The 57303-nt window shown below is 66.2% G+C and carries 54 protein-coding genes (2 of these 54 only partly in view); 21 read left to right on the top strand and 33 right to left on the bottom strand.

All coding sequences use genetic code 11. The annotated features are described in order from the left end of the window. Positions 1–1014: the 3' portion of a cryptochrome/photolyase family protein gene (locus G6N27_RS24470; protein WP_163780941.1), read on the top strand. The gene continues 327 nt to the left of window position 1, outside the view; only the last 1014 of its 1341 coding nucleotides appear in the window; the start codon falls outside the window, past its left edge; its stop codon occupies positions 1012–1014. Here the strand turns inward: G6N27_RS24470 and G6N27_RS24465 are convergent. Beyond that, positions 1011–1748, bottom strand: coding sequence for an acyltransferase (locus G6N27_RS24465; protein WP_163780939.1), 738 nt, complete (start codon positions 1746–1748; stop codon positions 1011–1013). The two genes, G6N27_RS24470 and G6N27_RS24465, sit on opposite strands and share 4 nt — an antisense overlap. 85 nt (positions 1749–1833) lie before the next feature. Between G6N27_RS24465 and G6N27_RS24460 the strand changes: the two genes are divergently transcribed. After that, positions 1834–3129: an outer membrane protein assembly factor BamB family protein gene (locus G6N27_RS24460; protein WP_372512948.1), complete on the top strand. Its 1296-nt coding sequence runs from the start codon at positions 1834–1836 to the stop codon at positions 3127–3129. 37 nt (positions 3130–3166) lie between these two features. Then, the gene (locus tag G6N27_RS24455; protein ID WP_163780935.1) at positions 3167–3553 is read left to right on the top strand and encodes a DUF6264 family protein; all 387 of its coding nucleotides are present in this window, start codon (positions 3167–3169) and stop codon (positions 3551–3553) included. Here the strand turns inward: G6N27_RS24455 and G6N27_RS24450 are convergent. The 10 genes from G6N27_RS24450 to ctaD form a co-directional block, all read right to left on the bottom strand. After that, positions 3550–4260: an esterase gene (locus G6N27_RS24450; protein ID WP_163780933.1), complete on the bottom strand. Its 711-nt coding sequence runs from the start codon at positions 4258–4260 to the stop codon at positions 3550–3552. The genes G6N27_RS24455 and G6N27_RS24450 overlap by 4 nt on opposite strands. A 175-nt stretch (positions 4261–4435) precedes the next feature. Then, positions 4436–5287, bottom strand: coding sequence for a hypothetical protein (locus tag G6N27_RS24445; RefSeq protein WP_163780931.1), 852 nt, complete (start codon positions 5285–5287; stop codon positions 4436–4438). Between the two features lie 948 nt (positions 5288–6235). Next, positions 6236–7444, bottom strand: a complete 1209-nt coding sequence (locus G6N27_RS24440) for a THUMP-like domain-containing protein (protein WP_232065184.1) — start codon at positions 7442–7444, stop codon at positions 6236–6238. Further along, entirely contained in the window at positions 7402–8370 is a 969-nt protein-coding gene (locus G6N27_RS24435; protein ID WP_163780929.1) for a class I SAM-dependent methyltransferase, read from the bottom strand. The genes G6N27_RS24440 and G6N27_RS24435 overlap by 43 nt, the downstream gene beginning before the upstream one ends. Before the next feature lie 43 nt (positions 8371–8413). After that, positions 8414–10381: a cellulase family glycosylhydrolase gene (locus tag G6N27_RS25585; RefSeq protein ID WP_269474237.1), complete on the bottom strand. Its 1968-nt coding sequence runs from the start codon at positions 10379–10381 to the stop codon at positions 8414–8416. A gap of 135 nt (positions 10382–10516) precedes the next feature. Continuing rightward, entirely contained in the window at positions 10517–11206 is a 690-nt protein-coding gene (locus tag G6N27_RS24425; RefSeq protein ID WP_163780925.1) for an enoyl-CoA hydratase, read from the bottom strand. Beyond that, positions 11194–12021 (bottom strand): NUDIX hydrolase, encoded by an 828-nt coding sequence (locus tag G6N27_RS24420; protein ID WP_163780924.1) that lies wholly within the window; start codon positions 12019–12021, stop codon positions 11194–11196. The genes G6N27_RS24425 and G6N27_RS24420 overlap by 13 nt, the downstream gene beginning before the upstream one ends. Then, complete coding sequence (locus G6N27_RS24415; RefSeq protein ID WP_163782304.1) at positions 12021–12878, bottom strand: ABC transporter ATP-binding protein; 858 nt, start codon at positions 12876–12878, stop codon at positions 12021–12023. Before G6N27_RS24415 ends, G6N27_RS24420 begins: the two co-directional genes overlap by 1 nt. 15 nt (positions 12879–12893) lie before the next feature. Then, complete coding sequence (gene serB, locus G6N27_RS24410; RefSeq protein WP_163782302.1) at positions 12894–14123, bottom strand: phosphoserine phosphatase SerB; 1230 nt, start codon at positions 14121–14123, stop codon at positions 12894–12896. Positions 14124–14154: 31 nt separating this feature from the next. Then, positions 14155–15900, bottom strand: coding sequence for an aa3-type cytochrome oxidase subunit I (ctaD, locus tag G6N27_RS24405; RefSeq protein ID WP_163780922.1), 1746 nt, complete (start codon positions 15898–15900; stop codon positions 14155–14157). 174 nt (positions 15901–16074) lie between these two features. Here ctaD and G6N27_RS24400 point away from each other — a divergent pair, with 174 nt between their 5' ends. Further along, positions 16075–17160: an iron-siderophore ABC transporter substrate-binding protein gene (locus G6N27_RS24400; RefSeq protein ID WP_276044461.1), complete on the top strand. Its 1086-nt coding sequence runs from the start codon at positions 16075–16077 to the stop codon at positions 17158–17160. 129 nt (positions 17161–17289) lie between these two features. Then, complete coding sequence (locus tag G6N27_RS24395) at positions 17290–18330, top strand: NAD(P)-dependent alcohol dehydrogenase (RefSeq protein ID WP_163780918.1); 1041 nt, start codon at positions 17290–17292, stop codon at positions 18328–18330. On the opposite strand, the gene G6N27_RS24390 is transcribed toward G6N27_RS24395, so the two are convergent. The 3 genes from G6N27_RS24390 to nrdF all read right to left on the bottom strand — a co-directional run bounded on the left by G6N27_RS24390 (position 18319) and on the right by nrdF (position 20350). Next, positions 18319–18636: a DUF3349 domain-containing protein gene (locus tag G6N27_RS24390; protein ID WP_163782300.1), complete on the bottom strand. Its 318-nt coding sequence runs from the start codon at positions 18634–18636 to the stop codon at positions 18319–18321. The genes G6N27_RS24395 and G6N27_RS24390 overlap by 12 nt on opposite strands. A gap of 178 nt (positions 18637–18814) precedes the next feature. Then, positions 18815–19360 carry a hypothetical protein gene (locus G6N27_RS24385; protein WP_163780916.1) on the bottom strand — a complete coding sequence of 182 codons (546 nt, stop codon included), beginning with the start codon at positions 19358–19360 and terminating at the stop codon, positions 18815–18817. Between the two features lie 15 nt (positions 19361–19375). Continuing rightward, entirely contained in the window at positions 19376–20350 is a 975-nt protein-coding gene (nrdF, locus tag G6N27_RS24380; RefSeq protein ID WP_179963328.1) for a class 1b ribonucleoside-diphosphate reductase subunit beta, read from the bottom strand. Between the two features lie 132 nt (positions 20351–20482). On the opposite strand from nrdF, the gene G6N27_RS24375 reads away from it, so the two are divergent. Together G6N27_RS24375 and G6N27_RS24370 are read left to right on the top strand one after the other, a co-directional pair. Further along, positions 20483–20929, top strand: coding sequence for an SRPBCC family protein (locus tag G6N27_RS24375; protein WP_163780914.1), 447 nt, complete (start codon positions 20483–20485; stop codon positions 20927–20929). Further along, positions 20913–21452, top strand: a complete 540-nt coding sequence (locus G6N27_RS24370) for a TetR/AcrR family transcriptional regulator (RefSeq protein WP_163780912.1) — start codon at positions 20913–20915, stop codon at positions 21450–21452. The genes G6N27_RS24375 and G6N27_RS24370 overlap by 17 nt, the downstream gene beginning before the upstream one ends. A 14-nt stretch (positions 21453–21466) precedes the next feature. Here G6N27_RS24370 and G6N27_RS24365 read toward each other — a convergent pair whose 3' ends face one another. Further along, positions 21467–22042: a TetR/AcrR family transcriptional regulator gene (locus tag G6N27_RS24365; protein WP_163780911.1), complete on the bottom strand. Its 576-nt coding sequence runs from the start codon at positions 22040–22042 to the stop codon at positions 21467–21469. 90 nt (positions 22043–22132) lie between these two features. Between G6N27_RS24365 and G6N27_RS24360 the strand changes: the two genes are divergently transcribed. After that, on the top strand, positions 22133–23026 hold the full coding sequence (locus G6N27_RS24360; RefSeq protein ID WP_232064791.1) for an SDR family oxidoreductase: 894 nt from the start codon (positions 22133–22135) through the stop codon (positions 23024–23026). On the opposite strand, the gene G6N27_RS24355 is transcribed toward G6N27_RS24360, so the two are convergent. From G6N27_RS24355 to G6N27_RS24330, 6 genes are all read right to left on the bottom strand, one after another. Continuing rightward, a complete protein-coding gene (locus G6N27_RS24355) occupies positions 23003–24547 on the bottom strand; it encodes a flavin-containing monooxygenase (protein ID WP_163780907.1) in 1545 nt (514 codons plus the stop codon). The genes G6N27_RS24360 and G6N27_RS24355 overlap by 24 nt on opposite strands. Positions 24548–24604: 57 nt before the next feature. Beyond that, positions 24605–25354, bottom strand: a complete 750-nt coding sequence (locus tag G6N27_RS24350) for a TetR/AcrR family transcriptional regulator (protein ID WP_163780905.1) — start codon at positions 25352–25354, stop codon at positions 24605–24607. A gap of 91 nt (positions 25355–25445) precedes the next feature. After that, complete coding sequence (gene nrdE / locus G6N27_RS24345; protein ID WP_232065176.1) at positions 25446–27527, bottom strand: class 1b ribonucleoside-diphosphate reductase subunit alpha; 2082 nt, start codon at positions 27525–27527, stop codon at positions 25446–25448. Positions 27528–27577: 50 nt separating this feature from the next. Next, a complete protein-coding gene (gene nrdI / locus G6N27_RS24340; protein ID WP_163780901.1) occupies positions 27578–28027 on the bottom strand; it encodes a class Ib ribonucleoside-diphosphate reductase assembly flavoprotein NrdI in 450 nt (149 codons plus the stop codon). A gap of 35 nt (positions 28028–28062) precedes the next feature. Next, on the bottom strand, positions 28063–28302 hold the full coding sequence (locus tag G6N27_RS24335) for a redoxin NrdH (RefSeq protein WP_163780899.1): 240 nt from the start codon (positions 28300–28302) through the stop codon (positions 28063–28065). 432 nt (positions 28303–28734) lie between these two features. Further along, the gene (locus tag G6N27_RS24330) at positions 28735–29280 is read right to left on the bottom strand and encodes an NAD(P)H-dependent oxidoreductase (RefSeq protein ID WP_163780897.1); all 546 of its coding nucleotides are present in this window, start codon (positions 29278–29280) and stop codon (positions 28735–28737) included. A 91-nt stretch (positions 29281–29371) separates the two neighbouring features. Here G6N27_RS24330 and G6N27_RS24325 point away from each other — a divergent pair, with 91 nt between their 5' ends. Together G6N27_RS24325 and G6N27_RS24320 are read left to right on the top strand one after the other, a co-directional pair. Further along, positions 29372–29974, top strand: coding sequence for a TetR/AcrR family transcriptional regulator (locus G6N27_RS24325; RefSeq protein ID WP_163780896.1), 603 nt, complete (start codon positions 29372–29374; stop codon positions 29972–29974). After that, entirely contained in the window at positions 29962–31026 is a 1065-nt protein-coding gene (locus G6N27_RS24320; RefSeq protein ID WP_163782295.1) for a DNA polymerase IV, read from the top strand. Before G6N27_RS24325 ends, G6N27_RS24320 begins: the two co-directional genes overlap by 13 nt. On the opposite strand, the gene G6N27_RS24315 is transcribed toward G6N27_RS24320, so the two are convergent. Then, on the bottom strand, positions 30908–31861 hold the full coding sequence (locus G6N27_RS24315) for an SDR family oxidoreductase (protein WP_163780894.1): 954 nt from the start codon (positions 31859–31861) through the stop codon (positions 30908–30910). The two genes, G6N27_RS24320 and G6N27_RS24315, sit on opposite strands and share 119 nt — an antisense overlap. 26 nt (positions 31862–31887) lie before the next feature. Next, positions 31888–32553: a TetR/AcrR family transcriptional regulator gene (locus G6N27_RS24310; protein WP_372512949.1), complete on the bottom strand. Its 666-nt coding sequence runs from the start codon at positions 32551–32553 to the stop codon at positions 31888–31890. Between the two features lie 136 nt (positions 32554–32689). Between G6N27_RS24310 and G6N27_RS24305 the strand changes: the two genes are divergently transcribed. Further along, positions 32690–34174 carry a cytochrome P450 gene (locus G6N27_RS24305; RefSeq protein WP_163780892.1) on the top strand — a complete coding sequence of 495 codons (1485 nt, stop codon included), beginning with the start codon at positions 32690–32692 and terminating at the stop codon, positions 34172–34174. On the opposite strand, the gene G6N27_RS24300 is transcribed toward G6N27_RS24305, so the two are convergent. From G6N27_RS24300 to G6N27_RS24290, 3 genes are all read right to left on the bottom strand, one after another. Further along, complete coding sequence (locus tag G6N27_RS24300) at positions 34171–34644, bottom strand: 2-isopropylmalate synthase (protein WP_163780890.1); 474 nt, start codon at positions 34642–34644, stop codon at positions 34171–34173. The genes G6N27_RS24305 and G6N27_RS24300 overlap by 4 nt on opposite strands. A 172-nt stretch (positions 34645–34816) precedes the next feature. Further along, entirely contained in the window at positions 34817–36244 is a 1428-nt protein-coding gene (locus G6N27_RS24295; RefSeq protein ID WP_163780887.1) for a FadR/GntR family transcriptional regulator, read from the bottom strand. 22 nt (positions 36245–36266) lie between these two features. Continuing rightward, positions 36267–37460, bottom strand: a complete 1194-nt coding sequence (locus G6N27_RS24290; protein ID WP_163780886.1) for a thiolase family protein — start codon at positions 37458–37460, stop codon at positions 36267–36269. A gap of 60 nt (positions 37461–37520) precedes the next feature. On the opposite strand from G6N27_RS24290, the gene G6N27_RS24285 reads away from it, so the two are divergent. Then, the gene (locus tag G6N27_RS24285) at positions 37521–37874 is read left to right on the top strand and encodes a Zn-ribbon domain-containing OB-fold protein (protein WP_372512950.1); all 354 of its coding nucleotides are present in this window, start codon (positions 37521–37523) and stop codon (positions 37872–37874) included. Here G6N27_RS24285 and G6N27_RS24280 read toward each other — a convergent pair. Both G6N27_RS24280 and G6N27_RS24275 read right to left on the bottom strand, forming a co-directional pair. Then, positions 37871–40036 (bottom strand): acyl-CoA dehydrogenase, encoded by a 2166-nt coding sequence (locus tag G6N27_RS24280; protein ID WP_163780882.1) that lies wholly within the window; start codon positions 40034–40036, stop codon positions 37871–37873. The two genes, G6N27_RS24285 and G6N27_RS24280, sit on opposite strands and share 4 nt — an antisense overlap. Before the next feature lie 160 nt (positions 40037–40196). Continuing rightward, positions 40197–40955 (bottom strand): SDR family NAD(P)-dependent oxidoreductase, encoded by a 759-nt coding sequence (locus tag G6N27_RS24275; protein ID WP_163780880.1) that lies wholly within the window; start codon positions 40953–40955, stop codon positions 40197–40199. A 96-nt stretch (positions 40956–41051) separates the two neighbouring features. Here G6N27_RS24275 and G6N27_RS24270 point away from each other — a divergent pair, with 96 nt between their 5' ends. Then, positions 41052–42587, top strand: coding sequence for an ATP-dependent DNA ligase (locus G6N27_RS24270; RefSeq protein WP_163780878.1), 1536 nt, complete (start codon positions 41052–41054; stop codon positions 42585–42587). Positions 42588–42603: 16 nt separating this feature from the next. After that, positions 42604–44877 (top strand): carbon starvation CstA family protein, encoded by a 2274-nt coding sequence (locus G6N27_RS24265; RefSeq protein WP_163780876.1) that lies wholly within the window; start codon positions 42604–42606, stop codon positions 44875–44877. A 56-nt stretch (positions 44878–44933) separates the two neighbouring features. On the opposite strand, the gene G6N27_RS24260 is transcribed toward G6N27_RS24265, so the two are convergent. Further along, on the bottom strand, positions 44934–45863 hold the full coding sequence (locus tag G6N27_RS24260) for a D-2-hydroxyacid dehydrogenase family protein (protein ID WP_163780874.1): 930 nt from the start codon (positions 45861–45863) through the stop codon (positions 44934–44936). Positions 45864–45957: 94 nt separating this feature from the next. Between G6N27_RS24260 and G6N27_RS24255 the strand changes: the two genes are divergently transcribed. Both G6N27_RS24255 and G6N27_RS24250 read left to right on the top strand, forming a co-directional pair. Then, the gene (locus tag G6N27_RS24255) at positions 45958–46131 is read left to right on the top strand and encodes a CsbD family protein (RefSeq protein WP_163780872.1); all 174 of its coding nucleotides are present in this window, start codon (positions 45958–45960) and stop codon (positions 46129–46131) included. Positions 46132–46271: 140 nt separating this feature from the next. Then, entirely contained in the window at positions 46272–46550 is a 279-nt protein-coding gene (locus G6N27_RS24250) for a GlsB/YeaQ/YmgE family stress response membrane protein (protein ID WP_163780870.1), read from the top strand. Here the strand turns inward: G6N27_RS24250 and G6N27_RS24245 are convergent. Continuing rightward, positions 46547–47014 (bottom strand): VOC family protein, encoded by a 468-nt coding sequence (locus tag G6N27_RS24245; protein WP_197746518.1) that lies wholly within the window; start codon positions 47012–47014, stop codon positions 46547–46549. The two genes, G6N27_RS24250 and G6N27_RS24245, sit on opposite strands and share 4 nt — an antisense overlap. 283 nt (positions 47015–47297) lie before the next feature. Here G6N27_RS24245 and G6N27_RS24240 point away from each other — a divergent pair, with 283 nt between their 5' ends. Then, positions 47298–49733 carry a glycogen/starch/alpha-glucan phosphorylase gene (locus G6N27_RS24240; protein ID WP_232065175.1) on the top strand — a complete coding sequence of 812 codons (2436 nt, stop codon included), beginning with the start codon at positions 47298–47300 and terminating at the stop codon, positions 49731–49733. A gap of 40 nt (positions 49734–49773) precedes the next feature. Here the strand turns inward: G6N27_RS24240 and G6N27_RS24235 are convergent, their stop codons facing one another. Next, a complete protein-coding gene (locus G6N27_RS24235) occupies positions 49774–49917 on the bottom strand; it encodes a long chain fatty acid-CoA synthetase Faa4p (RefSeq protein WP_163782290.1) in 144 nt (47 codons plus the stop codon). Positions 49918–50252: 335 nt separating this feature from the next. Here G6N27_RS24235 and G6N27_RS24230 point away from each other — a divergent pair, with 335 nt between their 5' ends. Beyond that, positions 50253–51701, top strand: a complete 1449-nt coding sequence (locus G6N27_RS24230; RefSeq protein WP_179963327.1) for an aldehyde dehydrogenase family protein — start codon at positions 50253–50255, stop codon at positions 51699–51701. A gap of 27 nt (positions 51702–51728) precedes the next feature. On the opposite strand, the gene G6N27_RS24225 is transcribed toward G6N27_RS24230, so the two are convergent. Beyond that, the gene (locus G6N27_RS24225) at positions 51729–52535 is read right to left on the bottom strand and encodes a crotonase/enoyl-CoA hydratase family protein (protein ID WP_163780865.1); all 807 of its coding nucleotides are present in this window, start codon (positions 52533–52535) and stop codon (positions 51729–51731) included. Between the two features lie 187 nt (positions 52536–52722). Here G6N27_RS24225 and G6N27_RS24220 point away from each other — a divergent pair, with 187 nt between their 5' ends. Both G6N27_RS24220 and G6N27_RS24215 read left to right on the top strand, forming a co-directional pair. Beyond that, positions 52723–53889 carry a DUF1611 domain-containing protein gene (locus tag G6N27_RS24220; protein WP_163780863.1) on the top strand — a complete coding sequence of 389 codons (1167 nt, stop codon included), beginning with the start codon at positions 52723–52725 and terminating at the stop codon, positions 53887–53889. Next, positions 53886–54956, top strand: coding sequence for an alanine/ornithine racemase family PLP-dependent enzyme (locus tag G6N27_RS24215; RefSeq protein WP_163780861.1), 1071 nt, complete (start codon positions 53886–53888; stop codon positions 54954–54956). Before G6N27_RS24220 ends, G6N27_RS24215 begins: the two co-directional genes overlap by 4 nt. Positions 54957–54963: 7 nt before the next feature. On the opposite strand, the gene G6N27_RS24210 is transcribed toward G6N27_RS24215, so the two are convergent. Then, positions 54964–56307, bottom strand: coding sequence for an MFS transporter (locus tag G6N27_RS24210; protein ID WP_163780859.1), 1344 nt, complete (start codon positions 56305–56307; stop codon positions 54964–54966). Positions 56308–56549: 242 nt separating this feature from the next. Between G6N27_RS24210 and G6N27_RS24205 the strand changes: the two genes are divergently transcribed. Next, positions 56550–57303, top strand: partial view of a PE-PPE domain-containing protein gene (locus G6N27_RS24205; RefSeq protein WP_163780856.1) — the 5' portion only. The gene runs 671 nt beyond the window's last position; the window shows 754 of its 1425 coding nt (coding positions 1–754); its start codon is at positions 56550–56552; its stop codon lies off the right edge, out of view.

Below are 57303 nucleotides of genomic sequence, written 5' to 3'. Positions count from 1 at the left end.
TTGGGCGACGTGCCGCTGGTGGCCACCGGCTCGCCGTACCTGGTGTCGCCGGGGCGCGTCACCAAAGACAACGGCGAGCCCTACAAGGTGTTCACCCCGTTCTTCGGCCGTTGGCGGGAAATGGGTTGGCGGTCGGCGGCGAAATCCGGCCCGAAAGCGGCGCAGTGGGTCGATCCGAAACAGTTGGGCAAGCGCGCCATGCAGGTGGAGATCCCCGACCCGGGCGTCGAGCTGGACCTGTCCGCCGGCGAGGCCGCCGCGAAGCGGCAGTGGAAGAAGTTCGTCGACACGGCGCTGGAGGATTACGGCGACGACCGCAACCGGCCCGACCACGACGGCACCAGCCGGATGTCGGCGCATCTGAAATTCGGCACCATTCACCCGCGCACGATGGCCGCCGACTTGGATCAGCGTCGCGCAGGCCCGCGAGCGTACCTGCGCGAGTTGGCATTTCGTGATTTCTATGCCTCGGTGTTGCATGATTGGCCGGACAGCAGCTGGTGCAACTGGAACCGCGACTTCGATGCCATCGAGATCGATACCGGCAAGAAGGCCGAGCAGCGCTTCGAGGCCTGGAAGGCCGGCAAGACCGGTTTCCCGATCGTCGACGCCGGGATGCGTCAGTTGCGCGACAGCGGCTTCATGCACAACCGGGTGCGGATGATCGCCGCGTCGTTCTTGGTCAAAGACCTACACCTGCCCTGGCAGTGGGGCGCGCGGTGGTTCCTGGATCAATTGGTCGACGGCGACATGGCCAGCAACCAGCACGGCTGGCAGTGGGCGGCTGGCTGCGGCACCGACGCGGCGCCGTATTTCCGGGTGTTCAATCCGACCACGCAGGCCGAAAAGTTCGATCCCGCAGGCGATTACGTTCGGCGTTGGGTGGACGAGCTCACCGACGTCGACGATGTCCGCCTGACGAAAGGTGCGCGGCCGTCGGAGTATCCCGAGCCGATCGTCGATCACGGCGCCGAACGCAGCGAAGCGCTGCGCCGCTACCAGGACATGAACTAGCGCGCGGCCTTTTTGCGTTCGATGTCGGCGAGCGCCGCGGCGAGTTCGGCGCGCTGCGCGGCCGATGTCTCCCAGGCGAGCTGGCGATTCTTGACCACCTTGGCCGGTGCCCCGACCGCGATCGAAAAGTCCGGCACGTCGCCGCGGACGACGGCGTGCGAGCCCAGCACGCAGCCCCGGCCGATGATCGTGCCGCGCAACACCGTCGCCTTGACACCGACCCAGGTGTCCGGGCCGATGCGCACCGGCGACTTCACGATGCCCTGGTCTTTGATCGGCACGTTGATGTCGTCCATCCGATGGTCGAAATCGCAGATGTAGCACCAGTCGGCCATCAGCACCGAATCGCCGAGTTCGATGTCCAGATAGCAGTTGATGACGTTGTCGCGGCCCAGCACCACCTTGTCACCGAAGCGCAGTGATCCCTCGTGCGCGCGGATGGTGTTCTTGTCGCCGATATGCACCCAGCGACCGATTTCCAGCTGCGCCAGTTCAGGTGTCGCGTGGATCTCGACGCCCTTGCCGATGAACACCATGCCGCGGGTGATGATGTGCGGGTTGGCCAGCTTGAACTTCAGCAATCGCCAGTAGCGCACCAGGTACCAGGGCGTGTACGCGCGGTTGCGCAACACCCATCGCAGCGAGGCCAGCGTGAGGAACCTGGCCTGGCGTGGGTCGCGCAGGTTGGAGCCCCGCCAGCGGCGATGGATCGGGGCACCCCACATGCTCGTCATGGCCGGAAAGCCTAGCGCCGCCCCGTCGGGCACGGCGAAGCGGGCAATAAGCCTTGGCAACGCCGCCGCGGGTTACCCTCGCAGCGTGCGGCGTTGGTCATCCCTGGTGTCGGCGATCGTCCTGACCGTCGCCCTGGCAAGTTGCGGCAACACCGATTCGTGGGTCGATACGGTACCGGCGCAGGGCTGGCCCGCGCAGTACGGCGACGCGGCCAACAGCAGCTACAGCCCGACAGCGGGCAGCGGCCGACTGGCACTGCGCTGGACCCGTTCGGTCAAGGGTTCGCTGGCGGCGTCCGTCTCGCTCAGTTCACGCAACTGGCTCGCGGCGAACGCGCAGACCCCGGGCGGCTGCTCGCTGATGGAGTGGGAGAACGACGACAACGGCAGACAGCGCTGGTGCACCCGGTTGTACCAGGGCGGCGGCACCAGCGGTCCGTTGTTCGACGGCTTCGACAACCTCTATGTCGGTCAGCCCGGCGCGATCCTGTCGTTTCCGGTCACGCAGTGGATCCGCTGGCGTCGCCCGGTGATGGGAATGCCCACCACGCCAAGGGTTCTCGGCCACGGTCAACTCCTGGTGGCCACCCACCTGGGACAGGTTCAGGTTTTCGACGGCCATCGCGGAGTCGTCGTCGGCAATTCGGTCGACCTGGTGAACGATGTCGATCCGAGCGATTTCACCCGTGGGCTCTCCGACTGCGCGACAGCGCAGGCAGGCTGCCCGGTCGCCGCGGCGCCGGCGTTCTCGGCGGCCACCGGGATGATCGTGCTGAGCCTGTGGGAGCCCGAGGCCCCAGCGGCAGTGCTGGTCGGCCTGAAGTACCACCCGGGCCAAACCCCGCTGCTGACCAGAGAGTGGACCAGCAGTGCGGTCGGTGACGGCGTGCTGGCCAGCCCGGTGTTGTCCAGCGACGGGTCCACGGTCTACGTGAATGGACGCGATCAGCGGCTGTGGGCACTCAATGCCGCCGACGGCAAGGCGAAGTGGTCGGTTCCGCTGAAGTTCCTCGCGCAGACACCGCCATCGGTGACGCCCGGCGGGCTGATCGTCTCGGGCGGCGGGCCGGACACCCGACTGGTCGCGTTCAAGGACGCCGGCAACCACGCCCAGGAGATCTGGCGCCGCAACGACGTCAGCCCGCTGTCGACGTCGAGCCTGGCCGGCCAGGGCGTCGGCTACGCGGTCGTGACCGGGGGCCCTGGCCAGGGCGAGCGCGGCATGACGTTGCTGGCGTTCGAGCCCGGCAGCGGCCACACGCTCAACAGCTACCGGTTGCCCGAGGCGACCGGCTTTCCCGTCGGCGTCTCGATCGGGCGGGATCGCCGAGTGGTCGCCGCCACCAGCGACGGCCAGGTTTATAGCTTCGCGCCGAACTGATTGCCCGTAGCCCATCGGCTCGATAAGGATGGTGGCCATGGCGAATGACCCAGCCGCGCAGTCGTCGCCGGCTCAGCAGTCCGATGGCGCCTCGCGACGGCAGATCGGCGATGTGCTGGCGACCGTGGTGCTGGTGATCGTCCACTTCGGGTTGTACGGCGCCACCTTCGTAGTGCTTGGACTGCTGGTGATGGGCACCGACTCGTGCGGCTATCAGAAGTGTGGCGATCCGGCGTGGCTCGACCGGGCTATGCACCTGGGCGCCTGGGCGGGCGGCGTCCTTCTACTGGCCGACGTGGCGTTGACCTTGTTCCGGGTGGTCCGCAAGCGGGTCGCGTGGGTGGTCCCGCTGATCGGGTGCATCGCCCAGGTGGCGTTGGCATTCGGCGCCGGGGCGATGGAATCGCTGGCCGGCCCGGTCTAGGTCTTGACCGCCAGCGGCGGAACGGCGGTGCGCGGCACGTGGACTTGGCTTGCCCCGGCCAGTGACGGCAGGAGTTCACCGGGCGCGAAGTAGAAGATCAGCTCGTCGTCGGTGATCGCGAAGTTCTGATAGTGCGAGGCGTCGAGGCCGGAGCCGGGCAGGATGGCGGCGCCGATCCCGGTCTGCTTGCCCACCTCGCGCTGCACGATCGGGTAGATCGCGTCCAGCGGCTTGGTGTTCGGCGCGAACAAGGTGTCGAAGGTGATCGACTTCTGGCCGGCGACGTCCCAGTTGAAGCTCTTGTAGAAGGTAGACGGACGGGGGCCGCCGAGATCCTCGAACACCTTCAGCACGACGCTGCGGGTTCCCGCGGGGGCTTGGCCTGAGTGGTACTGCTCAGAGGTGACTTCCATTTGGTAGGGCACCTCGCGGGCGCCGGATGTCTGCGACGGCGAGGTCTGCGCGACGTTGACGAACCCGTCGCGGTTCTGGCTCAGAAAATCGGTCAGCGCCTGGTCGGGGTAATCGGTCGGAAACATCATTTGCAGCGTGTAGCTGGCGGTGGAGATGCGTACGTGGCACGTCTGCTCGTCCTGGAGTTCGCCGCCCAAGCTGGTGCAGGCCGAGTCAGCCGCCGCGACCGCTCCGCCGGACCAGCCCAGCAGGGCTCCGGCCGCTATCAGCGCGGCCGACATCATCATGCGCATCGGTGACTTGTCCTCGCAGACTGGGAACGGCCGAAATGCCGTCCGGCCAGCCTACCCGCCCCCCATGGCAGCGCGTCGCCACCGACTGCGGTAGCTCGATGCGGGTGAACGCGCAAGCAGGTCGGCAGCCACCGTCCTCCCTAACGGTGACCGCCGACCTGGCAGGCTGCGCGCGTCAGAACAGCGACGCGACGTCGGTCCAGAGGTTGCCGGCGTCCGCTGCCAGGCTTCCGCCGTCGAATGCCGTCAGCATGTCCGCCCAGAATTCGTGGCCGGCCGTCAGCGCACCCGCAGTGTCGCCGGAGAACAGATCCGTCCAGAAGGCGTTGCCGTCGGCCAAGGCGCCCGACGGGTCACTGCCCAGCAGATCGGTCGCCGCCGCGGTGCCCGACCCGGCGCCGTCACCGTAGAACTTCACGAGGTCGAGCAGATGGTTCCCGCCCTGGGCGTAGGCCGTCGCGAGATTGTTGCCCTCGACGTAGGCGCCGTCGTAGCTACCGGCACCCGCCTCGGTGCCACCCGAGTAGGCACCGTCACCATTGCCGAAGATGATCGAGTAGTTGAAGCTGCCGGGATTGGCGGCGTCGGTTGTTCCGGCGAACGCCGTGTCGTTGTTGCCGAAGGCGAAGGCAGTGTTGTCGGCCGAGGTGCCGGCTGTCGCCTGGTCATAGCCGCCGGCGACGGCGGTGGAGTCGGTGCCGTCGACGCTGGCGTAGTTGTTCGTGCCGAAGGCATAGGCGTGCGCGCCGGCCCCGTTGGCGATCGCGATGTCGCCATTGTCGCCGGTATAGGCGTAGGCCGTGCCGTCCTGGTATAGCGTTGCCCCGTCGAACGAGATGGCCAGGTTCAAACCCGACGACGCATCAGAGGCGGCCGGCACGGCAACACCGCTCAGAAAACCGTCGACGGCGGCGAGCCAGTCCGATGAGTCGGCCGACGCCGTCCCCGGTATTGCGGCGAACGCGCCGCCGATACCCAACCCCAAGGCAATTAGCCCCAACCGGGCCACCGCAACAGTCCTCTTCATCGAAAAGCCTTTCCCCCGTCGCACCGCAGGTGCGTGTTCTGTCAGCGTCCACCGCACTGAGTGCTGACAGCTTATGCAACTACGTCAATTTTGTTCGAACAAAGTCTGATAAGCCGGAAAAAATGCACACGGCCACTTATGCGAGAAAGATGCCGACGGTATTGGTCAGGCTCGAAACTAAGGCTCAACGTAGGGCTTTTTTGGATATGGCCGGTCTACAGTACGGCCGCGCTGGCGATTGAAGCTGAAAAAACCTTAACCTGAACTTGAGAGAACTAGGCGTTTGGCCTTAGGTTATGTTCGGCTGCTCGGATTATTCAGCTGGATTATCGGAGCGGTAGCGACCGATAAACAAGCATCGAGTATCTCCCAAGGCGAAGGGCGCGACTTCCCGGTCTGGCAGCCAATTGCTGCGGGTCGCGATCCTTTGCCGAGAACGCCGCCTTCGGATGCGGCTCGCACACACCAATGCCGAGTAGCGTGTGCGGAAACGGCAGGAAAGCCACCCTTTAACTAATGCCGAATGGCAGTTGCGATCAGCGCAATTGGCGATGTCTTACTCGTGAGCCAACCGAGAATCCCGGCGGTGTCGCGCTGTGTTCTCAACGCGAACCGCCAGGAGGTCCTGAAAAACCGTCAACCACTGCCGAGGGGATTGGGATGTTCGCGCAACCGGGGGCGGCCAAGCCACAGCAGCTACATCATGTCCCGGTAATGCTTCGCTGTAGCCGAGCCGGCCCGCCGGCGCGCTCGTCTAAGTCTGCGGGGCTGACCCGTCTCAGCACATGGGGCAATCGCCCTATCTTTGCCTGCCGAACGGCCCTTGCCCGGCGGCCCCAGGACATCCGGACGAGCCCGCGCGCTGCTTCTACGGGGGCCCTCCGGCTGGACCGGGTGCGGTCTAGAACACCATGAGGCATATTCCCTATTTTTCGCGGTTGCGTAGCCCTAGCGCGACGGACGGCACACGAACGCGGTCCCCCGCGCCGCCGTGCCCGATCCGAGCCGGGTGACCACCAACGCCAATGACCGGCTACCGCGCAGACCCAGCCGGCGGCGTAGCGCATCGGGATCGACATCCACGCCGCGGACCAGGATTTCCAACGAGCCGCAGTCGAGCGCGCCCAGCGCCTGACGCAGCCGTCGCTCGTCGAAGCCCAGCTGATCGAGGACCTCGAAGCCGCGTAGCCCGGACGGCAACTCGTCGCCGGACAGGTAGGCAATGTGCGGGTCGAGCTGCCACAGGCCATACCGCGCGGCGAAGTGACGCACCAGACCGGCCCGCACCACCGCGCCGTCCGGGTCGACGATCCATCGGCCGGGCGCCCGCACCGGGCAGTCATCGGGCTCCGCGTCGGTGAAGTGTTCGCCGCGGTCCAGGATGCTGGCCCGTCGGCGCACCCCCGGCTCGGCCAAACCCGCCGACCACAGGCAGGCTTCCCGCACCGATCCGCGATAGGAGGTCACCTCGATTTCGCCGTCGAATCCCAGCCGGGCCACGGCATCGAAATCGATGCCCGGCGCACATTTGACGACGATTTCCCGGTCACGGTAGGCATCGATCAGCGCGTCGAGCGCGGGCTGGTAGGCGCGGGGGTCGAAGCGCCGGCGCGCGCCGCTGCGGCGAGCCGGATCGGCCAGCACCACGGCACCCCGCGTGACCGGCCGAAGCGCGTCGGCGCGACACAGCAGTGTGTTGTCGCGCAGGTTGTGGCGCGCCATCGCCAGCCGTACCGGGTCGATGTCGCTGCCGACCGCCGACACGCTCTCCGCCCGCAGCGCCGCCAGCTCGGTGCCGATCGAGCACGTCACATCGTGAATCATGTTGCCCTGCAGTCGTCTTGCCCGATGCAGGGCGACCATTGCGGCACTGGCCTGCTGCAGGGCGTCGTCGGTCAACAGCCAGCCGGCGCTACCGGGCAGTTCGGTGAGCTTCGCGATAGCGCGGCGGCGCAGCAACACCGTCTCGACCAGCACCGGCGTGCGATCACCGAATTGTGTTCGCAGCGAGGCGATCTCGCTGACGCGGTCGGTCAGCGGACGGGCCTCCACGGCGGCCAGTGCAACCGAACCCTCGTCCGACGTCAGATAAGCAACGTCCTCGAGGCTGAACTTCAGGACGGCTTGACCCCGGTGATCATCACGTTGTAGAACCAGCCTTTCGGCACCACGTGACGCCAGATGTTGGCGTCCACCCAGCTCAACGTCTTCCAACTGCCGAACGCGAACCGTGACCAGCCCCAGCCGAGCTTGCCCGGCGGCACGGTCGACTCGAAGGTGCGCACCGGCCAGCCGAGCATCGCCGCGGTGAACTCGACGGTGGCGGTGTCGACGTCGACGGCGCCGGCCCGCGTGGCCATCTTCTCCAGATCGGCCGGCGAGAACGTGTGCAGGTCGACGATCCACTCCAGGGCCGCAGCTCGCGAGTTCTCGTCGATTTCGGCCTGCGGGCGCCGCCAGCCACCCAGACCGGGAAGCTTTACCGCGCGAATGGTGAGATTCCAGGTCAGGTCCGCCAGCCTGCGGGCGTATTGATTGCCGACGGTGGTGGGCTCGCCGGCGAAGACGAACCGTCCGCCGGGTCGCAGCACTCGCATCACCTCGCGCAGCGACAGTTCGACGTCGGGAATGTGGTGCAGCACAGCATGTCCGACCACGAGGTCGAAGGTGTCGTCGTCATACGGGATGTGCTCGGCGTCGGCGACGCGGCCGTCGATATCCAGGCCGAGCGCCTGCCCGTTGCGGGTGGCGACTTTCACCATCCCCGGTGACAAGTCGGTGACCGATCCGCGCCGCGCCACCCCGGACTGGATCAGGTTGAGCAGGAAAAATCCACTGCCGCAACCTAATTCGAGAGCGCGGTCGTAGGGCAGGCGCTGGAACTCGTCGTCGGGAACGATGCCGTCGAAGCAGGACCGGGCGTAGTCGATGCAGCGTTGGTCGTAGGAGATCGACCACTTCTCGTCGTAGCTCTCAGCTTCCCAGTCGTGGTAGAGCACCTGGGCCAGTTTGCTGTCAAGGCGGGCGGCCTCAACCTGCTCGGCGGTGGCGTGCGGCTGCGGAGCCGGGTCGGTACTGGTCATGGTGGCCCAGCCTATCGGCCGGCGGGGTCCGCGGGCATCCCGGTTACTGGGCGGGGGTCACGGTGACCGTGATTGCGCTGGCACCGGCGTTCGAGCTGATCACCAGGTCCGCCGCGTTCGGGGCCGAGACAACCTCGCCGCCGGTGACGCTGACCTGGTAGCCGTCCGGATATTCGACGGCGGGCACCGCGATGGTGGTCAGCGATCCGGCCGGGAAGCTGCCCAGGCCGTCGGCCTCCTGGGTGGAGTAGCTGAATTGGAAGGTGCCGTTGGCGAACGAATAGGAATCCGGGGTGCCCGAGATTGTCTGCGGGTACGGCTCGGCGAGGGTGTCCAGGTTCGCGGTGTTGACGTTGGCGCCGGTTGGGGGCAGCTCGGGGTTGTACACCAACGATTCCGAACTCGGCGGGTTCGCACTGGTGGTGATGTCACCTTGTCCGGAGTAGGCCCATTCCGTCCAGCCGATCAGATGCTGGTCTGCGCCTTGCAGCGGGCCCGCGAGCTGGGCCTGGTCGCTGGTGGCGCCGAACTCGGTCATGAACGCCGGGATGCCCTGCGCCTGCGCGTAATGCTCGGCGTTGCCGACGATCCCGCCGACGCTGGGCAGGCAACCCAGCGCGCCGAGGCTGAACTCGCAGTAGTCGTGGAAGGAGAACACTGTGCCCGTCGCGTCCACCGTGCCGAGGTGAGTCGGGACGCCGGCGTCGAAGACCAGACTCGGCTCGTAGAAGATCGGCGTGCTGGGGTCGACCGCCCGGATCGCGTCGGCGCCCTGGTTGTAGAAGGGCGTCAGCTCTTGTGCATCGAAGTGCGCGCTGCCGAGCAGGCTCGGCAGTAGCTGCGTCCCCGGCGACGGTTCGTTGATCAGCTCGAATCCGGCAACGTTGGAGTTTCCGTTGAGAGCGTGGGCGACATACTCGAGCATCTGGGAGTAGCTGTTCTCCAGGCCGATCCCGTTGGGTGCGTCCACGTTGCCCCAGAACGAATCCCAGGCCTGATTCGCCGCGGGGTTGAAGAAGTCGTTGAGCGGGAAGGGCAGCGACGGGTTGGCTCCGCCGTCGGTGTGGACCGCCCAGTCCGGGGCACCTTCACCGCCGAACGCGCTGCTGTAGGCGTCCTGGTGAAAGTCGATAATGCTGTAGATCCCGTGGTTGCCCAAGGTCTGGACGGTTTGTTCGATCGAGTTCAGGTAGGCGGCGTTGAAGACGCCGGGCTGGGGCTCGAGGTCTGACCAGATGACGCCGACCCGCACCGCGTTGAAGCCGTTGGCGGCCAGGAACGCCGCGTCGTCGTTGCTGAACCCGTCCGCCGACGGCTCGCCGGGCGCCACCTTGTACACCTCGTTGAGCCCGTGCAGGATCACCACCTGGCCGTCGCTGTTGGTCAGCCAGTCGCCGCTGGTGGTCAGGCCGCCCGGTGTCGGGCTCGCAGGCAGTACGCCGTAGTCGCCCACCGCGCCGTGTACGCCGAATGCACCGGCATCGCCGCCCGCCCCGCCCAGGGCGGGCAGTCCGGACTCCGAAGCGCCGCCGCCGGCATTGCCCCCGTCACCGCCGATGCCGAACAGCGAACCGCCGCCACCGCCGTCACCGCCGGCCGCTCCCGCGCCGCCCGATCCCCCGTCACCGCCGTTGCCGAAGAAACCGAGCGCGTCGCCGCCGTTGCCGCCGCCGACGTCGGGCTGGTCGCTGTCCCAGCCGTTGCCGCCGTCTCCGAACCACAGGCCGCCGGCACCGCCAGTGGGATCGCCCTGTGTTCCATCGGCACCGTTGCCGATCAGGAATTGCCCGGACGCGGTGTTGAGCAGATGGTCGACCTGCTCGCCGAACGTGCTGTTGATCCAGCTCTCTACGCTCGCGTGCAACGGGTCGTAGATGTACTGCTGGAAAAGCCCTGTCGCGGAGAGTGTTTCGGCACTCGCCGCGACAGCTTGGTCGGCCGACGCTGCGCTGACGACGAGGTTGCTCACGAGGTCGCCGAGACCGAAGTCGTCGGCGTGCGCGGTCGGCATCGCAACACCCCCGAAGGCGACGAACGCCCCGAGGGCTGAACCCATCCCGATTGCGCGCCTGCGGCGGCCTGTGCCGAAGATCAGCCCATCGTAATGAGTCGCCCCTGCGTGAATCCGAGGTTTTCTCAGATTCCTCTAAGTTGTATCGGCGGCCGGTAGTTCGAAGGCGGCATCGACGCCGGCCTTCGCGGCGGCCAGCGCGTCACGGGGTCCGTCGACGAAGCGGCCCGCCCAGGCCGCCGCGGCGTCGTATACGTCGTCCGGCGCCACCATCTCGTTGATCAGCCCCAAGGCCAGCGCCTCTTTGGCGTCGAAGAATCGACCGCTGTACAGCAACTCCTTGGCCCTGCTGGTCCCGACCGTGCGGGCCAGTCGCGCAATGCCGTCGCCGTCGGCGACCAAGCCGGCCAAAATCTCCGTCGCGCCGTACCGCACGTTGTCGCCGCTCACCCGCCAGTCGGCGGCCAGCGCCAAACCCAGGCCGGCGCCCAGCGCGTATCCGGTGATTGCCGCGACGGTGGGCTTGGGGATGGCCGCGACGGCGTCGACGGCCTCCCGGTGCACGGCCAGCCAACTCTCGGCTTCCGGCGCGGCCAGCGTGCGCAGTTGTGCCATGTCGTCGCCGGCGGAGAAAATCTCGTGGCCGCCGAACAGAATCACGGTCGCGATGTCGTCGCGGCCGCCGACCTCGGCGGCGGCGTGCGCGATTTCCCGGTAGACCTGGCGGGTCAGCGCGTTGGTCGGCGGCCGCGACAGCACCAGCGTGCCGATGCCGGGCCGGTCTGCGCTGAGGTGGACGCTGACGAACTCGGTCAATGCCGCCACCCGAGTCCGCCGGCTTTGCGGGCGCGGTGATAGCGGTCAGAGTCGAAGAACTCGAAAATCCAGTTGTCGCCGTCGATTTCGAGATTCGGCTGCACGGTCACGATCTGACGCTCGACGGCCAGCACGTCGGCAACCGTGCGGCCGTTCAACGAGTCGAGCTGCGTCCAGGTCGGCGGCAGCAGGAAGCAACGCCCGGCCTCGAACTCCGCGACGGCCGCCTGCGGCGTCGCCCACTGCGCCCGGTCGGATTCGGTGTTGTCCCCGTCGGCACGCTGGCCCTCCGGCAGCGCTCCGACGAAGAAGTAGGTGTCGTAGCGGCGGGTGCGCTCGGCTTCGGGCGTCACCCAATTCGCCCATGGCCGTAGCAGATCGGCCCGCAGGACCAGGTTTTCCCGACGCAGGAAGTCGGCGAACGACAGCGTCCGGTCGGCCAGCGCCAGTCGCGATTCGCGGTAGACCGACGCGTCACTGACAATGCCGTTCGGGTCGTCGGCCGGGCCGGCGAACAGCACACCACATTCTTCGAATGTCTCGCGAGCGGCAGCGCATACCAGCGCCTCGGCCAGCTCGACGTCGGTGCCGAACCGCTCCGCCCACCATGACGGCGGCGGCCCGGCCCAGGCGATGTCGGCGTTGCGGTCGCGGTCGTCGACGCCGCCACCGGGGAATACCACTGTGCCGGCGGCGAATTCCATCCCGGCATGCCGTCGCATCAAGAACACCTCTAGACCTTCCGCACCCTGTGCGTCCTCGCGCACCAGCATCACGGTCGCGGCCGGCCGCACCGGCAACGGGACAAGCGGTTCGTCAGTCATCAGCGCCTCCGGTGGGCCGCGCGGGTGCGGGTACGCCGGGCGAAGTACCGCCCGTCCATCACGTCCACGACGATCGACTGGCCGAACGTCGCGGACAGGTTGTCCGAGGTGAGGACATCGGACAACAAACCCGCCGCGACGACCTCTCCCTCGGCCAACAGCATGCAGTGGCTGAACCCCGGCGGGATCTCCTCGACGTGGTGGGTGACCAGGACCAGCGCGGGCGCATCGGGATCGGCGGCCAGGTCGGCCAGCCGCGACACCAGCTCCTCGCGCCCACCCAGGTCCAGACCGGCGGCCGGCTCGTCGAGCAGCAGCAACTCGGGGTCGGTCATCAATGCGCGGGCGATCAGGATTCGCTTGCGCTCGCCCTCGGACAGGGTTTCGTAGGTGCGGTCCGCGAGGTGCTCGGCCCCGAGACTTTCCAGCATGTCGACCGCGCGGTGGTAATCGACGTCCTCGTAGCGCTCCCGCCAGCGACCCAGCACCGCATAACCGGCCGAGACGACCAGGTCGCGCACCACCTCGTTGCCGGGAATCCGTTGCGCCAGCGCCGAGGAACTCAACCCCACCCGGGAGCGCAGCTCGGACATGTCGACCCGGCCGAGACGCTCCCCCAACACGTAGGCGACCCCGGACGAGGGGTGCTCGGCGGCCGCGGCGATGCGCAGCAACGACGTCTTGCCCGCGCCGTTGGCCCCGATGATGACCCAACGCTCGTCGAGCTCGACCGACCAGGTCACCGGCCCGACCAGGGTGTGCCCGTCGCGCCGCAACGACACGTCGGTGAAGTCGATCAGCAGGTCGGGGTCGACTGCCTCGCTTGTCTGATCGGCCACTCGACCATCGTGCCGCACCCCCACCGCCGCCGTTTAGTCAGGCTCGATGTCGACGCGCCTCACCACGCCGTCGAGCGCGTCGGCAGCCTCGATCTCGCCGCGCGTCACGCCGAGCAGGAACAGCACGGTGTCCAGGTAGGGGTGGCTCAGCGACGCGTCGGCGACTTCGCGCAGCGCGGGTTTGGCGTTGAACGCGATACCCAGGCCCGCCGCGGACAGCATGTCGATGTCGTTGGCGCCGTCGCCGACGGCGACCGTCTGCGCCATCGGCACCCCGACCTGATGCGCAAAGTCCCTCAGCGCCTTGGCTTTACCCGCGCGATCGACGACCGCCCCGACGACCCGGCCGGTGAGCTTGCCGTCGACGACCTCCAACTCGTTGGCGGCGACGAAATCCAGCATCAGCTCATGCGCCAACGGTTCGATGACCTGCCGGAAACCGCCGGAGACGACACCGACGTGATAGCCCAGCCGCCGCAGCGTGCGCAGCGTGGTCCGCGCGCCGGGGGTCAGCGTCACGTCTTCGGCGACCTCGTCGAGCACCTCGGCGGGCAGTCCGGCCAGAGTCCCGACCCGCTGATGCAGCGATTCGGCGAAGTCCAGCTCGCCGCGCATCGCGGCCTCGGTGATCGCGGCGACAGCCTCCTCGGCGCCGGCCCGGGCGGCGAGCATCTCGATGACTTCCTGCTGGATCAGCGTCGAGTCGACGTCGAACACGATGAGCCGCTTGGCCCGTCGCGCGATGCTGTAGTCCTCCAACGCCACGTCGACACCCGCGTCGGCGGCCACCTGGGTCAACACCTCCTGCAGCTGCCCGCCCACTCCGGGTGGCACCGAGACCCGCAACTCCAGTCCGGTGACGGGGTAGTCCGAGACGCCGCGGATGAGGTCGATGTTGACGCCGAGGGCGGCCACCTCGCGGGCAACGGCGCCGAACGCCTCGGCCGTGATCGGCAGGCCGAGCACCATGATGGTGTGTGTCGACGGTTCACGGATGATCGGCAGATCGTCGCTGCGTTCGATGGTGACGTCGAGGCCGACGCCGTGGATCGCCGCCTCGACGTCGTCGTGAAATGCCTTGCCGCCAGCCACTTCCGCGGGCGCCGACACCAGCACACCCAACGTCAGCCGACCACGGATCACCACCTGCTCGACGTTGAGCAACTCGACCTTGTAGCCGGAGAGGACCCCGAAGAGCGCCGATGTCACGCCTGGCTTGTCGTGACCGGTGACGGTGATCAACGCCGACACCTTGTGGGGCATGCTCACCCCAGATGTGCGCCGCGAGAGGCGATCACGAACGGACGTTGACGTCGTCGGCCCGGGTGACGTCTCCGTCCGTGGGGCCGTGCGCCCGGCCTACATGCGCCTCGGCGCGTATCCGCTCCACCATGTGCGGGTAGTGCAACTCGAATGCGGGGCGCTCGGAGCGGATGCGCGGCAGCTCGGTGAAGTTGTGCCGCGGCGGCGGGCAGCTGGTGGCCCACTCCAGCGAGTTGCCATAGCCCCACGGGTCGTCGACGGTGACCACTTCGCCGTAGCGCCAGCTCTTGAACACGTTCCACACGAACGGCAGCATCGAGACGCCGAGGATGAACGCGCCGATCGTCGAGACGACGTTGTACGGCTGGAATCCGTCGGTGGGCAGATAGTCCGCGTAGCGGCGCGGCATACCGATGTCGCCCAGCCAATGCTGGATCAGGAACGTGGTGTGGAACCCGATGAACGTCAGCCAGAAGTGCAGCTTGCCCAGCCGCTCGTCGAGCAGGCGGCCGGTCATCTTCGGGAACCAGAAGTAGGTGCCGGCAAAGGTGGCGAACACGATCGTGCCGAACAGCACGTAGTGGAAGTGCGCGACCACGAAATAGCTGTCGGTGACGTGGAAGTCCAGCGGCGGGCTGGCCAGCAGCACACCGGTCAGGCCACCCAACAGGAAGGTGACCATGAAGCCGAGGGAGAACAGCATCGGCGTCTCGAAGGTCAACTGCCCCTTCCACATCGTGCCCACCCAGTTGAAGAACTTGATTCCGGTCGGCACCGCGATCAGATAGGTCATGAACGAGAAGAACGGCAGCAGCACCGCGCCGGTGGCGAACATGTGGTGCGCCCACACCGCGACCGACAGCGCCGCGATCGACAGCGTGGCGTACACCAGCGTGGTGTAACCGAAGATCGGCTTGCGGGAGAACACCGGGAAGATCTCACTGACGATGCCGAAGAACGGCAGCGCCACGATGTAGACCTCGGGGTGGCCGAAGAACCAGAACACGTGCTGCCACAGCAGAACTCCGCCGTTGGCCGAGTCATAGATGTGCGCTCCGAGGTGCCGGTCGGCGGCCAGCCCGAACAACGCCGCGGTCAGCAGCGGGAAGGCCAGCAATACCAGGATCGACGTCACCAGAATGTTCCAGGTGAAGATCGGCATCCGGAACATCGTCATGCCCGGGGCACGCATACAGACCACCGTGGTGATCATGTTCACAGCGCCCAGGATGGTGCCCAGACCGGCGACGATCAGGCCCACGATCCACAAGTCGCCGCCCGCGCCGGGTGAGTGGATGGCGTCGGTCAGCGGCGTGTAGGCGGTCCAGCCGAAGTCGGCGGCACCACCCGGCGTGATGAATCCGGCCATACCGATCATCGCGCCGAACAGGAACAGCCAGAACGAGAAGGCATTGAGACGCGGGAACGCCACGTCGGGTGCACCGATCTGCAGCGGCAGCACCAGGTTGGCGAACCCGAACACGATCGGCGTCGCATAAAACAGCAGCATGATCGTGCCGTGCATGGTGAACAGCTGGTTGTACTGCTCGTTGGACAGGAACTGCAGCCCGGGCGCGGCCAGCTCGGCTCGCATCAGCAGGGCCAACAGGCCGCCGATGAAGAAGAAGACGAAGCAGGTGACGCAATACATGATGCCGATCAGCTTGTGATCGGTGGTGGTGATCAACCGGTAGATCAGGTTGCCCTTCGGCCCGGTCCGCGCCGGATACGGCCGACTGGCTTCAAGTTCTCCCAGCGGGGGCGCTTCGGCAGTCAAGAGCTCCTCCAAATATCGGGGAAGGCGGTCCGGGAACAGTGACTTCCGACTCTAGCGCGTCCGGGCTCCACCCACGACGGACAGGTCCTACAAAGTGTCGTAATGAATCGGTGAAGACTTGGTTTCCTCGCCGAAGGCTACGTCAGCTGGTCAGATGTTACCGTCGGACCCGTGCTGCTCAGGGGTACGCGACCCGCGATCACCGCCGTCGCAGCGGCAGCGCTCGCGACCGCCCTGTGCAGCGGTTGCACCTCGGGATCACCCCCGCACGGTACCGCAGCGTCGGTGATCACCAGCACCACTCAGATCGCCGGCGCGGGCGTCCTGGGCAACCAGCGTCGGCCCGATGAGTCGTGTGCGCCCGAACCGGCCGCGCCGGACGCCGGACCCCACGTCGCCCACAATGCGGCGGGCGTCCAGCCGGACACCGTGCAGGTGCCCGACGATCCCCAGCGCATCGTCGTGCTGTCCGGTGACCAGCTCGACGCGCTGTGCGCGCTGGGCCTGCAGTCGCGCATCGTCGGGGCCGCACTGCCGGACGGTTCTCCCGATCAGCCGTCGTACCTGGGCACGATCGTGCACAAGCTGCCTGGTGTGGGCACCCGCCGCAGCCCGGACCTGGCTGCGATCAAAGCGGCCAAACCCGACCTGATCCTCGGCTCGCAGGCCCTCACGCCGACGTTGTATTCGGCGCTGGCCGGGATCGCGCCGACGGTATTCACCGGGGCGCCCGGCGCGGCCTGGCAGGACAACCTGCGCGGCGTGGGCGAGGCGACGGCGCGCGGCGACGCGGTGGGCGGCCTGGTGGACGGTTTCACCGCCAAAGCCCACGACGACGGCGCTACGCACGACGCCGCCCACTACCAGGCTTCCATCGTGCAGTTCACCGAGAACTCGGTGCGGGTGTACGGGTCGGACAACTTCCCGGCCAGCGTGTTGGCCACGGTCGGCGTGGATCGCCCTGCGGCGCAACGGTTTACCGACAAGCCCTACATCGCGGTGGCCAGTTCCGATGCCGACCTGGCGCACGCCGACTTCTCCGCGGCCGATGCCGATCTGGTGTATGTGTCGTTCGATTCGGCGGCGGCCAAGGATCGCGCCTCGTCGCTGTTCGACAGCGATCCGTGGCGCCGGTTGTCGGCCGTCCGCGACAACCGGGTCTTCGTGGTCAACAACGAGATATGGCAGACCGGCTGCGGCCTGATCGCCGCGCGCGGCATCATCGACGACCTGCGCTGGATCAACGCGCCCATCAATTGACCGGCACAGTAACTGAACGACGGTGTGACGTCGCACGCACCCGCCAAAATACATAGTCTATCTATGCTAATGTTGATTGCGTTCAATAGAATTCGATAGTCAACGAAGCGCATTCAAGAGGATTTGCTGATGAGCACTGTCTCCGCTTACGCCGCCTCCGACAAGACGGGGCACCTGACCAAGACCACCATCGAGCGCCGCGAACCCGGCCCACACGATGTCGCCATCGACATCAAATTCGTCGGGATCTGCCACTCCGACATCCATACCGTGAAAGCGGAGTGGGGTACGCCCAACTACCCCTTGGTGCCGGGACACGAAATCGCCGGCGTGGTGACCGCCGTCGGCGCGGAAGTCAGCAAGCACAAGGTCGGCGACCACGTCGGCGTGGGCTGCATGGTGAACTCCTGCGGCCACTGCAGCAGCTGTACGGCCGGACTCGAGCAGTACTGCAAGAACGGCGCGACGTTCACTTACAACGCCACCGATAAGGACGGCACTATCACGCAGGGCGGCTACAGCCAGGCGGTCGTGGTCGACGAGAACTTCGTCGTGCAGATCCCCGACTCGCTGCCGCTGGACAAAGCGGCGCCGCTGCTGTGCGCGGGGATCACGCTGTTCTCGCCGCTGCGGCACTGGCAGGCCGGCGCCGACACCCGGCTGGCGATCATCGGCCTGGGCGGCCTCGGGCACATGGGCGTCAAGCTCGGTGCAGCGATGGGCGCCGACGTGACGGTGCTGTCGCAATCGCTGAAGAAGATGGAAGACGGTCTGCGACTGGGCGCCAAGCACTACTACGCGACCGCCGACCGCGACACCTTCAAGAAGCTGCGCAGCAGCTTCGACCTGATCCTGAACACCGTGTCGGCGAACCTGAATCTCGGTGCCTACCTGAACCTGCTCGACGTAGACGGCACGCTGGTCGAGCTCGGCATTCCCGAGCACCCGATGGAGGTGCCGGCATTCCCGTTGGCGCTCGCGCGCCGCAGCCTGTCCGGCTCGAACATCGGTGGCATCGCCGAAACTCAGGAGATGCTGAACTTCTGCGCCGAGCATGACGTGACGCCCGAAATCGAAGTGATTGCAGCGGATTACGTCAACGAGGCTTACGAGCGGGTGCTGGCCAGCGATGTGCGCTACCGCTTCGTGATCGACACCTCAACCATTTGACGAGTGAGACGCCGTCGTTTCGGCGTCACCAAGGGTGATACCCGTCAACGGCCACCCAGCTGCCGCCAGCCTGGCGGCGACCCGCGAGATGTTCTCCGGACCGGCGTCGTAGTGCGTCATGTCGGAGATGAAATCGGCGATCACGTCGCGGTCGATCGGCTCGTGGTCGCGTTCCTCGTCGATCGCGTCGACGACCTCGGTGATCTCGTCCTCGCTGAGCGGTGTGCTGCGCAGCAGCGCCAGCAGCGCGACCCGGTCGGGCCCGGGAACGCCGTCGGGGTAGCCGACCTGCAGCCACTGGATCACCGAGCGGAAGAAATTGGCGGCCGAGGCGGCCGCAGAAGCTGGTGTTATCGCCACCCGATAAGTGTCGTGGCTGCGGGGTCGGCCGCGCTACTTTCGCGCCCGCCTATCTGCACAATTCATGCGCCGTTCACGGAACATACGCCCGCCGTGCGGCTTTCGCTGATGCTGACCTGCGGGTTCAGGCCTGCGCCCGAGCAAGCTGCTCGACATTGCGTTGCACACGCCGCGCATCGATCAGCGACAGCGGCAGCACGGCAGCGGCCAGTACGACGAGCACCACGAAGGACAGCCGATCGTCGCTGAACGCGACCGCCCCGGCGATACCCGCTGCGATCAGGGCAGCGATCGTGATCCAGGACCAAATCTGCGTGCACCTGAGCTGGATAGGCGACTTGTTGCGCAGGTAGGCCCTGCCCAGTCGCGCCGCCGACGCCCGCACGTCGGGATCGGCGGGCGGCGGTCCCCGCAGGACCGCGTTGATCGCCTCGGACCGTTCGGACTGGTTGAGCCCGGATACCGCGACCAGGGCTGCTCGGTGCATGCCTTGGGTCGCCACCGTCAGGTAGGCGCCCAGCGCCCCGCCGAAGACGATGGCAGACAAGACAGTACTTTCCAGCTCGTTGCCGGCCTGCAGGCTGGTGAACAACGCCCACCATGCGGCGAGAAACGCTGCCCAGACCGTGAATCGCAGCCACGCGGGTTGCAGGATCAGCCGGAGACGCATGAGAACTGCGTGAGGCTAGAAGTCCCAGTCCTCGTCTTCGGTGTTGACGGCCTTGCCGATCACGTACGACGACCCCGAGCCGGAGAAGAAGTCGTGGTTCTCGTCGGCGTTGGGCGACAACGCGGACAGGATCGCCGGGTTGACATCGGTCTCGTCGCGCGGGAACAACGCCTCGTACCCGAGGTTCATCAACGCCTTGTTGGCGTTGTAGCGCATGAACTTCTTGACGTCCTCGGTCAGCCCGACTTCGTCGTAAAGGTCCTGGGTGTACTCCACCTCGTTGTCGTAGAGCTCGAACAGCAGCTCGTAGGTGTAGTCCTTGATGTCGGCGCGCTCGGCCTCGGTGGCCAGCGCCAGCCCGCGCTGGAATTTGTAGCCGATGTAGTAGCCGTGCACCGCCTCGTCGCGGATGATCAGCCGGATCAGGTCGGCGGTGTTGGTCAGCTTGGCCCGACTCGACCAGTACATCGGCAGGTAGAAGCCGGAGTAGAACAAGAAACTTTCCAGCAGCGTGGAGGTCACCTTGCGCTTGAGCGGTTCGTCGCCCCGGTAGTAGTCGACCAGTATCTGCGCTTTGCGCTGCAGGTTGACGTTCTCCTCCGACCAGCGGAATGCGTCGTCGATCTGGGCGGTCGAGCACAGCGTGGAGAAGATCGAGCTGTAGCTCTTGGCGTGCACGGATTCCATGAACGCGAAATTGGTCAGGACCGCTTCCTCATGTGGGGTCAGCGCGTCGGGAATCATGCTGATCGCGCCGACCGTGCTCTGGATGGTGTCCAGCAGCGTCAGCCCGGTGAACACCCGCATTGTGAGCTGCTTCTCGACTTCGGTCAGCGTTCCCCAGGATGGCAGGTCATTGGACACCGGCACCTTCTCGGGCAGCCAGAAATTTCCGGTCACCCGCTCCCAGACCTCGGCGTCCTTCTCGTCTTGCACACGGTTCCAGTTGATCGCGGAGACGCGGTCGATCAGCTTCACGTTTTCGGTCACCAGAACCCCGTTTCACCAGGACGGACAGTCGAACATCTCTAGGCTGCCGACACTACCCCTGGGGGGCGACATGCCGCGGTAACACAACAAGTTGTGTTTGCGTGTCGCACGCAAAGATGTACCATTTGGTACATGATTACCGAGGACAGCATCGAGATCGAGGCGCCGGCGGAGTTGGTGTGGCAGGTGTTCAGCGACGTCGAGCACTGGCCCGACTGGACCGCATCGGTGACCTCGCTGGTCGCACGGGACGGCGCCGGACTGGCAGTCGGAAAGCGGTTCGCCATCAAGCAACCCGGGATGTCCAAGCTCGTCTGGAAGGTCACCGAGATCGACCCGGGCAAGTCGTGGACATGGGTGCAGCGTTCGCCCGGCGTGCAGGTGATCGCCCGCCACTGGGTCATCCCCCAGCCCGGCGGCCGCACCCTGGTACGTCAGCAACTCGACCAGGGTGGCCTGCTCGGCGCCCTCGTCGGTCGGCTGATGGCCAACAAGACCAAGCGTTTCCTCGAGCAAGAAGCCCACGGACTCAAGGCCCGGTCCGAGCAACTCGGCCGCGCCAGTGGCTCGCACGCCTGATCCGCAACGACGCCGCCAATTGCTCGACGCGCTCGTCGACGAGTACGCGACGGGCGGCGTCGGCGACCGATCGCTGCGCGAGGTGGCCGAGGCAGTCGGCACCAGCCATCGAATGTTGTTGCACCATTTCGGATCCAAAGAAGACCTACTCGTCGCGATCGTCGAGGACGTCGAGCGGCGCCAAATGACCCTGCTTCCCGATCTGCCCACCGATCCGGCCGAGAACTTCGCGGCCATGTGGGCCCATCTCAGTCGCGCCGAACTGCGGCAGGCCGAACGACTCTTCTTCGAGTGCTACGCCCGAGCGTCGCAAGGCGAGAAGCCGTTCGACCGCATGGTCCCCGGCGCGGTGAACGGCTGGCTCGACGAGGTCGAGGCCGTCGCGGACGTACCGGTCGACCGGGCGTTGGCACGGCTCGGGATGGCCGTCGTCCGCGGCCTGCTGCTCGATCTGGTGGCCACCAACGACGACGAGGGCGTGAACGCTGCCGCGCAAGTGTTCGTCGATCTCTTGCGCCGCTGACGACATGCGTTGCGCTACTTGGACTTCGGCAGTACCGAGATGACCGTGTCGACAAGTTCCTCGGCGGTGGTGTGCCACTTGTCCAGATCCATGTGGCCGCTCAGATCCAGTCCGGTGATGCCGTGGGCGGTAGTCAGCAGCAGCGCACCGTAGCGTGGCGCGCGCCGCGGACCGGTGATACGACCGACGATGTCGAGAAACAGGCCCTGCGTCCGTTCGGCCGCATGAACCGCCGCGGCGATATCACCACCCGTCGGCGTGGTGAACATCAGCCGATACAGATGCGGCCGGGTGCGGCCGATGTCGATCAGTGCGAGCAGGCCGGATCGCAGGCAGTCCTCGGCCGAATCTTGGCTGGCGGCCAGCACTTCCAGCGCATCGCCCAGGTCCGTCATCGCATTGACGGCCAGCACCATCAGCAGCGATTCCTTGTCGGCGAAATGCCGATACGCCGCCGAGCGCGAGACGCCGCTGCGGGCTCCCACCTCGCGCAGTGTCACCGCCTCCGGTCCACCGAGGTCGAGCAATGCGCCTGCCGCGTCGATCAGCGCACGACGGGTGGCCGCAGCACTCTCGGCTCGCGTCGTCACCCGCAGAGCATAAGCCCGCGCCTGAGTTGACAACGTCACCTGAGGTGCTAGCTTGAGTGGACAACGTCAACTCAACGCATGGAGACCCCTATGAGCACCGCTCGTAATGAGCTGATCGTCGTGACCGGGGCGTCGACGGGCATCGGCGCAGCAACCGCGAAAGAACTGGCGCACAGGGGTTTTCACGTGCTGGCCGGTGTTCGCCGCGAGGTCGACGCCGATGCGCTGCGCGGGCCGGGCATCGAACCGTGCATCTTGGACATCACCGCGGAATCGGACATCGTCGCGATCGCCGACCGGGTCGCGGACGATCCGCGGCATCGCCCGCTTCGCGCGTTGGTCAACAACGCCGGGATCGCGATCAACGCACCCGTCGAAACGCTGCCGATGGCGCAGTGGCGCCGGCAATTCGACGTCAATCTGTTCGGCCAGATCGCGATCACGCAGGCGCTGCTGCCCGCCCTGCTGAACAGTGCGGGCACCATCGTCAACGTCAGCTCCGTCGGCGGCAAGGTGGTCATGCCGACCTACGGCGCTTACGCCGGTTCGAAGTTCGCGCTGGAGGCGGTCAGCGACGCGCTGCGTCGCGAGGTCGGCGCCCTCGGCGTCAAGGTCGTCGTCGTCGAACCCGGCGCGGTGAAGACCGAGATCGCCGAGCGTGGCATCGCGACCTCGCAAGAGCTGATGAATGACATGCCCGCCGATCAACTCGCCCGCTACAGCGAGGTGCTGGATGCCGTTATGGCACAAGCACGTTCGTTCAACGAGACCGGTGTCTCCGCGGAAGCCGCCGCTATGGTGATCGCCAGGGCGGTCACCGCGTCGCGTCCCCGGACCCGCTACACCATCGGACGCGACGCCGCGATCCTGCTGCGCGTCAGCCGTTTTCTCACCGACCGCGGCTTGGACCGCGTCGTGCGGCTGAACCTGAAGCGGTTCGCCGCAGGCGGGAATCAGCCGTTAGGCGTGGGCGGCCGCGCGTGAACCCGTGCCGACGCCGTAGAACTTGTATTCGGCGAGTTTGAGCGAGCGGGTATCGCGCCAGTACTGCCAGGTCATCCCGCTCCACAGGGTGCGGTTGACGCCGTGCTCGTCGAGATACCAGCTGCTGCAGCCGCCGGTGTTCCATACCGAGCCGGCCAGCTTGGCCTGCAGCTCGGCGTTGTTGCGGTCCTGGGCAGAGCGGCTCGGTGCCAGCGCCTGCGCGCCCGCCTTGTCGACCGCGGCGATGGCCTCGGTGACGTAGTGGATCTGCGACTCGATCATGAATACCACCGAGGTGTGACCGAGCCCGGTGTTCGGCCCGAGCAGGAAGAACAGGTTGGGCATGTCGGCGACGGCGATACCGCGGTGTGCCACAACGCCTTCGCGATTCCAGCGGTCCACCAGGTCCTCGCCGCGCGGACCCTTCACGTCGACGTAGGTGTAGGAGTCGGTGGTGTGGAATCCGGTGGCGTACACGATGACATCGGCCCGGTGTTCGACGCCGTCGTCGGTGACGATGCCGTCAGCGGTGATCCGGCGGATCCGGTCGGTGATCAGCGTCGCCTTCGGGTTGGCCACGGCTTGGTAGTAGTTGCCGGAGTACAGGATTCGCTTGCAGCCGGCCCGGTAGTCGGGTGTGAGCCTGCGGCGCAGATTCTTGTCGCGAACGTTGCGCCGGATGTTCCACCTGCTGACCAGTTCGACGGCGCGCAACAGGCCGGGTCGTTGCGTCATCGCGTAGCCCAAACCCTCGAGCCCCCAGTAGATTCCCGATCGCACCGCTAACCGCAAACCTGGCACGGTTGCGAAGGCGTTGCGCACCGCGTCCGGCAACAGACTGTTCGGCCGTGGCACCACCCACGGCGGAGTGCGCTGATACAGCTGCACCTCGGCGACGCCGGCGTCGCGGCGCACCAACTCCGGCACGATCTGAATCGCGCTGGCCCCGGTGCCGATGATCGCGACCCGCTTGCCGGTCAGGTCGACGCTGTGATCCCACTGCGCGGAATGGAAGGCCGGCCCACGGAATTCGTCCATGCCCTCGATGTCGGGTAGCCGCGGGATGTGCAGCGCCCCGGCGCCCGAGATCAGAAACTGGGCGATGTACTCGTCGCCGGAATCGGTGAAGACGTGCCAGCGGTATTCCCGGTCGTCCCAGTGTGCCCGGCTGACCTTTGCGCCGAATCGGATGTAGCGGCGCAGCCCGTACTTTTCGGTGACGCCCTTGAGGTAGTCCAGGATCTCCGGCTGCGGCGAGAACAGCTTGCTCCAGGTGGCCTTGGGTTCGAACGAGAACGAATACAGGTGCGACGGCACGTCGCAGGCGCAGCCGGGGTAGCTGTTGTCGCGCCAGGTGCCGCCGACGTCGTCGGCTTTTTCCAGGATGACGAAGTCGTCGCCTCGCTGCTGCAGCGCGATGGCCATCCCGAGCCCGGCGAACCCCGTCCCGATGATGACCGCGCGGGTCTGCACCGGCGGAGCCTGGGCTGCGGGTTGGGCTGTCGACTCGGCAATAGACATCGGTGCGCCGCTCCTGTTCCTCGCTTCGCTTGCCGAGGGTAGCAACGCTCGGCGTCGCTAGCTTGCCGCGGAGTCGCTCGGAACCGCGTTGTGAATAGGCTGATCAGGGTCCAACTTGATGCCGAGCATTTCGGCGGTGCCGCTGATGACGCCCATCATGATCGTGGTCAATTGCTCGACGAATTTGTCGCGCGGCATCCGGCGAGGACTGTTGATATCCGATCCCAGCCACCACCCGGTTGCCGAAGCGGCCGAGCCGAACGCGGCGTGGGCGGCCAACTCCAACGCCGCATGGTCCAACTCCATGTCGCGGAGCTCATTGTCGAACATGTCGGCCATGGCCAATGTGATCTCGCGACCCTCGTTGAGGGTTCGGACGGTCGACTGCGACGTCGCCGCCGAGCGGTCCTGGATGAAGACGCGCACTACGTTGGGGTGCTTGTCGATCAGGCTGACGTATTCCTCGACGCTGCGCCGGATGACCTCGCGAGCCGAGTCGGTCGCCAAGTCGATCGACGGGAAGATCGCCGCCCACAGCATGTCGCGAAGCCGCTCGCCGATCGCCTGGAACAGATCGGATTTGTCGGTGAAGTGCCGGTAGATCTTGGGTTTGGCGGTGCCGGCCTCTTCGGCGACTTCGCGCACGCTCAGATCGGGCCCCAGCCGGTCGATCGCGCGAAACGCCGCGTCGACGATCTCGCTGCGCACCTTCTTGCGGTGTTCGCGCCAGCGCTCGCTGCGCGCGTCGACCTTCACCGCGGGCTTGGGCCCAGGATGCGGAATGGGAGGCCGGGGAATTCTGACCACGTCAAGCACCATACCCCGGTGCGGTCGCTGACCTGGGCAGACTGGCCAGCAAGAGACGCTGCCGTCCGCCGGCACTGATACGGCCGAAGCGCTACAGCATGCAGGACACGCAGCCTTCGACCTCGGTGCCCTCCAGCGCCATCTGCCGCAGCCGGATGTAGTACAGCGTCTTGATGCCCTTGCGCCAGGCGTAGATTTGCGCCTTGTTCACATCGCGGGTGGTCGCGGTGTCTTTGAAGAACAGCGTCAGCGAAAGCCCTTGGTCCACATGCTGGGTGGCCGCGGCGTAGGTGTCGATGATCTTCTCGTAGCCGATTTCGTAGGCGTCCTGGTAGTACTCCAGGTTGTCGTTGGTCAGGTACGGCGCCGGGTAGTAGGCCCGGCCGATCTTGCCTTCCTTGCGGATCTCGATCTTGGACGCCACCGGGTGGATCGACGACGTCGAGTGGTTGATGTAGGAGATCGATCCGGTCGGCGGCACCGCCTGCAGATTCTGGTTGTAGATGCCGTGGGCCTGCACCGATTCCTTGAGCCGCTGCCAGTCGTCCTGACTCGGGATGCGGATGCCGGCTTTGGAAAAGAGGGAGCGAACAGTGTCGGTCTTGGGCTCCCAGAGTTGCTCGGTGTACTTGTCGAAGAACTCACCGGAGGCGTACTTGGAGTTCTCGAAACCCTTGAAGTGCGAACCACGTTCGATCGCAATGCGATTCGAGGCACGCAGCGCATGATAGAGCACCGTGTAGAAGTAGATGTTGGTGAAGTCGATGCCCTCGTCGGACCCGTAGAAGATGCGCTCGCGGGCCAGGTAGCCGTGCAGGTTCATCTGCCCGAGCCCGATCGCGTGCGAGTCGTTGTTGCCCGCCTCGATCGAGGGCACCGACCAGATGTGGGTCTGGTCGCTCACGGCGGTCAGCGCACGGATCGCCACCTCGATGGTCTGCGCGAAGTCCGGCGAGTCCATCGTCTTGGCGATGTTCAGCGAGCCGAGGTTGCACGAAATGTCTTTGCCGACTTTGGCATACGACAGGTCCTCGTTGAACAACGACGGCGTGGACACCTGCAGGATCTCCGAGCACAGGTTGGAGTGGGTGATCTTGCCGTCGATCGGGTTGGCCCGGTTCACCGTGTCCTCGTACATGATGTAGGGGTAACCCGATTCGAACTGCAGCTCGGCGAGCGTCTGGAAGAACTCGCGGGCCTTGATCTTGGTCTTGCGGATCCGCGCGTCGTCGACCATCTCGTGGTACTTCTCGGTGACCGAGATGTCGGCGAACGGCACACCGTAGACGCGTTCGACGTCGTAGGGCGAGAACAGGTACATGTCCTCGTTGTTCTTGGCCAGCTCGAAGGTGATGTCGGGGATCACCACGCCCAGGCTCAGCGTCTTGATTCGGATCTTCTCGTCGGCGTTCTCCCGCTTGGTGTCCAGGAAGCGGTAGATGTCGGGATGGTGGGCGTGCAGGTACACCGCGCCGGCGCCCTGGCGCGCACCCAGTTGGTTGGCGTAGGAGAACGAGTCCTCCAGCAGCTTCATGATCGGGATAACGCCGGACGACTGGTTTTCGATGTTCTTGATCGGCGCGCCGTGCTCGCGAATGTTGCTGAGCAGCAACGCAACTCCCCCGCCGCGCTTGGACAACTGCAGCGCGGAGTTGATCGAGCGGCCGATCGATTCCATGTTGTCTTCGATGCGCAGCAGAAAGCAGCTGACCGGCTCGCCGCGCTGCTTCTTGCCCGAGTTGAGGAAGGTCGGCGTCGCCGGCTGGAACCGGCCGTCGATGATCTCGTCGACCAGCTTCTCGGCCAGCGCGGTGTCGCCGGCGGCCAGGGTCAGCGACACCATCACCACGCGGTCTTCGAAGCGCTCCAGATACCGTTGGCCGTCGAAGGTCTTCAGCGTGTACGAGGTGTAGTACTTGAACGCGCCCAGGAAGGTCGGGAACCGAAACTTCTTGGCATACGCGCGATCCAGCAGCGTCTTGACGAAGTTGCGCGAGTACTGGTCGAGCACCTCGCGCTCGTAGTAGTTCTCCTTGATCAGGTAGTCGAGCTTCTCGTCCTGATTGTGGAAGAACACCGTGTTCTGGTTGACGTGCTGCAAGAAGTACTGATGAGCCGCTTCGTGGTCTTTGTCGAATTGGATCTTGCCGTCTGCGTCATACAGATTCAGCATCGCGTTGAGCGCGTGGTAGTCCGTCTCGCCCGGGAGGGCGTGTGGGGCGGCTACAGGCTCTGCAGCTGTGACGGTTGGTGACACGTCTGTTCCTTCCAGAATTCGGCGAGACCGGCGCGGACGGCATCCACGTCGTCCGGTGTCCCCATCAGTTCGAAGCGATAGAGGTAGCGCACGCCGCATTTGCGGGACACCACGTCGCCCGCGGCGGCGAATTCGACACCGAAGTTGTGGTCGCCCGCAGCGATGACGCCGCGGATCAACGACCGGTTGTTCTCATTGTTCAAAAAGGCGATGACCTGCTTGGGAACATGGCCACCGCCACTGACGTTCGGAGCCACCCGGCCGCCCCCGTATGTCGGCAACACCAGCACGTACGGCTGGTCGACCTCGATACGGCCTTGCAGCGGTATCCGCGTCGCCGGGATACCCAGCTTCTGCACGAAACGGTGGGTGTGCTCCGAGACGCTGGAGAAGTACACCAGGCTGCAGGACGGCATGGCGATCCCCTCCTGTCCTACGGCGTGGTTGTCGGCTAAGCGCTCAGGACCGCACCGGCGAGCGACTTGATCCGGTCCGGCCGGAAGCCCGACCAGTGCTCGTTTCCGGCAACCACGACGGGCGCCTGCAGATAACCCAGGGCCATCACATAGTCGCGCGCCTCGGAGTCGAGGCTGATGTCGACGACCTCGTAGGCGATGCCCTGCTTGTCCAGCGCCTTGTAGGTGGCGTTGCACTGCACGCAGGCCGGCTTGGTGTAAACGGTGACGCTCATCGGCGGTACAACCCCTCTGTAGATGGTGGGAAAAAAGACACTGACTGGCAACTACTCGGGTACTGCATATGATCTTCTGTTCAGCGAACCGCCGCGCCTCAGAATTCCCATCTTGCCGGGTCGCGTCAGCTGGTTTTCGAGGCCGGCTGCTGCGTCCCGACCGACCCGGTGAGCCTGTGGTCTGTCGGTGTCGGGAACACTACACCTAGTGGGTGCCGATAAGTAGAGATACAAGATGTTCTGAAAAACATTCATGAAATTCCCTGGTCGTAAGCCCTGATTTCGGTGCGTTCTCGGCGTGTCGCAGATCACAAAGTGGTCTCGCGGCGGTATACGGGAATGTCTATCACCCGGCACCGACAAATCCCGCCGTCCGGCCCCTTACAGCAAAGCGCCCCAGCGGTCGGGAAACCGCTGGGGCGTGTCGCATAATCAGTTGACTTCGGCGGCCAACTTGCCTACCGCATCGCGGACGTTGGCAGCCACTTCGGCATGCTCGCGCGGGTGCTGACCATTCAGCGTCTTGAACGGAACCGACAGCGTGATCGACTCGACCACGCGCGGCCCGGCAATCCCGAAGGACTTGCGGGTCTCGTCGTGCGCCCACACCCCGCCGTACTGGCCGAAGGAGCCCCCGATCACCGCCAGCGGCTTGCCCTTGAGCGCGCCGTCGCCGAACGGCCGGGACAGCCAGTCGATCGCGTTCTTGATGACCGCCGGGATGCTGCCGTTGTATTCCGGGGTCACCACCAGAGCTGCATCGGCCTCAGCCGCTAAGGCCCGCAGTGCGGTCACCACGGCCGGCACGTCGGCGTCGTTGTCGATGTCCTCGTTGTAGAACGGCAGCTCGTTCAGCCCGTCGAAGATGGTGACGACGACGCCGTCCGGAGCGGCCTCAGTGGCCAATTCGGCGATCTGGCGGTTGATCGACGCGGCGCGCAAGCTTCCTACCAGCGCTAAGACCTTGATCTCGGGCATGACGTGAGTTCCCTTCGGTGATTGTTATACATCCTCGCATGTTCTAACCGGACTACAGTCCGTTTTGTTCCGATGACGCTACAGTTGCTTTGTGAACGCCGCCGACCCGGTTCGGGACCTGCCCGTTTCCGCGCCGCACGAGCGCGGCGACGCGGCACGCAACCGCGCCTTGCTGCTGGATGCGGCACGTCGGCTGGTCGCCGAACGAGGCGCCGACGCGATCACCATGGACGACGTCGCGGCGGCGGCCGGCGTCGGCAAGGGCACCGTCTTCCGGCGGTTCGGCAGCCGAGCCGGCCTGATGATGGTGCTGCTCGACGAAGACGAGCGGATCATGCAGCAGGCCTTCATGTTCGGCCCCCCACCGCTGGGCCCCGACGCGCCGCCACTGGACCGGCTGCTGGCGTTCGGGCGTGACCGGCTGCGGTTCGTGCACACCCACCACGAACTGCTGTCGGCCGCCGGCCGCGAACCGGCGTCGCGCTACGGCGCCGCGGCCGCGGTGCAGCGCACCCACGTGCGGATGCTGCTGAACTCGGCCCACAGCACCGGCGACCTCGACGGCCAGACCGACGCCCTGCTGGCGCTGCTGGAGGCCGACTACGTCGAGTACCAGCTGATCGAACGCGGGCAGACCTTGCAGACACTCGGCGACACGTGGGAAAGCGTGGCCCGCAAGCTTTGCGGACGATGAAGCCGCGCTGGATCCTGCACGTCGACCTGGATCAGTTCCTCGCCTCGGTGGAATTGGGCCGTCACCCCGAGTTGGCCGGGCTGCCAGTCATTGTCGGTGGCAACGGCGATCCGACCGAAGCACGCAAGGTGGTCACCTGCGCGTCGTACGAGGCCCGCGAGTTCGGCGTGCACGCCGGCATGCCGCTGCGCGCCGCGGCCCGGCGCTGCCCCGATGCCACCTTCCTGCCATCGGATCCCGCGGCGTACGACGCGGCCTCCGAGCAGGTGATGGCATTGCTGCGCGACCTGGGTCATCCGGTCGAGGTGTGGGGCTGGGACGAGGCGTATGTCGGCGCCGAAATCGAGGATCCCGTCGAACTCGCCGAACAGATCCGCAGCGTCGTCTCGTCGGCGACCGGGTTGTCCTGCTCGGTGGGCATCAGCGACAACAAGCAGCGCGCCAAGGTGGCCACCGGTTTTGCGAAACCGGCCGGCATCTACACCCTGACCGCGTCGAACTGGATGAGCGTGATGGGCGACCGGCCGGTGGACGCGCTCTGGGGCGTCGGGCCCAAGACAACGAAAAAGCTTGCTGCCCTTGATATCACGACAGTCTGGCAGCTGGCGCACTCCGACGCCGAGCTGCTGAAGTCGACGTTCGGTCCGCGAACCGGTCTGTGGCTGCTGCTACTGGCCAACGGCGGTGGCGACGACACCGTCAGTTCCGAGCCGTGGGTGCCGCGCTCGCGCAGCCACGTCGTCACCTTCCCGCAGGATCTCACCGATCGCGCGGAGATGGATTCGGCCGTCACCGAATTGGCCGAGCGCGCACTGCGCGAGGTGGTGGCGGATTCGCGGATCGTCACCCGGGTCGCCGTCACCGTGCGCACCGCGACGTTCTACACCCGCACGAAGCTCCGCAAGCTCGACGAGCCCACCACCGACGCCGATGTCATTGTCGCGGCGGCGTTGCGGGTGCTGGATCTGTTCGAACTGGACCGTCCGGTGCGGCTGCTGGGGGTGCGTCTGGAGCTCCAGATGTCAAGCGCGGCACGGCGGGAGCGGGCTTGAGGGCGCGGGTGAACACATGGTTCACCTGGCGCATCGCCACGCTGTACGGCCACCAGGCAACCCGTTTGAACGCATACAGCGCCCGGATGTCCGACGAGGTGTAGATCAGGAACCGATTCCTGGCGACGCCCCGAAGGATCTTGTCCGCGGCTCTCTCCGGGGACACCGCGTGGCCGCTGAAGCGCGCCACCCAGCGGCTCACCTGCGGGTCTTCGCGGTCCACGCCGGCGATCTCGACCGTATTGACCAGCGGGGTGCGCACCGCACCCGGCACCACCACCGAGACCCCGATGCGATACCGGGCCAGGTCGAAGCGCAACACCTCGGACAGCCCGCGCACACCGAACTTGCTGGCGCTGTAGGCGGCATGCCAGGGCAATCCGATCAGCCCCGCCGCCGAGGACACGTTGACCAGATGGCCGCCCTGTCGCGCCGCCACCATCGGCGGCACGAAGTTCTCGATGACGTGGATTGGCCCCATCAGGTTGATCGCGATCATCTTGTCCCACTGCTCGTGGCTCAGCCGGTCGACGGTTCCCCACGCCGAGACCCCGGCGATGTTCATGACGACGTCCATGCTGGGGTGACCGGCGTGGATCTGGTCGGCGAACGCGGCGACCTCGTCATAGTTGGCGACGTCCAGAGCTCGATACTCGGGCACGCCGGCACCGAGCGCACGAGCGTCGTGCACCGTCTGCTCCAGACCCTCGGCGTTGCGGTCGGTCAGGTACAACTCGGCGCCCTGGTCCGCCAGCCGCAGCGCGGTCGCCCGCCCGATACCGCTGGCTGCGCCGGTGACAAGACACCGCTTCCCCGCGAACGTCCTCTTCCCCATGGGCTGTGACGATAGCCCGACCGGGATCAGGCCGTCGGCGAGCCGCCCCACAGCGCGTTGAGCCAGAGCGCTTCGAGCACCCGCACACCCCGCTGGACGTCGCCGTCGGGGCCCAGGAACGCGGTGTCGCCGGAGAGCATCTGCGCCGTGGTCACCGACAGCGTCCGCACCAACGTCGCAATGTCGTCGCTGATCGGGTGCGCGGTGCCGGCCCGCAGTTCTTCTTCGACGATGCCGATGATCTGCTGCACCACGCCTTCGACCTGTTGATCGAGGAGGTCGCGGATCTCGGCGTCGGTGTTGCGCGCGGCGTTGCACGCCGACATCACCGGATCGTTGTGCGCATAGACCGCCGCCGCGCTGCCGACCATCCGCCGGGCGAACGCCGCCGGCGATTCATCCGGGGCGCGCGGCGCGAAATACTCCGTCAGCTCTTCGAGCTCATGGGTCGCGTCGGTCAGGATCTGCGCCAGCACCGCGTATTTCGAGTCGAAGTAGAAGTAGAAGCCGGACCGGGCCACCCCTGCACGGTCGCTGATGGTGCTCACCGACAGCTGCGCGAACGGCTTCTCCTCGAGCAGTTCGCGGACCGCCTGCACGATGGCCTGCCGCTGCCGGTCACCCCGTCGCCGCGGAACCGGCGGGACCGGTGCGTGATCGGCCGCACGGTCGGGCTCCTGCTCGATGCGCACCACACGACCTTGCACCACGCCCGGCGCAAAAGGAAACTTGACAGCCGTCAAGTCACGACTCAGGATGGCACCAGGTGACGCCCGCCACACAGCCGATCCACCCTCTGCGCACGCCCGACAGAAGGACAGTCAGAACATGTCGAAGGCCACCATCAGCACCCCGAACTACCTGCTCGATCAGGCGAAGCGCCGGCTGACGCCGTCGATCAACAACTTTCCCGGCATGGGCGCCGTGGAACGTCGGCTGCTGAACACGAACTGGACCCCGCGGAAGCTCGCGGACCCACCGCCGGACAGCGGACTCAAACCGGTCATGGGCGATCGTGGCCTGCCGGTCGTCGGCCACCTCATCGAGATGATGCGGGGAGGACCGGAGTACTTGCAATTTCTGTACGAAACCAAGGGTCCGGTCATCTTCGGTGACTCACCGGTATTACCGGGCGTCGCGGCGCTGGGTCCCGATGCAGCCCAGGTCATCTACTCCAACCGCAATAAGGACTACTCGCAGCAGGGCTGGGTGCCGGTGATCGGGCCCTTCTTCAACCGCGGCCTGATGTTGCTCGATTTCGAGGAGCACATGTTCCATCGGCGGATCATGCAGGAAGCGTTCGTCCGCTCCCGATTGGTCGGCTATGTCGAGCAGATGGACAAGGTCGTTTCGCAGGTGGTCGCTGAGGACTGGGTGGTCAACGACGCGCGTTTTCTGCTCTACCCGGCCATGAAGGAGCTCACCCTCGACATCGCCTCGATGGTGTTCATGGGCCACGAACCCGGCACCGACCACGAGTTGGTAACCAAGGTGAACAAGGCCTTCACCATCACCACCCGCGCCGGCAACGCGGTCATCCGCACCAGCGTGCCGCCGTTCACCTGGTGGCGCGGTCTCCAGGCCCGTCAGCTGCTGGAGAACTACTTCCGTGAGCGCGTCAAGGAGCGCCGCGGCAAGGACGGCAGCGACCTGCTCACTGTGCTGTGCCACACCGCCGACGAGGATGGCAACAGCTTCTCCGACGAGGACATCGTCAACCACATGATCTTCCTCATGATGGCAGCGCATGACACCTCGACATCGACCGCGACGACAATGGCCTACCACTTGGCCGCCAACGCCGAGTGGCAGGAACGCTGCCGCGACGAATCCGATCGGCTCGGCGACGGTCCGCTGGACATCGAGTCGCTCGAGAAGCTGGAATCGCTCGATTTGGTGATCAACGAGGCGATCCGGCTGGTGACGCCGGTGCAATGGGGGATGCGCCGGACGGTCCGCGACACCGAGTTGCTGGGCTACTACTTGCCTGCGGGCACAAACGTCATCGCGTACCCCGGCATGAACCATCGCCTGCCCGAGCTCTGGACCGATCCGCTGAAATTCGACCCCGACCGGTTCACCGAGCCGCGCAGCGAACACAAACGGCACCGTTATGCGTTTACGCCGTTCGGTGGCGGCGCGCACAAGTGCATCGGCATGACGTTCGGTCAGCTGGAGATCAAGACAATTTTGCACAGGCTGCTGCGCCGCTACCGCCTCGAGTTGCCCCGCCCGGGATACAAGCCGCGGTGGGACTACGGTGGCATGCCGATCCCGATGGACGGCATGCCGATCGTGCTGCGTCGCCTCTAACGACCCTCGGCGTACAGCCGGTTGGCGCAGGCGACGATCGCCGACAGCGCGGACTGGGTGGGGTCGTCAGAGCAGCCCATCGCCCACTCGGCGCGACGACCGTCGCTGCCCTGGACGAATGTCGCCGTTTTCCCGTCCGACTGCAACTGGTGGAACCGCAGCATCTCGACCGCGACACCGTGGTCGTAGAGCATCGCGGTCAGCGCGGCCACCGGGCCGGTCGCGGTTGCGGTCGCGATCGCGATGCGGTCGCCCAGCGCCAGCGTGGCCCGAAACGTCTGTGGCTGCGGCCCTTTGGCTGCGTCAGCGCACTCCCAGTGGCCCAGGCGCAGCGGTCCGGCACTCGGTGCGTACATCGCGGTGAACGCGCTCCACGACATGGCGTCGGCATCCTCGCGCAGCCCACGCGGCAGTGGGACGCCGTCGAAGAGCAGTGCCGAGGGTTCGGGTGGGGCGAGGGTGATGGTCATGTGCCGGTCTTCTCTGGTCTGAGGGAGTGACCGACGGGTAGTAGCTTCCGACCCACAGCGGGGGGTCGGTCTGGATCAGACCCCGCTGCGGGTGCTGGCTACTACGAGAAGATGTTGCACGTCGCCGAGGGTAGACGCCGAGCGGCGACGCGCGCAACTTAATTGATGCGGGTCACAGCCACCAGGACGCGGCGGCATCCAGGTGTCGCCGAACGCGGTGACGGGCCAGGCTGTCGTCGCCGTGCGCGATCGCCTCGATGATGCGCAGGTGTGCGTGCCGCACATCCACCAAATCGCCGTGGCTGGGGACCGGCCGGTCGGTACTGGCCCAGTGCCGGCGGAACAGCTCGACGAGGATCCGCAGGAACAGCTCCAACACGGCGTTGCCGGCCAGCGTCGCCAGCCCGGTGTGGAACAGGAACTCCTCGACGCCCGCTTTGCGCGGATCGTCGCCGGCCTCCTCGATCAGCGCTCGGTGCCGATCGAGGAAGGCACGCACCTCCGCAGTGTCGTGGCGCCTGACCACCTTTGCCACGTTGTCGATCTCGATCGCGTCGCGGATCATGCTGAGATCTTCGCGGCGGGGCTCTCGGTACTGCAGGTACAGCGCGATGGTATCGATGCTGGCCTGCGCCTGGGGTTCTGCCACCACCAATCCACCGCCGGGTCCGCGCCGCGTCGTGGCGACGGCGTGATATTCCAACAGCCGCACCGCTTCTCGCAGCACCGAGCGGCTGACCCGATAGCGTTCCAGCAACGCGACTTCGGTGCCGAACACCTCCCCCACTTGCCAGCCGCTGCTGGCGATGTCGTCGCGGATGGCGGCGGCCAGCACCTCGGCGAGCTTGCCGGGTGGCGCGTCGCGGTCGGGCACGTGCCGCGCACGTGGCTGGTGGTGGTCTTGCAGCCACGCGGTCACCGACTCTGCGTGCCGTTCGCTCAGTGTCATCGCGCGTGCCGCGTCGCCCGCGGTGACCGCGTCCACCACCGCCGAATGGTCGCGGTGACGCAGGTCGATCGCTTCGAGAGCATCGCGCGCGGAGGTCAGTCGGGAATCCTCGGCGTACCGGACGGTCAACCGCATGAGTATGTCGATAAAGAGTTGCAGCACCGGATTTTTCGACTGCTCGGCCAGCGCCGCGTGGAAATCGTCGTGCGGTCTTGCCGGATCGGGCGGATGGCCTTCCTCGGCGCGCAGCACCGCGCGCAACCGGTCGATGCCCACCTCGTCGATCCGTTGCGCGGCAAGCGATGCGGCCAACGGCTCCAACAGCAGGCGCGCATCCAGCAGATCGCCGATCGTGGTGCCCACGTATTCCAGATAGATGATGATCGCGTGGGTGGCCGGTGCGGCGTCGGGCTCACAGACCAGCAGTCCGCCGTTCGGACCGCGCCGCATCCGCGCCACCTGATGATGCTCGACGAGTCGCACGGCCTCCCGCAGCACCGACCTACTGACCCGGTAGCGCTGCTGCAGCGCCTGCTCGGAGCCCAGTGATTGCCCGACCGGCCAGCCGCGCCGGATGACGTCGGCCTCGATGCGACGGGCGATCTGCGAAGCTCGCTTATCCGGCCTCGGGTTTGCCGCCGCGAGGCTCAATTACGTTCTCGTACCGAATGATTCAGCATGTCAGCAACATGCATCCGGCGATCGGGCCACCGCCGACGGCCGCCACCGCCACCTCGGGTCGCCGCGGTGTCTGCCGCTCCCCCGCCTCACCGCGCAATTGCAGGCAGGTCTCGTGCAGCAGCCAGTAGCCGTGCATGCGGCCCGCGGAAAGTTGGCCACCGTAGGTGTTCAGCGGCAGCGCACCGTCCAGCGCGATCCGCTCGGCCCCTTCGACGAAGGGCCCGGCTTCCCCGTCGCCGCAGATGCCCAGCGCTTCCAGCCAGGCGAAGGCCAGGAAGGTGAAGCCGTCGTACAGCTCGGCCAGCTGAAGATCGGCGGGCGTCAGGTCCGTCCGCGACCACATCTGCGCCGCGGCGTCCGCTGATGCCATCTTCGGATAGTCCGCGCGGTGGAACCAGCCGCCGGCGCCGTCGGAGCCGCCGACCGCCTCGACTTTCACCGCCCGGTGCGGACAGTCCTTGGCGTAGTCGGCGGCCGACACCACGACTGCGATCGACCCGTCGATCGGGACGTCACAGTCCAGCAGCCCGAACGGCTCCGACACCATGCGCGCGCCCAGGTAGTCGTCCATCGTCATCGGCTCCCGGTACACCGCAAGGGGATTGAGCGCGGCGTTGCGCCTGCTGTTGATCGCCAGCCAACCCAACTGCTCTTTGGTCGTTCCGTACAGCTCCATGTGGCGGCGGCAGTTCAGCGCCAACCAGTTCGACGCGGAATACGCCTGCGCGGCAACGAGATCGTTGACGTCGTCCATCGGGCCCACCGCCGGCGGGGTCTCGCCCTCAGGAGTGTCGAACATCCGCGCCAGCGGTGGAGGTTCGGCGCTCTCGTCCTGCTTCACCGGGACCGTGCCGCCCAGCATCTGGATCGTCCGGTAGATGATCACGTGGCGCGCGTGACCCTCGGACACCGCCCGGCACGCCGAGATCACTGGGTTGAGCAGACCGCCGGTGCCGAATCCCGACCCGCAGTCGGCGGCCTCGATCCGCAGCGCGGCATTGACTTCGGCGGCGGGGGTGTCGCCCAGCGTGGCGACGCCGTCGATATCGGCAGCGGCCAGGCCGGCGTCCTCGATGGCGGTCCGCACCGCTTCCAGGGTGAGTTCGCGCCCGGGAATGCCGGTGCGACGGCCGATTCGGGAGATTCCGATGCCGGAAATGATCGCGTCTTTTTCGAAGTAGCTCATTGCCGCCGTCCGTTAGACCAACCCACCGCTCACCAACTCGAGCGAATTGAGTGTACTGTATTGCCCGTGTCGACCGAGACGACGTCGCAACTTCGCATTGCGCACTGCGACAAATGTGGGCGTTGGGTTCATCCCGCTGCCGCCGAATGCCGGGACTGCGGCGGCACATTGGTGGCACGGCCGGTCTCCGGCCGGGGCACGGTCTTCACCTACACGGTGAACCATCACGCGTTCAACCCGGAGATTCCCACCCCGTACGTGATCGCGCTCGTCGAACTCGCCGAGCAGAGCGGGCTGCGCATTGCCGCGAACATCGTTGACTGTGAACCGGATTCGGTGACGTGCGGCATGCGCGTCGAGGCACTGCCGGAGCCTGGCCCCGGCGGCGCCCCGCGCTTCGCACCCGCCCGCTAGTTGATCAGCGGATCGCGCGGCATGCCGAGGATCCGCTCGGCGATCTGATTGCGGGTCACCTCCGAGGTGCCGCCGGCGATCGCCATACCCCGGGCCCCCATCACCAGGCGCCCCGACAGCGCGCCGGGTCCGTCGAGCAGTGCGACCTCGGGCCCCACCAGTGCCGCCATGATCGCCGCACCCTCGATCATGTGCTCTGCCAGTTTCAGCTTGGTGACGTTGCCCTCTGGACCGGGGCCCGCTCCCTCGACGCTGCGTGCGACGCGGCGCAGGTTCAGCAATCGCAGGGCGTTCTCCTCGGCGAGATATGAGCCGAGGCGAATTCGCCCGCCCGCCAACCGATCCGGCTGGTCCAGGGTCAGCTTCACCAGTTGGTCGGCCAAACCTTCGTAGAACGAACCGCTGCCGCCGATGCTGACGCGCTCGTTGCCCAGCGTCGCCCTGGCCACCGTCCAACCGGTGTTGGGCTCCCCGACCACGTCCTCGTCGGGCACGAACAAGTCGTTGAAGAACACCTCGTTGAAGTCCGAGCCGCCGGTGATCTGCCGCAGCGGCCGCACCTCTACCTCGGGAGCCTTCATGTCGACGATCACCGTGGTGATGCCTGCGTGCTTGCGCGCCTCCGGGTCGGTGCGCACGGTGGCCAGCCCGCGCGCGCAGTAGTGCGCCCCGCTGGTCCACACCTTCTGCCCGTTGATCTTCCAGCCGCCGTCCACCCGGGTGGCCTTGGTCTTGATCGACGCCGCGTCCGAGCCGGCGTCGGGTTCGGAGAACAGCTGGCACCAGATCTCGTCTTTGCGTAGCGCCTTCTCGACGAATCGTTCGATCTGCCAATCGGTTCCGTGCTGGATGAGGGTCAGGATCACCCAGCCGGTAATCCCGTAGTCCGGTCGCTTGATGCCGGCGGCGCGGAACTCTTCCTCGATGACCAACTGCTCGACCGCGTCGGCGGCCCGGCCCCACGGCTTGGGCCAGTGCGGCATCACGTACCCGGTCTCGATCAGCTTGTCCCGCTGTGCCTGCTTGTCCAGCGCCGCGATCTCGGCGGCGTCGGCATGAATTCTGGTCCGCAGCTCTTCGGCCTCCGGGGGCAGGTCCAGGCTGTTCTCCCGGGCAGCGCCCGCGGCGGTGCGGTCGAACAGATCCCGGGCCGGTGCGTCGCCGCCGAACAACGCCGTCGTCACCAAGGCCCGGCGCAGGTGCAGGTGGGCGTCGTGCTCCCAGGTGAAGCCGATGCCACCATGCACCTGGATGTTCAGCTCGGAGTTCCGGGCGTACGCCGGAAATGCCAGCGCCGCAGCACAAGCCGCCGCGAACCGGAACTGCTCCTCGTCTTCGGACGCCGCGCGCGAGGCGTCCCACACCGAGGCGATCGCCGCTTCGGTGGCGACCAGCATGTTCGCGCAGTGGTGCTTGATGGCCTGGAAGGTGGCGATGGTGCGGCCGAACTGCTGGCGGACCTTGGCGTATTCGACGGCGGAGTCGACGCAATCCGCGGAGCCACCGACCGCCTCGGCAGCCAGTAGCGTCCGGGCGCGGGCGAGCAGGGATTCGCGTGCCCCCGGCAGGATTTCGCCGTCACCGACGCTGACGTTCTGCAGCGTGACGCGTCCGGAGCGCCGAGTCGGGTCCAGGTTCTCCGGCACCTCGACGGATACGCCGTCGCGGTCGCGTTCCAGCACCAGCACGTCGTCGCCCGCCGTGATCAGCAGCAGGCCACTCAGGCCTGCGCCCAGCACGACCCCGGCATCTCCGTCGGCGACCCCATTGCTCAGCGTGACCTGCCCGCCGAGACCGATGCCCGCGGCGACCGTCCCGTCGACCAATCCCGGGAGCAGCCGCGACTTCTGTTGTGCACTACCGTCTTTGGCGATCACCGCTGAGGCGATGACGGTCGGCACGAACGGGCCCGGCGCCACCGCGCGGCCGAGTTCGTCGATGACGACCACGAGTTCGGGCAGCCCGTAACCGGAGCCGCCGTGTTCTTCGTCGATGTGCAGGCCGAGCCAACCGAGCTCCACGATGCCCTGCCAGAACGCCGACGGCTCCTCCTCGGGCGCGTCGAGCAGTGACCGCGCGGCTGCACGAGCCTTCTGCGACGTCAGGAAACCGCGTGCGACCTCAGCGAGTTCGCGGTGGTCATCGGTCAGTGCGATACCCATACACGGGCCTTCCTCTTGGACGCCATCGACCAGTGGGAAAGAGTGTACTTAAATGCCCCAACCACCCAACCGGGTGGTCGGCCGGGCCGCGAAACAGAAGCCAGGGCTGCGATCGGGCTCGGATCACGACCGTGGCTTCTGACTCGCGCCGGCTACCGCGTCACTTGGGGGCGAAGCGCTGCCCGGCGTCCAGCCGCAGGCACTGGCCGTTGAGCATCGGGTTGTCGACGATGGCCGCGACCAGCTTCGCGTACTCCTCGGGCCGGCCCAGCCGCTTGGGGAACGCCGCGTCCTTGGTCAGCGCGGTGGCGTACTCGTCGGGAATGCCTTTGGTCAGCCCGGTCGCGAACAGGCTGGGCGCAATCGCCAGCACCCGGATGCCCAGCGAGCCGAGGTCGCGCGCCATGGTCAGACACATGCCGGCGATCCCGGCTTTGGCCGCGGTGTAGGCGACCTGGCCGATCTGGCCTTCGAAGGCCGCGATCGAGGCGGTGTTGATGATGACGCCCCGCTCCTCGTCCTCCGGCTCGTTTTGGCTCATGTAGCTGGCCGCCAGCCGGCTGATGTTGAAGGTGGCGATGAGGTTGAGATCGATCACCGACTGGAAGGACTCGAGGTCGTGCGGACCCGACTTCGACATCGTCCGCTTGGCGATACCGCCGCCGGCGGTGGTGACGGTGACGTGCAGGCCACCGAGCTTCTCGACCGCGTTTTTCAGGGTTTCCTCGGTGCCGGCGAAGTCGGTGACGTCGACCGGATAGAAGTCGCCGCCGATGCCGGCAGCGACGTCCTTGCCGTCCGAGCCTTCGCGGTCGAAGATTGCGACGCTGGCGCCGCGGGCGTGCAGCAACTCCGCGCTGGCGCGGCCCATGCCCGAGGCGCCGCCGATGACAATGACCTTCTTGCCGTTGATCTCCATCCAAACCTCCCTGTTTGTCCGTGCGGTGCCCGCAGGTTAGCTGCACGTTATCGCGGCCGTGCGTGACGTTGTCGGCCAGGCGTGTAAAGGTGGGCTGTGCAGCTGATCGACGTCGCGACAACCTCGGTTGACGTGGGCGGCTCGGCGTCGCGGCTGGCCAAGACCGCCCGAATCGCCGAACTGCTCGGCTACGCCGACGCCGATCCCACCCTGATCGCGATCGTCGTGGCGTGGCTCTCCGGTGAATTGCCGCAGCGCCAGATCGGGGTCGGCTATGCGGCGTTGCGGTCGCTGCCGCCCGCGGCCGCGCAACCGAGCTTGACCGTCGACGGCGTGCACGCCACCCTGTCGGCCATCGGCGCCGTCGCCGGGAAGGGCTCGCAGGCCCGGCGCGCCGAGCTGGTCGCCGAATTGTTCTCCTCCGCCACCGACGTCGAGCAGACGTTTCTGCGCCGCCTGCTGACCGGCGAGCTGCGCCAGGGCGCGCTGATCGGTGTGATGGCCGACGCTGTCGCCAAGGCCGCGCAGCTACCCGCCGCTGCGGTCCGACGCGCGGCGATGCTCGGCGGCGACCTGCCCGCCGTCGCGGCCGCGGCCCTGACGGGCGGCACGGCCGCACTCGACGCGTTCGCACTGCGGGTCGGTCAACCGGTCGGACCGATGCTGGCCCAGACCGCCGCCGGGGTAGCCGAAGCGCTGGAAAAGCTCGGCGGCGAAGGCATTTTCGAGGCAAAGCTGGATGGCGCTCGAGTGCAGATACATCGGGCGGGCGATCAGGTCACGGTGTACACCCGAAGCCTCGACAACGTCACCGCGCGCCTGCCCGAGGTGGTCGAGGCGACGCTGGCGTTGCCGGTCCGCGAGCTGATCGCCGACGGCGAGGCGATCGCGTTGCGCCCCGACGGCCGACCGCAGCCGTTCCAGGTCACCGGGTCGCGGTTCGGTCGATCCGTTGATGTCGCGGCCGCCCGCACCGCCCAGCCGTTGTCGGTGTTCTTCTTCGACATCCTGCATCGCGACGGCGTCGACCTGCTCGACGCGCCGGCCACCGAACGCGCGGCGGCTCTCGCCGACATCGTGCCAGCACGGAACCGGGTCGACCGGCTGATCACGGCGGATCCCGTTGCCGCAGGCGACTTTCTGGATGCGACGCTGGCCGCTGGGCACGAAGGAGTGATGGCCAAGTCGCTGACCGCGCCGTATGAGGCCGGCCGCCGCGGGGCCGGCTGGCTCAAGGTCAAGCCGGTGCACACGCTGGACTTGGTGGTGCTGGCGGTGGAGTGGGGATCGGGGCGGCGTCAAGGGAAATTGTCGAATATTCATCTGGGCGCCCTTGATCCGTCCACCGGCGGATTCACAATGCTGGGTAAAACTTTCAAAGGGATGACCGACAAGATGCTGGACTGGCAGACGGAGCGTTTCCGGGAACTGGCCGTGGGCGCTACCGACGGCTATGTGGTGACGGTCCGGCCGGAACAGGTCGTGGAGGTGGCGTTCGACGGGGTCCAGACCTCCTCGCGCTACCCCGGCGGCCTGGCGCTGCGGTTCGCCCGGGTGCTGCGCTACCGCGACGACAAGGGCCCCGACCAGGCCGACACCATCGACACCGTGCGCGCCCTGCACGGCAGGTGAGGGCTAGGGAGGCACAGTGGCACCGCAGCACCTGACGTACATCCACACCGACGCCGACCTTCCGCCGGTTGCCGTCATCGACCGCTCCCCCATCGGCATCGGGCAGAAGGTCGCCTTCGCCGTCATCGCCCTGCTCGGTGCGGTGGCCTGGGCGGTCATCGCGTTCGTTCGCGGCGAGACGGTCAACGCGGTGTGGTTCGTCGTCGCGGCGATCTGCACCTACGTCATCGGATACCGGTTCTACGCAAGGCTGATCGAGGCCAAGATCGTCCATCCGCGCGACGACCACGCCACCCCGGCCGAGATCGTCGACGACGGCACCGATTACGTGCCGACCGACCGGCGGGTGTTGTTCGGCCACCATTTCGCCGCGATCGCCGGGGCCGGGCCGCTGGTCGGTCCGGTGCTGGCGACCCAGATGGGCTATCTGCCATGCAGCATCTGGATCATCGTCGGCGCGGTGTTCGCCGGTGCCGTGCAGGACTACCTGGTGCTGTGGATCTCCACTCGACGACGGGGCCGGTCGCTGGGCCAGATGGCCCGCGACGAACTCGGAGCCCTCGGCGGCGGCGCCACGCTCGTCGGGACCCTCGTCATCATGGTGATCATCATCGCGGTGCTGGCGCTGGTGGTGGTGCGGGCACTGGCCCAGAGCCCGTGGGGAGTGTTCTCCATCGCAATGACCATCCCCATCGCGTTGTTCATGGGTTGCTATCTGCGATTCCTCCGGCCGGGGCGGGTTGCCGAGGTGTCGGTGATCGGTTTCGTTTTGTTGATGCTCGCCGTGGCTTCCGGGAACTTCGTCGGCGAGACAGCTTGGGGTGCAACGTGGTTGAACCTGTCTCCAGTGACGGTGTCGTGGCTGATCGTCGGCTACGGCTTCGTCGCGTCGGTGCTGCCGGTGTGGTTGCTGCTCGCGCCGCGCGATTACCTCTCGACGTTCATGAAGGTCGGCGCGATCGCCTTGCTGGCGATCGGTATCTGCATCGCACACCCGGTCATGCATGCGCCGGCCATCTCGCGCTTCGCCGCGGCCGGCGACGGGCCGGTGTTCGCCGGGTCGTTGTTCCCCTTTCTGTTCATCACGATCGCGTGCGGTGCGTTGTCGGGATTCCACGCGCTGATCTCCTCTGGCACAACGCCGAAACTGCTGGAGAAGGAAAGCCAGATGCGGCTGATCGGCTACGGCGGCATGCTGACCGAGTCGTTCGTCGCGGTGATGGCACTGATCAGCGCCGCAATCCTGGACCAGCACTTGTACTTCACGCTCAACGCGCCGGTCGCCCGCACCGGCGGCACCGCGACAACCGCTGCCGACTACGTCAATCATCTTGGCCTGTCCGGACTCCCAGCGACGGGCCGTCAACTCAGTGAGGCCGCCGCCAGCGTCGGCGAGAAGTCGATCGTGTCGCGAACCGGTGGCGCGCCGACGCTGGCGGTGGGCATGTCCGAAGTGCTGCAACGGGTTTTCGGCGGCACCGGCCTCAAGGCATTCTGGTACCACTTCGCGATCATGTTCGAGGCCCTGTTCATCCTGACCGCCGTCGACGCCGGCACCCGGGTCGCACGCTTCATGCTGTCCGATGCGTTGGGCAACCTCGGTGGTCCGCTGGCGAAGCTACGAAACCCGAGTTGGCTTCCCGGCGTGTGGATCTGCAGCCTGGCGGTGGCCGCGGCGTGGGGAAGCATTCTGCTGATGGGGGTGACCGATCCGCTGGGCGGCATCAACACGCTGTTCCCGCTGTTCGGTATCGCCAACCAGTTACTGGCCGCGATCGCCCTGACCGTCGTGACCGTCGTCGTGATCAAGAAGGGTTATCTGGCGTGGGCGTGGATTCCGGGGGTTCCGCTGCTCTGGGATCTGGCCGTCACCTTGACCGCGTCGTGGCAGAAGGTCTTCTCGTCCGATCCCAGCGTAGGCTACTGGACGCAACACTTTCAGTACGCCGCCGCCCAGGCAGCCGGTAAGTCGGCTTTCGGGTCGGCGAAGACACCGCAGCAGCTGGCCGACGTGGTCAGGAACACCTTCGTCCAAGGCACGCTGTCGATCCTGTTCGCCGCGGTAGTGGTGATTGTGTTTGTGACGGCAATCATCGTGGTATGCAAGACGATTGGCGGTAGCGGCATTCCACTCAGCGAGGACGGGCCGGTACCCTCCACGAGGTTTGCGCCCGCGGGCATCGTCGCCACGTCGGGAGAACGAGCAGTACAACGACAGTGGGACGCACTGCACCTCACGTCACCGGAAAGAGCAACCACGGAATCTCCTGGCAATGTGTCGTCGTCCTGAATTCACAGCCGCCGCATAGCCTCACGCCGGCGGCTGCCGATCGAACCAAAGCAGCGTCAGCTCTGCTCGAGCCAACGGGCGATCTTGCCGGCGGTCTCACCGTAGAACGTGCGGTAGACGGCGTCGGCCACGTAGCCGATGTGCGGCGTGGCGACGACGGTGTCCAGCGATCGCAGCGGGTGCCCGGACGGCAACGGCTCGGTGTCGAAGACGTCGAGCCCGGCTCCGGCGATTCGCTGCGATCGCAAAGCGTCGACGAGAGCCGACTCGTCGACGATCGGGCCGCGAGATGTGTTGACTAGCAATGCCGTTGGTTTCATGAGCGCCAACTCGTCGGCACCGACCAGACCGCGGGATCGCTCACTGAGTACAAGATGGATGGTTAAAACGTCTGCGCGGCTGAATAATTCGTCTCTGGACACATAGGTCGCGCCTGCTTGTTCGGCGGCTTCGGGGGTCAGGTTCGTGCTCCACGCGATGACGTCCATGCCGAACGCCGTGCCGACCCGCGCCACTCGTGCGCCGATCCGGCCCAGACCCAGCACACCGAGAACCGAACCGCCCAGTTGCCGACCGACCGACGTCTGCCAGCCACCGGAGCGCACCGAGATGCTCTCGTCGACGATCCGGCGGCCGGCGGCCAGGATCAGCGCCCAGGTCAGTTCGACGGTCGACTCGATAAAGCCACCGGTCGTGCTGACGTGGATGCCGAGGTCCTTGGTGGCCGTCATGTCGATGGCGGCGTTGAACGGCCCCGTGGAGGCGATCAGCTTCAGCCGTGGCAACCGCTCGAGAACGCTTCGCGGCAACGGGGTGCGTTCGCGCATCACGCACACGACGTCGAACGGCGCCAGCCGCTCGACGAGGTCGCCCTGATCGGCGACGTGATCGGTGAAGACGGTGATCTCGGCGCGCGCCGCCACCTTTGACCAGTCGGCCATGCTCAATGCGACGTTCTGGTAGTCGTCGAGGATCGCGACCTGCATCGTGCCAATTTCGCACACCAGGTTTGACCGGTTTTGGCTGCGGGTAGTTATCCGGTCGCGAAGCGAGAAGTCCTTAAGACGAGGGAGTTGGAACATGGGCGCCCACGAAAAAGTGAGCAACAAGATCGATGACGTCGCCGGTAAGGCCAAGGAAGCGTTCGGCAAGGCCACCGACGACCACAGTACCGAGGCCGAAGGCAAGATCGATCAGGCGAAGGCCAGCGTCAAGGACGCGGTTGAGAACGTGAAGGACGCCTTCAAGAAGTAATCACCTAGACCAGCACAAAGGACGGCCACCGGTGGACCCGACCCCGGTGGTCTTCCGCTGTTTCGGGGCAAAAATGCCGATCCAGGGTGGGATTACCGAAAACGGGTAACCGACCCGCACGCACGGCGTGAGGAAGAACAATGATCGGAACGGTTGTCAGCGCAATATTTGTGGGCTTGCTCGTTGGCGCTCTCGCGCGAATCATTCTCCCGGGTAAACAAAGCATCGGCGTCATCATGACGATCCTGCTCGGCGCGATCGGCTCGTTCGTCGGGTCGTGGGTGACCTACAAGTTGGCGTATCCCGCCGAGAACGGCGGGTTCAGGCTCACGGCTTTCCTGGTCGGCATCATCGTGGCGATGGTGTTGATCTCGGCCTACGTCGGAATCACCGGCCGGCGCCGTCGTGCCATCCGTTAAGCATGCCGACCTGAGGCACTGCCTTCCGGTGGTTCGTTGACCGCAAACACGAACGGCGCGAATACGACTTCCCGGCCGTCGGGGTCGCGGTAGGTGACCGCCCCGGTCGCCGCCCAATACGGGTGGGATTCAACGGGTTCCATGCCCGCCGCGGCAAGTCGCGCCGTCGCTTGCTGCTGTGCCGCCGTGTCGGGAAAGTACAGGCACAGCTGCTCATGGCTGTCGACGGCAACCGACTCGGTGGCCTCGACGATCTCGAAGGTCAGCGCCGATCCGGGCATACCGAAAATCGCTCCCGTACTGCCGTAGCTTTCGGCGAATGTCGCGCAGACCGGCAAGCCGACCAGGTCGCGATAGAACCGAACGGTTGACTCGAAATGCGCTGAGCGACGGGCAAATCGGATTGCGCCGATCGCGGTGAGCCCATCTGGCCAGCCAACGGGCGCTGGCATACGAATTGTCATGCGAGAAACCGTAGAACCTCAACCGATGTTGAGGTCAAGCCTGCAGCATGCCCGCAATTGACGATCAACCCGTCGTCGCGAGGACGTGAGCTCGCGTTAACCTAACGGACTTCATTTCTGCGCTCAGCGTGCAAAAACCGCTGTCAGAATGACCGCCTGCGCACCGAGCGGCCACCATCTCAAGCGAGTAGGACCCACGATGACCGATGTCGATCAGACGCCCGCTGACGGACTGTCTGCCAGCCCGAGGCCCGCTGACCTGACCGAGCACTCCCGCACCGGAATGGGTGCGGCGGCGCTGCAGCGGGCAATCGCCGATCACCTGCGGTACTCGATCGGCCGACCGGCGGCGGCGCTGCGCCCCGAGCACTACTACCGAGCGCTAGCGCTGGCCGTGCGCGACCGCATGCAGGACCGCCGCGTGGCGTCGACGCAGACTTCGCTGGATCTCGGTCGCAAAGTCACCTGCTATCTGTCGGCCGAATTCTTGATGGGCCCGCAGCTCGGCAACAACCTGCTGAACCTCCGCATGGAGGGGGCGGCCAAGACCGCCCTGACCGCGATGGGTCAGAACCTGGACGAGGTCCTGGCGTGCGAACCCGAGCCCGGCTTGGGCAACGGTGGGCTCGGCCGGCTCGCCGCCTGCTACCTGGACTCGTTGGCCACCCTCGAGCGGCCGGCCATCGGCTACGGCATCCGCTACGAATTCGGCATCTTCAACCAGCAGATCCAGGACGGCTGGCAGGTCGAGAAGACCGACAACTGGCTGGTCAACGGAAATCCCTGGGAGATCGCCAAGCCCGACGTCAACTATCTGGTCAAGTGGGGCGGCTACGCCGAGCACTACACCGACGAGGCCGGCACCGAGCGGTCCCGGTGGGTGGCCGGGCGACTGCTGAAGGGCGTCGCCTACGACACCCCCGTCCAGGGCTACGGCGTCAACACCTGCAACGTGCTGACGCTGTGGAGCGCGCGGGCCGTCGAGTCGTTCGCGCTCGAGGCCTTCAACACCGGCGACTACTACAAGGCTGTCGAGGACGAGGTGACCTCGGAAACGGTCACCAAGGTGATCTACCCCAACGACGAGCCGGAGGCCGGCAAGAGGTTGCGCCTGCTGCAGCAGCACTTCTTCGTATCGTGCTCACTGCAGCACATCCTGCACATCATGGATGACCTTGCCGACGCGGGCGTGCGGGAACTTCCCGAGCGATTCGCCGTGCAGCTCAACGACACTCACCCGGCGATCGCGGTCGCCGAGCTGCTGCGGCTGCTGATCGACGAGCGCCACCTGGACTGGGACGAGGCGTGGGATATCACCGTCGCGACGTTCGGTTACACCAACCACACCCTGCTGCCCGAGGCACTGGAGACCTGGCCGCTGGAGATGTTCTCCGAGTCGCTCCCCCGCCATCTCGAGATCATCTACGAGATCAATCACCGCTTCCTCGACGAGGTCCGGGCGAAGTTCCCCGGCGACGGCGACCGGCTCCGCCGAATGTCCATCATCGGCGAGGACGGCAACAAGAACGTCCGGATGGCACACCTCGCCACCGTGGGCAGCCACGCCATCAACGGTGTCGCCGCGCTGCACTCAGATCTGCTGAAAGCCAGTGTCCTCAAAGACTTCTACGAGATGTGGCCGGAACGGTTCAGCAACAAGACCAACGGCGTGACACCGCGCCGCTTCCTCGCATTGGCCAACCCCGGGCTGCGGGAGCTGCTCGACCGCACGGTCGGCGACGGCTGGCTCACCGATCTGGACCGCCTCCGTGGACTGGAGCCGTTCGTCGAGGATGCGTCGTTCCGTCAGCAGTGGCGCGACGTCAAACGCAACAACAAGGCCCGGCTGGCGAAATACGTCCTCTCCGCGACCGGCGTCGAGCTGAACCCGAACTGGCTCTTCGACATTCAGGTCAAACGTATCCACGAGTACAAGCGGCAGCACCTCAACGTCCTGCACATCATCGCGCTGTACCACCGGCTCAAGCAGAACCCGGAACTATCAATTCCACCGCGCGCCTTCATCTTCGGCGGGAAGGCCGCGCCCGGCTACTTCATGGCCAAGCGGATCATCAAGCTGATCAACTCGGTGGCCGAGACGGTCAACGCGGACCCGGACGTCAACAAGTTCATCAAGGTGGCGTTCGTGCCGAACTTCAACGTCAAGAACGCACACCTGGTTTACCCCGCCGCCAACCTGTCCGAGCAGATCTCCACCGCCGGCAAGGAGGCATCGGGCACCGGGAACATGAAGTTCATGATCAACGGGGCGCTCACCATCGGCACCCTGGACGGGGCGAATGTCGAGATGCGCGACGAGGTCGGCGGCGAGAACTTCTTCCTGTTCGGTCTCACCGAGGACGAGGTCCAGGCGGTGAAGGCGCAGGGGTACTGCCCGTCCGACTATGTCGACGGCAACAAGGAACTCAGCGCCGTGCTGGATCTCATTGCCCGAGGCACGTTCTCGCACGGTGACACCGACGTGTTCATGCCGCTGGTGGACAACCTGTGCTATGACGACCCATTCCTGGTCTGCGCGGACTACGCGTCCTACGTCGACTGCCAGGACCGGGTGAGTGCCGCGTGGCTGGACGGCGAGTCGTGGACGAAGATGTCGATCCTGAACACCGCACGCAGCGGCAAGTTCTCGTCGGACCGGGCCATCGCCGAGTACTGCGACGACATCTGGCAGGTCTGGCCGCTGAAAGTGACCGTCTAAGCGGCAGGCGACCGTCTCAGCGGCGAAAAGCCGTCCGGTCTCAGACGATCTCGCGGGCGACGAACACGACCACGTAGCCGATCGGGATACCGGTCTGCTCGGCGATGCATTCGCGGGCGACCAGTTCGATGGCGGCCCGTCGGCTTGCGCGAGCAGACGCGCCGATCTCGGGAATCCGGACCATCCATCCGTCGGTGTCGCGGATGACCTCGATGTCAAAGCACTGACCGACGGTCGGGCCTGTCACCCGCGGGGCAACACGTCGGGTACGGGTGCTGCCGAAAGACTGTGGGCGCCGAAGAGTGGGCTGCTGAATTGGCATGAGAGCTTTCCTGAGTCGAGAAAGGACCGCGGACAAGCGTAATCCGCATCAAGGTCAAAAACCTAATCCAGCGGATTCGTCAGCTTCGTGTCTTTCCTTGTTCACCATTCCGTGCGTCGGGGGCCGGCGTTGTCAGTAGAGTGACTTCGTCTCTGCGAAAGTAGAGTGACGGCGACCCCGCGAAAGGACGAACGACATTGAGTAACGCCATCGCCACCGACCCTGGGGTGGAAAACAGCAGCTCAGGGTTGATTCCCGTGTTCAACCCGTCCACCGAGGAGCAGATCGCCGAAGTCCCCGACGCCGACCAGGCGGCCGTCGACGCGGCAGTGGCCCGCGCCCGTGAGACGTTCGAGTCTGGCGTGTGGCGCAAACTGCCCGCCGCGCGTCGCGCCGAGGTGCTCTTCCGGGCCGCGGAGATCGTCAAGCAACGCACTGACGAGCTCGCCGGGCTGGAGTCCAAAGACAACGGCATGAACGCGGTCGCCGCGCAGCAGATCATCAAGGTCGCCAACGAGATGCTGCTGTACTACGCGGGCTGGGTCGGCAAGATCCACGGCGAGTCGAGCAACGTCGTATCCGACGGGCTGCTCGGTCACTACGAAAGCTTCCACAACTTCACTCAGCTCGAGCCGGTCGGCGTCGCCGGCCTGATCATTCCGTGGAACGGGCCGTTCTTCGTCGCGATGCTCAAGGCCGCGCCGGCGCTGGCGGCCGGCTGCAGCTGTGTCCTCAAGCCCGCCGAGGAGACGCCGCTGACCGCGCTGAAACTCGAGGAGATCTTCCGCGAGGCGGGTCTGCCCGACGGCGTCTTCAACGTGATCACCGGCTACGGCGAGACCGCGGGTGCCGCGCTGGCCGCGCATCCCGACGTCGACAAGATCGCGTTCACCGGGTCGACGGAGGTCGGCCGGCTGATCGTCAAGGCCGCCGCGGGCAACCTCAAGCGCCTGACGCTCGAGCTCGGCGGCAAGTCACCGCTGATCATGTTCGACGACGCCAACCTCGACAAGGCGATCATGAACGCGAGTCTGGGCCTGCTCGCGGGCTCGGGGCAGAACTGTTCGTGCACCTCACGCATCTATGTGCAGCGCGGTATCTACGACCAGGTCGTGGAAGGCATTGCGGCCTTCGCCAAGATGTTGCCGATGGGCGGCAGCGAAGACCCCGACTCCGTGCTCGGGCCGCTGATCAGCGAGAAGCAGCGCCAGCGCGTGGAAGGCATTGTCGCCGAGGGTGTTTCACGCGGCGCCGAGATCATCACCGGCGGCCAGCGGATGGACCGCCGCGGCTTCTTCTACGAGGCGACGATCATCACCAACACCCAGCCGGACATGCGGCTGATCCGCGAGGAGATCTTCGGCCCAGTCGGCTGCATCATTCCGTTCGACGACGAGGACGAGGTGCTCGCCGCCGCCAACGACACGGAATACGGTCTGGCCGGGGCCATCTGGACCGAGAACGTCGGCCGGGCGCACCGTGTCGCCAATGAGCTTCGCGCCGGCCAGGTCTGGGTGAACTGCGCCCTCGGCGCAGACCCGTCGATGCCGATCTGCGGCCACAAGCAATCCGGGTGGGGCGGCGAGCGTGGCAAGAAGGGTATCGAGGCCTACTTCAACACCAAGGCGGTCTACGTCAGCCTCTGATCGGCCGGCCGAAACGCGGCCGTCGCATCACCGCTCTGGGTCTACGAAGACCGGCTGCTCCTTCGACATTCCAGCGATCACCGCGGCGATCTGATTGGGTTTGCCGATCAGCCCGCTCTGCAACTCGGACTCACGTTTCAGGGCGGCCGCGGCGTCGTCGCTGACCCATGTCTCGTCGTAGAGGCGTTTGGCGGCCCGGACGGCATCAGGAGATTTCTGCGCGATCTCGCCGGCGAGCTCAAGCGCCGAGGCCAGCGGATCGGCACTGGTTCGCGTGACCAGCCCGATCGCCAAAGCGTCGCTCCCAGAGACGATGCGGCCGCTGAACGTCAGCTCCTTCGCGACGTCGATGGGTATCAATCGCGGCAGCGTCTGCGTGATGCCCATGTCGGGAACGAGGCCCCATTTGATCTCCATGATGGACAGCTTCGCGTCGGGCGCGGCGATCCGGATGTCGGTGCCCAGCGCGATCTGCAGGCCGCCGCCGAAGCAATTCCCGTGAATCGCGGCGATGACCGGCGCCGGCACCAACGACCAGTCGTAGGCCACCCGCTGAGCGAAGTTGGCCAGCCGGTCGCCGTCGCGCTCCAGCAACACCCCGGTACCACCCTGCCCGGACATGAAACTGGCAACGTCGAGGCCCGAGCAGAAGCTTTTGCCCTCGCCGTGCAGCACGACTGCGCGAACCGACGTGTTCCCTGCCAACTGCTCTGCGGCGTTCGCCAAGGCTTCGAACATGGCTTGGTCGAGCGCGTTGTGTTTGTCGGCGCGCACCATCGTCACCGTCGCCACGCCGTTGGGCCCAAGCTGCACACGAACTCTGTCTTCGCTCACGCGTGGGAACTTACCCCGGCGCAGCCGCGGAGACGCCGGCTGCGCGATCGCAGGGCCGTCGCGGCCGATCGGGTACAGTTAACAAGCCGGTAATCTTGCCGGCCCTCAGGGCAGATCACTTGCTGACGTCGGGCTCATCGCCCCGCCACGATCCCGTCGCCTTCTCTGAGCCTTCTCAGAGGACCTTATGACCTCGCTCGCCAGCGGTACCCCTTTTCTCCACGCGTCCGAACAAAGCGATCCGGCAGCACTCTTCGCGCTGCCCACTGGTTCCACCGCGGTCGTCTACTGCGAGGGCCAGTTCGGCGAGCAGGACGGCAAGACCGCCAATGGCCTGGTCCGGCACTCGGAGAAATACGACATCCTCAGCGTCATCGACAGCCTCCACGCCGGGGTCGACGCCGGGAAATTCCTCGACGGTACCGCGAACGGCATCCCGGTGCTGGCGTCACTCGCCGAATCCATCTCACACGCCGGTCGTTTACCGGACTATCTGATCTGTGGGCTGGCGCCGGCCGACGGCCTGCTGTCGAACGAGCAGCGGGTCGTGCTGCTCGACGGCATCGCCCGCGGGATGCACATCATCAACGGCCTGCACGAGTTCCTCAACGACGACGCCGAATTCGCAGCGGCAGCCGTGATCGCCGGCGTCACCATCACCGACGTACGCCGACCGAAGGCCAAGCGCGACCTGCACCTGTTCTCCGGGCGGATCTTCGACGTCACCTGTCCCAGGATCGCGATCCTGGGTACGGACGGGGCGATCGGGAAACGCACCACCGCCACCTTGCTGGTCCAGGCCCTGAACGCGCGCGGCATCAAGGCGGTCATGGTCGGCACCGGTCAGACCACCTTGATCCAGGGCGGTAAGTACGGCGTCGCGCTGGATGCCCTGGTCCCCCAGTTCTGCTCCGGCGAGGTCGAGCATCAGGTCGTCGCCGCGTTCGAAGGTGAGAGCCCTGACGTGATCGTGGTCGAGGGCCAAGGCGCGCTCAGCCATCCCGCTTACATCACGTCGGCTCACATCCTGCGCGGCAGCCGCCCGGCCGGCGTGATCGTGCAGCACGCACCGAAGCGCAAGGTCCTCGGCGACTTCCCGATGGTGCCGATGCCGACCGCGGCCAGCGAGATCGCGTTGATCGAGGCGTTCGCCGACACCCGCGTCATCGGTGTCACGATCAACCACGAAGAGATGACCGAAGACGAGCTGAATATTGCTATCTCCGAACATCATTCGCAGCTCGGTCTCCCTGCCACCGACCCACTGACGTGCCCTTCGTCAGACCTGGTCGACATGGTGCTGACGGCCTTCCCCGCGCTCGCGGCGGTGGCCGGCATGACCGTTCCGGAGTGACCCTTCGGATCGAGACCGATCTCGACAAGGTCGAGCAGAACACGCGGATTCTGGTTGATCGGCTCGCCGTGACCGGCATCCGGGTCACCGGGGTCACCAAGGCGGTGATGGGCTCGCCGGGAGTCGGCGCGGCGATGCTGCGCGGCGGCGCCCGCGGCCTCGGTGATTCCCGGCTGCCGAACCTCGCTCGGCTGGCCGCACTGGACCGACCACCGCGACGCTCGTTGATCCGCTCACCGATGCTCAGCCAAGTGGCACAGGTAATCGACGTCGCCGATGTCAGTCTGAATACCGAGGCCGTCGTCCTGTCGGCGCTCAATCAGGCTGCGTCGGAACAGAATCGGATGCACGCCGTCGTGCTCATGGTCGAATTGGGTGACCTACGCGAGGGCATCGCGCTCGACGATATCCCGGAGGCCGTGCGCACCGTCCTTCGTCACCCCTCCCTCCGGCTCGTCGGGCTCGGCGCGAACCTCGCTTGTCAGAACGGTGTCATTCCCGACGACCGGAATATGGCCATCCTCACCGAACTCGCGGACGACGTCGAGACACAGCACGGGATCTCGCTCGACGTCGTCTCAGGCGGCAACTCGGCGAACCTGCACTGGGCTCTGCACACCGACGACGTCGGCCGGATCGACGACCTCCGACTCGGCGAAGCCATCCTTCTCGGCGTCGACCCGCTGTACCGCGCACCGATTCCCGGCCTGCACACCGACGTCTTCACCCTGACCGCCGAGGTCATCGAGGTTTCTCGCAAGCCGTCTCAACCGTGGGGAGACCGTGCTCAGGCGGCGTTCGGCGAGGCGCCGGCCCGTACCGGCAGCAGAACCGTGCATCAGGCGATCCTGGCGCTCGGTCGCCAAGACGTGGATCCGGACGGCCTGCACCCACCCGAGGGGATCACGACCCTCGGGATGAGCAGCGATCACCTGATCGTCGACCTCGGCGATCACCGCGTCGTGGTGGGCGACGAGATCGACTTCGGCGTCGGCTACGGCGCACTCGTACGGGCGATGACATCGCCGTTCGTCAGCAAGGTCGAGCACGGCGGCCATTGCGCATGACGACCGGCTATCGGCTGTAGACGGCGGCGTCGTCGATGTCGACCTGGGAGCGGTTCGGCAGGGCGAGGCCGCAGCCGACAGTGACGACCGCGGCAAAGACGATGTACGCCGAAATCGCATACGGGGTCCCGGTTTTGTGCAGCAACCAGGTCGCGATCAGCGGGGCGGGGCCACCGGCGAAAACCGAGGCCAGCTGATAGCCGAGTCCGGCGCCGCCGTACCGCAGATGCGTTGGGAAATTCTCGGCGATCAGCGCAGCCTGTGGTCCGTACTGCAGCCCGTGGATGAACAACGAGATCACGACCGCCGCGAAGATCGGTGCGGCGCCCCCGTGGCTCAGCACCGCAAAGTACGGGTAGGCGATGAGGCCGGTCAGGACCGAGCCGGTGAGATAGATCCGCTTGCGGCCGAAGCGGTCTGACAGGTGCGAAAACAGCGGGATCGCGAAGAGTTCACAGACGGCGCCGGCGAGCACGGCTTTGAGCACGAACGTCCTGGTGAACTCGTGCCGGGAGACGACATAGATCAGGACAAAAGTCGTGAACAAGTAGAACGGCATCTGCTCGCTGAATCGCAGCCCCGCCGACAGCAGAATCTCCCGCCAGTGCTGACGAATCGCGTCGACGACCGGGACGCGGGCGGTTTTGCGCTCTTCGGTCACTTTGGCGAACATCGGGGTCTCCAGGATGGACAGCCGAATGAGCAGGCCGACGGCCACCAGCACCAAGCTGAACAGGAACGGAATCCGCCAGCCCCAGGAGTTGAACTGCTGAGCCGAAAGCGTGGCCGACAGCAACGTCATGCCGCCAGTGCCCAGCACCAGCCCCATCGGCACGCCAAGCTGAGCGAAGCTGCCCAGCAGTCCCCGCTTGCGTTGGTCACCCCACTCCATCGCGATCAACACCGACCCGCTCCACTCGCCGCCGATCGCCAGGCCTTGGACCAGCCGGAGCAGCACGAGTAGCAGCGGCGCAGCCGCACCGATGGCCGCGGTGCCGGGCAGGATGCCGACGATCGCCGACGAGATGCCCATCACTAGTAGCGTCACGATCAGCGTGGCCTTGCGTCCGATGCGGTCGCCCCAGTGCCCGAAGATGGCGGCGCCCAGCGGACGGGCGACAAATCCGACCGCGTAAGTCGCAAACGAGGCCATCGCGCCCGCGTACGGGGTGGATGCCGGGAAGAACAGGTGCGGGAAAACCAGCGCCGCTGCGGTGTTGTAGAGGAAGAAGTCGTACCACTCGATCGTGGTGCCGATGGAGCTGGCCAGCGCCGCGCGCCGCACCTGCGCCCGCCGCCTGGCCGAGTCGGGATCCAGATTGAGGGCGACCCCGTCGTCTTTGACAGCCACTACGCCCTCCACGGTAAGCGCGAGTTGATCCTCCAGTGTGAAGGTCGGCCTGCGCCGGCACTGGAATACAGATGTTGCGTGAGGCGCGACTAGGTGAACTCGAGGCGAATTATCTTCACCCGGCGACGTCGCACTCCCGGCCGCAGCACTGTGGACACCCAGGGAACGCTCAGGCTACTCTTCGGCAATCCTCAGGGGGCCGTTCGCGGCACCCAAACGCCCGACTCGACCAAGGATCCGTCGTGCACACATCGCTTCGGTGCAAGGTAAGTGCCGGCATCGCTGTCCTCGGCGCCGCGATCATCGCCGCAACTCCGCTGCTATCGCCCCAACCCGACACCCGCGCGGTCCGGCTCACCAGTGGCGACACCGCAGACTCCCCGCTCGGCGACGGCACCGCATTGATCATGGGCGGCAGCGGCCTCGAGACACCTGGTCAGACCTATGCGAACGCCGTCGACGCGGAGTACCTGGCACCGCGGGACTTCACCGGCACCACGCAAGTCCTGAGCACACCCGAGGCGCTCTATCCATTCCTCGGTCCCTTCACCGAGACGTTCGACCAATCCGAGGCCCAGGGGCAACAGATCCTGGACACCGCGATCCTGAACCAAATCGCCGCCGGCCATGTAGATGCCGCGAACCCGGTGGTGGTCTCAGGCTGGTCGCAGAGCGCGGTGATCTCATCGCTCGTGCAACCGGAGCTGGCGAGCCAGGGTGTGCCCAGCGATGACGTGCATTTCGTGTTGGTCGGTGATGAAAGTGCCCCCAACGGAGGCATATTGGAACGTTTCGACCTGCCGGTCGGTACACAGCCGAGCATCCCGAGCCTGGGTCTGACATTCAGCGGACCGGAAGCGTCTGACCTCTACCCAACCGACGTCTACACACACGAATACGACGGCTTTGCCGACTTCCCGCAGTACCCGGCCAACTTGCTTTCCGACATCAACGCCTTGCTGGGCATCGTCTTCGAGCACGTCAGCTATCCGGGCC

This window comes from Mycobacterium cookii (assembly GCF_010727945.1).
In the GTDB taxonomy this organism is placed as follows: Bacteria; Actinomycetota; Actinomycetes; order Mycobacteriales; family Mycobacteriaceae; genus Mycobacterium; species Mycobacterium cookii.
The sequence above is the reverse complement of the archived record's forward strand: the minus strand, read 5'-3'. Positions and strand labels throughout refer to the sequence as shown.

Excerpts from the sequence above, each read along its gene's own strand:
- G6N27_RS24355 (WP_163780907.1), bottom strand. The coding sequence starts at position 24,547 with ATGTCTATTGCCGAGTCGACAGCCCAACCCGCAGCCCAGGCTCCGCCG.
- G6N27_RS24305 (WP_163780892.1), top strand. The coding sequence starts at position 32,690 with ATGTCGAAGGCCACCATCAGCACCCCGAACTACCTGCTCGATCAGGCG.
- G6N27_RS24435 (WP_163780929.1), bottom strand. The coding sequence starts at position 8,370 with ATGACCAGTACCGACCCGGCTCCGCAGCCGCACGCCACCGCCGAGCAG.
- nrdE (WP_232065176.1), bottom strand. The coding sequence starts at position 27,527 with ATGCTGAATCTGTATGACGCAGACGGCAAGATCCAATTCGACAAAGAC.
- G6N27_RS24240 (WP_232065175.1), top strand. The coding sequence starts at position 47,298 with ATGGGTGCGGCGGCGCTGCAGCGGGCAATCGCCGATCACCTGCGGTAC.
- G6N27_RS24250 (WP_163780870.1), top strand. The coding sequence starts at position 46,272 with ATGATCGGAACGGTTGTCAGCGCAATATTTGTGGGCTTGCTCGTTGGC.
- serB (WP_163782302.1), bottom strand. The coding sequence starts at position 14,123 with ATGCCCCACAAGGTGTCGGCGTTGATCACCGTCACCGGTCACGACAAG.
- G6N27_RS24445 (WP_163780931.1), bottom strand. The coding sequence starts at position 5,287 with ATGAAGAGGACTGTTGCGGTGGCCCGGTTGGGGCTAATTGCCTTGGGG.
- G6N27_RS24450 (WP_163780933.1), bottom strand. The coding sequence starts at position 4,260 with ATGCGCATGATGATGTCGGCCGCGCTGATAGCGGCCGGAGCCCTGCTG.
- G6N27_RS24300 (WP_163780890.1), bottom strand. The coding sequence starts at position 34,644 with ATGACCATCACCCTCGCCCCACCCGAACCCTCGGCACTGCTCTTCGAC.
- G6N27_RS24395 (WP_163780918.1), top strand. The coding sequence starts at position 17,290 with ATGAGCACTGTCTCCGCTTACGCCGCCTCCGACAAGACGGGGCACCTG.
- G6N27_RS24335 (WP_163780899.1), bottom strand. The coding sequence starts at position 28,302 with ATGAGCGTCACCGTTTACACCAAGCCGGCCTGCGTGCAGTGCAACGCC.
- G6N27_RS24330 (WP_163780897.1), bottom strand. The coding sequence starts at position 29,280 with ATGCCCGAGATCAAGGTCTTAGCGCTGGTAGGAAGCTTGCGCGCCGCG.
- G6N27_RS24245 (WP_197746518.1), bottom strand. The coding sequence starts at position 47,014 with ATGACAATTCGTATGCCAGCGCCCGTTGGCTGGCCAGATGGGCTCACC.
- G6N27_RS24260 (WP_163780874.1), bottom strand. The coding sequence starts at position 45,863 with ATGCAGGTCGCGATCCTCGACGACTACCAGAACGTCGCATTGAGCATG.
- nrdI (WP_163780901.1), bottom strand. The coding sequence starts at position 28,027 with ATGCCGTCCTGCAGCCTGGTGTACTTCTCCAGCGTCTCGGAGCACACC.
- G6N27_RS24220 (WP_163780863.1), top strand. The coding sequence starts at position 52,723 with ATGACCTCGCTCGCCAGCGGTACCCCTTTTCTCCACGCGTCCGAACAA.
- G6N27_RS24420 (WP_163780924.1), bottom strand. The coding sequence starts at position 12,021 with ATGACTGACGAACCGCTTGTCCCGTTGCCGGTGCGGCCGGCCGCGACC.
- G6N27_RS24280 (WP_163780882.1), bottom strand. The coding sequence starts at position 40,036 with ATGGGTATCGCACTGACCGATGACCACCGCGAACTCGCTGAGGTCGCA.
- G6N27_RS24375 (WP_163780914.1), top strand. The coding sequence starts at position 20,483 with ATGATTACCGAGGACAGCATCGAGATCGAGGCGCCGGCGGAGTTGGTG.
- G6N27_RS24275 (WP_163780880.1), bottom strand. The coding sequence starts at position 40,955 with ATGGAGATCAACGGCAAGAAGGTCATTGTCATCGGCGGCGCCTCGGGC.
- G6N27_RS24465 (WP_163780939.1), bottom strand. The coding sequence starts at position 1,748 with ATGACGAGCATGTGGGGTGCCCCGATCCATCGCCGCTGGCGGGGCTCC.
- G6N27_RS24385 (WP_163780916.1), bottom strand. The coding sequence starts at position 19,360 with ATGCGTCTCCGGCTGATCCTGCAACCCGCGTGGCTGCGATTCACGGTC.
- G6N27_RS25585 (WP_269474237.1), bottom strand. The coding sequence starts at position 10,381 with ATGCCGACCGCGCACGCCGACGACTTCGGTCTCGGCGACCTCGTGAGC.
- G6N27_RS24290 (WP_163780886.1), bottom strand. The coding sequence starts at position 37,460 with ATGAGCTACTTCGAAAAAGACGCGATCATTTCCGGCATCGGAATCTCC.
- G6N27_RS24455 (WP_163780935.1), top strand. The coding sequence starts at position 3,167 with ATGGCGAATGACCCAGCCGCGCAGTCGTCGCCGGCTCAGCAGTCCGAT.
- G6N27_RS24235 (WP_163782290.1), bottom strand. The coding sequence starts at position 49,917 with ATGGTCCGGATTCCCGAGATCGGCGCGTCTGCTCGCGCAAGCCGACGG.
- G6N27_RS24255 (WP_163780872.1), top strand. The coding sequence starts at position 45,958 with ATGGGCGCCCACGAAAAAGTGAGCAACAAGATCGATGACGTCGCCGGT.
- G6N27_RS24360 (WP_232064791.1), top strand. The coding sequence starts at position 22,133 with ATGAGCACCGCTCGTAATGAGCTGATCGTCGTGACCGGGGCGTCGACG.
- G6N27_RS24315 (WP_163780894.1), bottom strand. The coding sequence starts at position 31,861 with ATGGGGAAGAGGACGTTCGCGGGGAAGCGGTGTCTTGTCACCGGCGCA.